General features: G+C 52.2%; 45 protein-coding genes, 4 tRNA genes and 2 pseudogenes (1 of these 51 cut by a window edge). 19 read left to right on the top strand and 32 right to left on the bottom strand.

Annotation, left to right across the window (positions count from 1 at the left end):
• The 26 genes and pseudogenes from IEX86_RS21625 to IEX86_RS21505 form a co-directional block, all read right to left on the bottom strand.
• On the bottom strand, window positions 1-242 hold a 242-nt coding region (locus IEX86_RS21625), incomplete at its 3' end, for a transposase (RefSeq protein WP_188868216.1).
• Window positions 243-314: 72 nt separating this feature from the next.
• Complete coding sequence (nuoN, locus tag IEX86_RS21620; protein ID WP_188868215.1) at window positions 315-1,766, bottom strand: NADH-quinone oxidoreductase subunit NuoN; 1,452 nt, start codon at window positions 1,764-1,766, stop codon at window positions 315-317.
• Window positions 1,767-1,773: 7 nt separating this feature from the next.
• Entirely contained in the window at window positions 1,774-3,306 is a 1,533-nt protein-coding gene (gene nuoM / locus IEX86_RS21615) for an NADH-quinone oxidoreductase subunit M (protein WP_188868214.1), read from the bottom strand.
• Between the two features lie 30 nt (window positions 3,307-3,336).
• Window positions 3,337-5,184 carry an NADH-quinone oxidoreductase subunit L gene (nuoL, locus tag IEX86_RS21610; RefSeq protein WP_188868213.1) on the bottom strand — a complete coding sequence of 616 codons (1,848 nt, stop codon included), beginning with the start codon at window positions 5,182-5,184 and terminating at the stop codon, window positions 3,337-3,339.
• A complete protein-coding gene (gene nuoK / locus IEX86_RS21605) occupies window positions 5,181-5,489 on the bottom strand; it encodes an NADH-quinone oxidoreductase subunit NuoK (RefSeq protein WP_188868212.1) in 309 nt (102 codons plus the stop codon). Before nuoK ends, nuoL begins: the two co-directional genes overlap by 4 nt.
• Before the next feature lie 19 nt (window positions 5,490-5,508).
• Window positions 5,509-6,021, bottom strand: a complete 513-nt coding sequence (gene nuoJ, locus IEX86_RS21600) for an NADH-quinone oxidoreductase subunit J (protein WP_188868211.1) — start codon at window positions 6,019-6,021, stop codon at window positions 5,509-5,511.
• 10 nt (window positions 6,022-6,031) lie between these two features.
• Window positions 6,032-6,580, bottom strand: coding sequence for an NADH-quinone oxidoreductase subunit NuoI (nuoI, locus tag IEX86_RS21595; protein ID WP_122042204.1), 549 nt, complete (start codon window positions 6,578-6,580; stop codon window positions 6,032-6,034).
• Window positions 6,581-6,594: 14 nt separating this feature from the next.
• Entirely contained in the window at window positions 6,595-7,587 is a 993-nt protein-coding gene (gene nuoH / locus IEX86_RS21590) for an NADH-quinone oxidoreductase subunit NuoH (RefSeq protein WP_188868210.1), read from the bottom strand.
• Window positions 7,584-10,301: an NADH-quinone oxidoreductase subunit NuoG gene (nuoG, locus tag IEX86_RS21585; protein WP_188868209.1), complete on the bottom strand. Its 2,718-nt coding sequence runs from the start codon at window positions 10,299-10,301 to the stop codon at window positions 7,584-7,586. The genes nuoH and nuoG overlap by 4 nt, the downstream gene beginning before the upstream one ends.
• Window positions 10,302-10,452: 151 nt before the next feature.
• The gene (gene nuoF, locus IEX86_RS21580; protein ID WP_188868208.1) at window positions 10,453-11,802 is read right to left on the bottom strand and encodes an NADH-quinone oxidoreductase subunit NuoF; all 1,350 of its coding nucleotides are present in this window, start codon (window positions 11,800-11,802) and stop codon (window positions 10,453-10,455) included.
• Entirely contained in the window at window positions 11,799-12,299 is a 501-nt protein-coding gene (nuoE, locus tag IEX86_RS21575; RefSeq protein ID WP_188868223.1) for an NADH-quinone oxidoreductase subunit NuoE, read from the bottom strand. The genes nuoF and nuoE overlap by 4 nt, the downstream gene beginning before the upstream one ends.
• The gene (nuoC, locus tag IEX86_RS21570) at window positions 12,296-14,077 is read right to left on the bottom strand and encodes an NADH-quinone oxidoreductase subunit C/D (protein ID WP_188868207.1); all 1,782 of its coding nucleotides are present in this window, start codon (window positions 14,075-14,077) and stop codon (window positions 12,296-12,298) included. The genes nuoE and nuoC overlap by 4 nt, the downstream gene beginning before the upstream one ends.
• 43 nt (window positions 14,078-14,120) lie before the next feature.
• Window positions 14,121-14,795 carry a NuoB/complex I 20 kDa subunit family protein gene (locus IEX86_RS21565; RefSeq protein WP_188868206.1) on the bottom strand — a complete coding sequence of 225 codons (675 nt, stop codon included), beginning with the start codon at window positions 14,793-14,795 and terminating at the stop codon, window positions 14,121-14,123.
• Between the two features lie 10 nt (window positions 14,796-14,805).
• Complete coding sequence (locus IEX86_RS21560; RefSeq protein ID WP_188868205.1) at window positions 14,806-15,219, bottom strand: NADH-quinone oxidoreductase subunit A; 414 nt, start codon at window positions 15,217-15,219, stop codon at window positions 14,806-14,808.
• 479 nt (window positions 15,220-15,698) lie between these two features.
• Window positions 15,699-16,490, bottom strand: a complete 792-nt coding sequence (locus IEX86_RS21555) for a secretin N-terminal domain-containing protein (protein ID WP_188868204.1) — start codon at window positions 16,488-16,490, stop codon at window positions 15,699-15,701.
• A pseudogene (locus IEX86_RS25940) lies at window positions 16,487-16,927 on the bottom strand (DUF7931 domain-containing protein); the annotation flags it as partial. The pseudogene IEX86_RS25940 and the gene IEX86_RS21555, both read right to left, overlap by 4 nt.
• Window positions 16,928-16,999: 72 nt before the next feature.
• Window positions 17,000-17,419: pseudogene (locus IEX86_RS25150) on the bottom strand (GNAT family N-acetyltransferase); the annotation flags it as partial.
• A complete protein-coding gene (locus IEX86_RS21545) occupies window positions 17,412-18,581 on the bottom strand; it encodes a ribosomal protein uL16 3-hydroxylase (RefSeq protein WP_188868202.1) in 1,170 nt (389 codons plus the stop codon). The pseudogene IEX86_RS25150 and the gene IEX86_RS21545, both read right to left, overlap by 8 nt.
• A 57-nt stretch (window positions 18,582-18,638) precedes the next feature.
• Window positions 18,639-20,009, bottom strand: a complete 1,371-nt coding sequence (gene purB / locus IEX86_RS21540; protein WP_188868201.1) for an adenylosuccinate lyase — start codon at window positions 20,007-20,009, stop codon at window positions 18,639-18,641.
• An 89-nt stretch (window positions 20,010-20,098) separates the two neighbouring features.
• Complete coding sequence (hflD, locus tag IEX86_RS21535) at window positions 20,099-20,719, bottom strand: high frequency lysogenization protein HflD (RefSeq protein WP_188868200.1); 621 nt, start codon at window positions 20,717-20,719, stop codon at window positions 20,099-20,101.
• Window positions 20,716-21,834: a tRNA 2-thiouridine(34) synthase MnmA gene (gene mnmA, locus IEX86_RS21530; protein WP_188868199.1), complete on the bottom strand. Its 1,119-nt coding sequence runs from the start codon at window positions 21,832-21,834 to the stop codon at window positions 20,716-20,718. The genes hflD and mnmA overlap by 4 nt, the downstream gene beginning before the upstream one ends.
• Before the next feature lie 57 nt (window positions 21,835-21,891).
• On the bottom strand, window positions 21,892-22,332 hold the full coding sequence (locus IEX86_RS21525) for an NUDIX hydrolase (protein WP_188868198.1): 441 nt from the start codon (window positions 22,330-22,332) through the stop codon (window positions 21,892-21,894).
• 106 nt (window positions 22,333-22,438) lie between these two features.
• Window positions 22,439-24,667 carry an NADP-dependent isocitrate dehydrogenase gene (locus tag IEX86_RS21520; protein ID WP_188868197.1) on the bottom strand — a complete coding sequence of 743 codons (2,229 nt, stop codon included), beginning with the start codon at window positions 24,665-24,667 and terminating at the stop codon, window positions 22,439-22,441.
• A gap of 498 nt (window positions 24,668-25,165) precedes the next feature.
• The gene (gene htpX / locus IEX86_RS21515) at window positions 25,166-26,041 is read right to left on the bottom strand and encodes a protease HtpX (protein WP_188868196.1); all 876 of its coding nucleotides are present in this window, start codon (window positions 26,039-26,041) and stop codon (window positions 25,166-25,168) included.
• Between the two features lie 93 nt (window positions 26,042-26,134).
• Window positions 26,135-26,575, bottom strand: coding sequence for a hypothetical protein (locus tag IEX86_RS21510; RefSeq protein ID WP_188868195.1), 441 nt, complete (start codon window positions 26,573-26,575; stop codon window positions 26,135-26,137).
• A 3-nt stretch (window positions 26,576-26,578) separates the two neighbouring features.
• Window positions 26,579-27,790 (bottom strand): pyridoxal phosphate-dependent aminotransferase, encoded by a 1,212-nt coding sequence (locus IEX86_RS21505; protein WP_188868194.1) that lies wholly within the window; start codon window positions 27,788-27,790, stop codon window positions 26,579-26,581.
• A gap of 199 nt (window positions 27,791-27,989) precedes the next feature.
• Here IEX86_RS21505 and msrB point away from each other — a divergent pair, with 199 nt between their 5' ends.
• The 4 genes from msrB (at window position 27,990) to msrC (ending at window position 30,338) form a co-directional block, all read left to right on the top strand.
• Window positions 27,990-28,388, top strand: a complete 399-nt coding sequence (gene msrB / locus IEX86_RS21500; RefSeq protein ID WP_188868193.1) for a peptide-methionine (R)-S-oxide reductase MsrB — start codon at window positions 27,990-27,992, stop codon at window positions 28,386-28,388.
• Window positions 28,381-28,893 (top strand): glutathione peroxidase, encoded by a 513-nt coding sequence (locus IEX86_RS21495; RefSeq protein WP_188868192.1) that lies wholly within the window; start codon window positions 28,381-28,383, stop codon window positions 28,891-28,893. Before msrB ends, IEX86_RS21495 begins: the two co-directional genes overlap by 8 nt.
• Window positions 28,894-28,966: 73 nt before the next feature.
• The gene (locus IEX86_RS21490; RefSeq protein WP_188868191.1) at window positions 28,967-29,863 is read left to right on the top strand and encodes an ATP-binding protein; all 897 of its coding nucleotides are present in this window, start codon (window positions 28,967-28,969) and stop codon (window positions 29,861-29,863) included.
• Window positions 29,856-30,338 carry a free L-methionine (R)-S-oxide reductase MsrC gene (msrC, locus tag IEX86_RS21485; protein WP_188868190.1) on the top strand — a complete coding sequence of 161 codons (483 nt, stop codon included), beginning with the start codon at window positions 29,856-29,858 and terminating at the stop codon, window positions 30,336-30,338. The genes IEX86_RS21490 and msrC overlap by 8 nt, the downstream gene beginning before the upstream one ends.
• A 39-nt stretch (window positions 30,339-30,377) precedes the next feature.
• On the opposite strand, the gene IEX86_RS21480 is transcribed toward msrC, so the two are convergent.
• Window positions 30,378-31,136 (bottom strand): hypothetical protein, encoded by a 759-nt coding sequence (locus tag IEX86_RS21480; protein WP_188868189.1) that lies wholly within the window; start codon window positions 31,134-31,136, stop codon window positions 30,378-30,380.
• A 208-nt stretch (window positions 31,137-31,344) separates the two neighbouring features.
• Between IEX86_RS21480 and IEX86_RS21475 the strand changes: the two genes are divergently transcribed.
• From IEX86_RS21475 to IEX86_RS21460, 4 genes are all read left to right on the top strand, one after another.
• Window positions 31,345-31,420: transfer RNA gene (locus IEX86_RS21475), tRNA-Glu, on the top strand.
• A 3-nt stretch (window positions 31,421-31,423) separates the two neighbouring features.
• Window positions 31,424-31,499: transfer RNA gene (locus IEX86_RS21470), tRNA-Gly, on the top strand.
• 68 nt (window positions 31,500-31,567) lie between these two features.
• Window positions 31,568-31,643, top strand: a tRNA-Glu gene (locus tag IEX86_RS21465).
• A gap of 3 nt (window positions 31,644-31,646) precedes the next feature.
• Window positions 31,647-31,722 (top strand) — tRNA-Gly (locus tag IEX86_RS21460).
• An 89-nt stretch (window positions 31,723-31,811) separates the two neighbouring features.
• Here the strand turns inward: IEX86_RS21460 and IEX86_RS21455 are convergent.
• Window positions 31,812-32,222, bottom strand: coding sequence for a PA2817 family protein (locus IEX86_RS21455; RefSeq protein ID WP_188868188.1), 411 nt, complete (start codon window positions 32,220-32,222; stop codon window positions 31,812-31,814).
• A gap of 164 nt (window positions 32,223-32,386) precedes the next feature.
• On the opposite strand from IEX86_RS21455, the gene IEX86_RS21450 reads away from it, so the two are divergent.
• The 3 genes from IEX86_RS21450 to queF are packed head-to-tail and all read left to right on the top strand — an operon-like array spanning window position 32,387 to window position 34,989.
• Complete coding sequence (locus IEX86_RS21450) at window positions 32,387-33,319, top strand: ABC transporter ATP-binding protein (protein WP_188868187.1); 933 nt, start codon at window positions 32,387-32,389, stop codon at window positions 33,317-33,319.
• Complete coding sequence (locus IEX86_RS21445; RefSeq protein ID WP_188868186.1) at window positions 33,316-34,095, top strand: ABC transporter permease; 780 nt, start codon at window positions 33,316-33,318, stop codon at window positions 34,093-34,095. The genes IEX86_RS21450 and IEX86_RS21445 overlap by 4 nt, the downstream gene beginning before the upstream one ends.
• Before the next feature lie 60 nt (window positions 34,096-34,155).
• Entirely contained in the window at window positions 34,156-34,989 is an 834-nt protein-coding gene (gene queF, locus IEX86_RS21440; protein ID WP_188868185.1) for an NADPH-dependent 7-cyano-7-deazaguanine reductase QueF, read from the top strand.
• Between the two features lie 2 nt (window positions 34,990-34,991).
• Here the strand turns inward: queF and IEX86_RS21435 are convergent, their stop codons facing one another.
• On the bottom strand, window positions 34,992-35,258 hold the full coding sequence (locus IEX86_RS21435; protein ID WP_188868184.1) for a DUF4404 family protein: 267 nt from the start codon (window positions 35,256-35,258) through the stop codon (window positions 34,992-34,994).
• Window positions 35,259-35,473: 215 nt separating this feature from the next.
• Here IEX86_RS21435 and IEX86_RS21430 point away from each other — a divergent pair, with 215 nt between their 5' ends.
• Window positions 35,474-36,121, top strand: a complete 648-nt coding sequence (locus IEX86_RS21430; protein WP_229685443.1) for an MlaA family lipoprotein — start codon at window positions 35,474-35,476, stop codon at window positions 36,119-36,121.
• Window positions 36,122-36,178: 57 nt separating this feature from the next.
• Here IEX86_RS21430 and IEX86_RS21425 read toward each other — a convergent pair whose 3' ends face one another.
• Window positions 36,179-36,478, bottom strand: a complete 300-nt coding sequence (locus IEX86_RS21425; protein ID WP_188868182.1) for a PilZ domain-containing protein — start codon at window positions 36,476-36,478, stop codon at window positions 36,179-36,181.
• A gap of 224 nt (window positions 36,479-36,702) precedes the next feature.
• Between IEX86_RS21425 and rssB the strand changes: the two genes are divergently transcribed.
• Together rssB and rssC are read left to right on the top strand one after the other, a co-directional pair.
• Entirely contained in the window at window positions 36,703-37,887 is a 1,185-nt protein-coding gene (gene rssB / locus IEX86_RS21420) for a two-component system response regulator RssB (protein WP_188868181.1), read from the top strand.
• Window positions 37,884-38,366: an anti-sigma factor antagonist RssC gene (rssC, locus tag IEX86_RS21415; protein ID WP_188868180.1), complete on the top strand. Its 483-nt coding sequence runs from the start codon at window positions 37,884-37,886 to the stop codon at window positions 38,364-38,366. Before rssB ends, rssC begins: the two co-directional genes overlap by 4 nt.
• A 12-nt stretch (window positions 38,367-38,378) precedes the next feature.
• Here rssC and tal read toward each other — a convergent pair whose 3' ends face one another.
• Window positions 38,379-39,302 (bottom strand): transaldolase, encoded by a 924-nt coding sequence (gene tal, locus IEX86_RS21410; RefSeq protein WP_188868179.1) that lies wholly within the window; start codon window positions 39,300-39,302, stop codon window positions 38,379-38,381.
• Between the two features lie 45 nt (window positions 39,303-39,347).
• Window positions 39,348-40,358 (bottom strand): tRNA dihydrouridine(20/20a) synthase DusA, encoded by a 1,011-nt coding sequence (dusA, locus tag IEX86_RS21405; RefSeq protein WP_188868178.1) that lies wholly within the window; start codon window positions 40,356-40,358, stop codon window positions 39,348-39,350.
• A 369-nt stretch (window positions 40,359-40,727) separates the two neighbouring features.
• Here dusA and pcsA point away from each other — a divergent pair, with 369 nt between their 5' ends.
• From pcsA to IEX86_RS21380, 5 genes are all read left to right on the top strand, one after another.
• A complete protein-coding gene (gene pcsA / locus IEX86_RS21400; protein WP_188868177.1) occupies window positions 40,728-41,435 on the top strand; it encodes a phosphatidylcholine synthase in 708 nt (235 codons plus the stop codon).
• A 191-nt stretch (window positions 41,436-41,626) separates the two neighbouring features.
• Window positions 41,627-41,833 (top strand): hypothetical protein, encoded by a 207-nt coding sequence (locus IEX86_RS21395; RefSeq protein WP_188868176.1) that lies wholly within the window; start codon window positions 41,627-41,629, stop codon window positions 41,831-41,833.
• Between the two features lie 92 nt (window positions 41,834-41,925).
• Entirely contained in the window at window positions 41,926-42,300 is a 375-nt protein-coding gene (locus IEX86_RS21390; RefSeq protein ID WP_188868175.1) for a response regulator, read from the top strand.
• A gap of 203 nt (window positions 42,301-42,503) precedes the next feature.
• Window positions 42,504-42,749 carry a hypothetical protein gene (locus IEX86_RS21385; RefSeq protein WP_188868174.1) on the top strand — a complete coding sequence of 82 codons (246 nt, stop codon included), beginning with the start codon at window positions 42,504-42,506 and terminating at the stop codon, window positions 42,747-42,749.
• Window positions 42,750-42,762: 13 nt separating this feature from the next.
• On the top strand, window positions 42,763-42,771 hold the beginning of the coding sequence (locus tag IEX86_RS21380) for a formate/nitrite transporter family protein (RefSeq protein ID WP_229685440.1). The gene runs 822 nt beyond the window's last position; 9 of the gene's 831 nt are visible here — the first part of the coding sequence; it begins with the start codon at window positions 42,763-42,765; its stop codon lies off the right edge, out of view.

The raw sequence follows: 42,771 nt of genomic DNA, 5'->3' as shown, positions 1-42,771 counted from the left end.
GCCTGACGGTAGGACAAGCTTTCTTCATATAGTCGCTTGAGAACAGTGAGCTTGAAAGCCGTAGTGTAATGAGATCGAGTGGGTATGAGGCCTGCTTCGCCATGCTGCTGAAAGGCCGCAACCCAGGTGCGGACTAGGCTTCTCTCCACCTGATGCCGATGCGAAACCCTGCTGAAGCCATCAGCGCTTTCCAGGTAATCCCGAACAACCATGAGTTTGAACTGAAGCGAGTATTTCGCCATAAAGAAACCCCCGAAGGTTGTGTCCAACTTTCGGGGGTCAGTTCACAAATGGGGCTTTTTTATGGACGGTCCTTACAGACCTGTATGTTGAAGCACTTGTAGCAACGGTTGAGGGTAAACACCCAGCAGTAGTGTCAGCGCTGCGATAGCAATCAACATGACGCCTCCCACACGCTCGCCCCAGTTCATGGGTGCGTCGTGACGACTCAGGCCCGGTTGAACCAGATACATGGTTACCATGACACGCAAGTAATAGAACAAGCTGATAGCACTACCTAACACCACAGCCGCTGTTTGCCACCACAGTTTGGATTCAACACCTACAGTAATAATGTAGAACTTACCGATAAAGCCCGCCGTGAGGGGAATACCGGCAAGGGACAACATCATCACTGTTAATACGGCGGTAAGATAAGGACGTCTCCAGAAAAGGCCGCGATACTCGAAAAGCGCATCGGCATCACGCTCGCCATTACTGGGGCTGGACATAAGCACCACAACACCAAAGGCACCCAGGCTGGTTACAACATAAGTAACCAGATACACACCAATTGCTTCGACAGCCAAACCTTTGCTGGCGGCCAATGCTACGAGCAGGTAACCGAAGTGCGCAATGGATGAGTAACCCAACAGGCGCTTGAGGTTGCTTTGCATCAGTGCCAGAAGGTTGCCCACCATAATGGAGATGATGGCGATAAAGCCAACCAGACTGTGCAACCAGGTATCGTTCAAGGCTGCCGGCATGGTCTGGAACATCCGTACCACAACTGCAAAGACAGCGACCTTGCTGGCAGTAGCCAGGAAGGCACCGACAGGAGCAGGTGCGCCTTCGTACACGTCGGGTGTCCACAGATGGAAGGGAACGAGTGAGAGTTTAAAGGCTAGGCCAACAAACATCATGCCTATACCTATTTCCAGCAACAGCCCCGCAGAGGCCTGCTGAGCCAGTTGTGCACCAATACCGCTAAAGCTCAACGTGCCTGATTGCGCGTACAACAGCGCCATACCGAACAGCAAAATGGCCGAACCAGCAGCGGACAGCACCAGGTACTTCATGCCGGCTTCGAGGGAGCGGCGATTGAAATACGAGTAGGCTACCAGGCCATAAACCGGTACGGACAAAAGCTCCAGCCCAATGAACAACGAGGCCAGATGCTGGGCGCTGACGAGCACGATACCACCGGTGCAGGAAAGAAGCAGCAGCAAATAAAGCTCTTCGCGGTTGCTTGAATATTTCTCCATATAGGCATGTGACAAGGTCATGCATGCCAGCGTAGCCACCAGGATAAGCGCTATATAAAAGTGCGTATAACCATCTATACGCATAAGGCTGGTGACATCAATGTCACCCACGCGCATCGAGTACACGATGGAAAGCAAGGCCAGGTTCAGGCCGATGACCGACAAGGTCGGAATTACGGTATGACTGCGCCGCCAGGCTATCGCCAACATCACTACGATGGCTGTAAGGCCAGTGATGAGGAGCGGCAGAAGTGCGATGAAATGTTCCGTTGTAAAAGTCATGGCGCGACTACCGGGCAGAAACGATGGAAGAGAAGGCCGTACCGAGCCACTGGTGCACACCGTTCATGCTGGCTGCAGACGTATCCAGTATGGGCTGCGGATAGACACCCAGAAGGATAAGCAGGCCTACCAGGAGTAACACCATAGACATCTCCCGTGCGTTAAGGCCTGGCAGTGGCGCGTCTGACTTGGCGGGACCGAAGTACGCACGGTGAATCATGATCAATGAATACACCGAGGCGGCTACCAGACCAAATGTAGCAATGACGACTGTCACTGGCACCATTGGGAATGCACCCATCAGAATCAGGAACTCGCCCACGAAGTTGCCGGTACCCGGCAGGCCCAGTGATGCCGACGCGAAGAACAGACTGAGGGCCGGTAGATAAGGGAGACGACCCCATAGCCCGCCCATCTCCCGCATGTCGCGGGTATGCAGACGCTCATAGAGCTGGCCGCACAAGATAAACAGGCCGGCAGCAGAAAGACCGTGGGCAATCATCTGAACGACCACACCCTGCAGAGCATGCAAGCTGCCGGAGTAGATGCCGATCAATACAAAGCCCATGTGCGAAACGCTGGAGTAAGCCACAAGGCGTTTGATGTCGGTTTGTGCAAAAGATAGGAACGCACCGTAGAAGATACCGATGATACCTAGCCACATTGCAATAGGTGCAAATTCGGCAGAAGCATTCGGGAACAGCGGAACGGCAAAGCGTAGGATACCGTAGGCTGCTGTCTTGAGCAGGATACCGGCAAGGTCGACGGAACCCGCAGTAGGCGCCTGGGCATGAGCATCAGGCAACCACGAGTGCACCGGCACGGCTGGCAGCTTCACGGCGAAAGCAATGAAGAAACCAAGCATGAGCAGGTACTCAGTGGCTGGATCCATCTGCGTTTTCAGCAGGTCCTCATATTCAAACGTCAGGATACCGGTTGAGCTGTAATTCACCAGTACCAATGCCACGATTGCTACCAGCATGATCAAGCCGCTGGCCTGGGTGAAGATGAAGAACTTGGTGGCTGCCGTAATCCGGCTCTTCTTGCCGTCGGCAGAGCTATGACCCCAGAGTGCGATGAGGAAATACATCGGCACCAGCATCACTTCCCAGAAGACGAAGAACAGGAACAGGTCCATGGCCAGGAACACGCCAACCACTCCACCCAGAATCCACAAGAGGTTCAGGTGAAAGAAGCCAACATGCTTTTGGATTTCGCGCCAGGAACAGACGACGGCCAAAAGACCCAGCAGACCTGTCAGCAGCACCATAAGCAGCGATAGGCCGTCCATGGCGAAGTGCAGGCTGATACCAAGGCGCTCGATCCAGGGATACTGGAACTCAACCGCCCAGGCCTGTTCGCCTCCCGGAGCAGGGGCTAGGTTGTAGTCGCCATGCCACCAGGCCCACAGGCCCAGGACTAGCTCAAGCAGCATGGTTAATAGAGCAATCCAGCGTGGCAGGAGATTGCCGGAGCGATCTCCCAGCCAGCACAGCAGACCGCCTATGAAGGGGATCAGGATTAGCCAAGGCAGAATCATGACGGGCTCAATTCCTTTCGTAGATTCAAGTCAGGCCAGAAGCAGTGCAGCAAGAAGCAGCACTGCACCACCCACGATGGAGGCGGCATACCAACGCAGGCGGCCATTCTCGGTAAGGCTCAGCGTGAGGTTACCGGCACGTGCCAGCAGCGGAACGATAACGAGTGCTTTATCAATCGGATCGCTGCGCAGCAAGTGGGTAATAGCCAGGTAAGGCTTCACGAAGATCCAGTTATAGAGCCAATCAAAGCCCCATGCGTGGTACCACCAAGTGCCGAAGAAGCGGCCTGGAGCACTTTTGGCAAGCGCATTGATAAAGCGACGCTTGCCCAAGAAAAGCAGCGCTGCCAACAGGATGCCAGCCAGCGCAATAGCGCCCGAAGCAATTTCCAGGCTGTGCTTGGCTTCGCCACCGGCATGACCCGCTGATTCAGGAAGCACACCTGCCAGCGGTGGTGTAATCCAGGCGCCGATAAAGGTGGATAGTATGATCAGCACGATCAGTGGCAAATGGTGAGCGATACCGTGGCCGCCATGAGCCTCCGTCTTGGCTTCACCGTGGAACACGATAAAGATGAGGCGGAAGGTATAGATCGACGTCAGGAAGGCACCAATCAAGCCTGCAATCAGCAGATTCTGATGACCGCTAGCAAAGGCTTCCCACAGGATCTCGTCCTTAGAGTAGAAACCAGCAGTCAGCAACGGTAGAGCTGCTAGCGCTGAACCACCCACCAGGAAGCTTGCATAAGCCAGCGGAATCTTTTTCCAGAGGCCGCCCATCTTGAAGATGTTTTGCTCGTGATGGCAGGCCAGGATGACCGAACCGGAAGCAAGGAACAGCAGTGCCTTGAAAAATGCATGGGTCATCAAGTGGAAGATTGCACCGCTCCAGGCACCTACACCCAAGGCCAGGAACATATAGCCAATCTGACTCATGGTGGAGTAGGCAAGGATACGCTTGATATCGGTTTGTACGAGTGCTGCAAAGCCTGCCAACACCAGCGTAACCGCGCCTACGATACCTACAAGATGCAGGATTGAAGGCGTCAGCTCAAACAGGCCATGACAGCGCGCGATCAGGTAGACGCCCGCGGTCACCATGGTAGCGGCGTGGATCAGCGCCGATACAGGTGTCGGACCCGCCATTGCATCGGCTAGCCAGGTCTGCAGGGGCAGCTGGGCAGACTTACCTACCGCGCCGCCTAGTAACATCAGCGTAGCCAACATGAGCAGCGGATCATTCATGGTGAATACATCTGGTGCCCGAGCTAACAGCTCCTGAATGTCCAGAGTGCCTAAGGTCATGAACAGGATAAACATGCCAAAGGCCATGAACACGTCACCCACGCGAGTCACGATAAAGGCCTTGAGTGCTGCGTTACCGTTGGCACGTTCGCTGTAGTAGAAGCCGATCAGCAGATAACTGCACAGGCCTACACCTTCCCAACCGAAGTAAAGAAAGAGCAGGTTATCGCCCAGTACCAGGAACAACATGCTCGCCACGAACAGGTTGGTATAGGCGAAAAAGCGCGCATAGCCTGCTTCGCCACGCATGTACCAGGAGGCGAATAAGTGGATCAGAAAGCCTACGCCGGTTACCACACAGAGCATGGTCACCGAGAGGCCATCCAGGTACAGAGCAATATTGGGCGCAAAGCCATCGACCGTCATCCAGTTCCATAGGACTTGGGTGACAGCCCCCTCAGGTGGAGGGCTGGAAAGAAACTGCCAGGTGACCCAGGCGGTCGTCAGAGCAGAAAGCCCTACGGAGCCTACGCCGATTAGTGCAGACAGGTTTTCCGACCAGCGACTGCGGGAAAACGCCAGCAGTACAAAGCCAATGAGAGGAAAAACGAAAGTAAGAGGTAGCAGGTTCATCCGCGCATCTCGCTGGCAGCATCGACATCGAGGGTATGGAAACGGCGATAGAGTTGCAGCAGGATCGCAAGGCCAATGCTGGCCTCAGCCGCCGCAAGGCTTAACACCAGAATGAACATCACCTGGCCGTCAGGTTGGCCCCAACGACTCCCGCCCACGACAAAAGCCAAGGCAGAGGCATTCATCATGATTTCCAAACTCATCAATATGAACAGGATATTGCGCCGTACCATCAGGCCAACCAGACCCAAGGCGAACAACGCGCCGGCAAGTGCCAAGCCATGTTCCAAAGGTATCGCATTCATAGGTCCATTCCTTAACGGGTTACTCGCCGACGCCTTTGACGTCTTGTTGCCGGCCCAGGTGGTAGGCCGCAACCAGGGCAGCCAGTAGCAGCATCGAAGCCAGTTCAACCGCCAGCAGATAAGGTCCAAACAAGCTGATACCTACCGCTTTTGCGTCAACCGTTGTGTGGCCGATGGTGTTGCCGCCAGGCATTCTGCCCAATACCAGCAACAGCTCGACCAGTAACGCAATGGCCAGAATCGACGGGCCAATCCATATATTAGGCGTCAGCCACTTGCGTTCCTGCTCGACAGCCGCAGGGCCAAGGTTGAGCATCATCACTACGAAGACAAACAGCACCATAATGGCACCTGCGTATACGATGACCTCTAGAGCACCTGCGAACGGAGCGCCCAAGCTGAAAAAGGTCATCGCTACAGCCAGTAGGGAGATGATGAGGTAGAGCAGGGCGTGCACCGGGTTATGATTGGTGATTACCCTGAACGTAGCCAGTACGGCGACACCAGCAGCGAAATAGAAAGCAAATTCCATCTTTCCGTCCTTAGGGCAGCAGGCTCTTGACGTTGATCGGCTCGGCCTCGTTCTTCGCAGCACCCTTTGGTTTGCCCGCAATGGACATACCGGCAACGCGATAGAAGTTGTAGTCCGGGTACTTACCAGGTCCGGAAATAAGAAGGTGTTCCTTCTCATACACCAGGTTCTGGCGATCGTACTCACACATTTCGAAGTCCGGTGTCAGCTGAATTGCAGTAGTAGGGCAAGCCTCTTCACACATGCCGCAGAAGATGCAGCGTGAGAAGTTGATCCGGAAAAACTCCGGATACCAGCGACCATCTTCTGCTTCGGTTTTCTGCAGAGAAATACAGCCTACCGGGCATGCTACTGCGCACAGGTTGCAGGCTACACATCGCTCCTCGCCGTCGGGGTCGCGCGTCAGTACGATTCGCCCGCGGTATCGGGGAGGCAGATAGACCTGCTCTTCCGGGTACTGCAGGGTGTCACGCTTTCTGAAGGCATGGGAAAAGACCATCAGCAGGCTGCGTAGCTGAGTCCCAGTACCATGTATGACGTTAATGATTTCTTTAAACATGGACGGTCTCCTCACTAAACCGCGACGGGCGTGGCGTTGTAAAGCACCACGGCTCCGGTGACGAGCAGATTGATCAGGGTCAACGGCAGGCATACCTTCCAGCTGAACGCCATTACCTGGTCATAGCGCGGACGTGGGATAGAGGCACGTAGCAGAATGAACAGCATGATGAAGAACGCAGTCTTCAAGGCGAACCAGATAAAGGGTGGTAACAGCGGACCATGCCAGCCACCAAAGAACAGCGTGACGAGCAGAGCAGACACCAGCACGATGCCAATGTATTCACCTACGAAGAACATGCCCCACTTCATGCCGGCATATTCCACGTGGTAACCATCTGCCAGTTCCTGTTCTGCTTCAGGCTGATCGAAGGGGTGGCGGTGAGTAACCGCTACACCTGCAATAAAAAATGTACAAAAGCCGAAGAATTGCGGAATGATGAACCACAAACCCTGATGCTGTGCTTCAACGATGTCACGCATGTTGAAGGAGCCGGTTACAGCTACGACGCCCATGAGCGAAAGGCCCATGAATACTTCGTAGGACACTGTTTGTGCCGAAGCGCGCATGCTGCCAAGCAGGGCAAACTTGTTATTGCTCGACCAGCCGGCGAACAGCACGGCATACACGGCAAGACCAGCCATCGCAAAGAAGAATAGAAGGCCGATATTCAGGTCTGCTACGCCCCAGGTTGGCGTGATCGGTACTACAGCAAAGGCGATCAAGAGGGCACTCATCGCAATGACGGGTGCCAGCATGAACGTCACCTTGTCCGCAAATGGTGGTGTCCAGTCCTCCTTGAAGAACATCTTGATCATATCGGCGCCCAACTGGAATGCACCGAAAGGACCTACACGGTTTGGGCCGTGACGGTCCTGCCAGAGGCCGAGCAGACGACGCTCGACCCAACTGAGCAGCGCGCCGCAAATCACTACGGCAAGCAGGATCACGATGGCCTTCACGACGGCCAGGATAATGGCGATGACGGAAGGGGTTAACCAACTCATTGCGCAGCCTCCTGAACGCGATCGATGGTAAGACCCGCCAGGCGGGTAGGGATGCCTTCAAACCCTACTGGCAAACCGATCAGGCCGGCAGCCAGGCCAGGCTTGACCACCAGCGGTAGACTCAGCGCCTGACCAGCAACCGTAACGCTGACCTTGGTGCCAGGATTAACGCCCAGACGGTCTGCATCCGCTTTTGCAAGCGCAACGTAAACCTCGGGGATACGCTCCTGGAAGGTCTCCGAGCGAGCCGAGGTCTCTTCGCTGCCGAACAAATGATGGATCGGTACGGCTTTCCATTGGTTCGTCTGAGCCGTGTAGGCTGCCGGAATGGTATTGAACCAGCTTAGGCGGTCGCCAGAAGACTCGATCAGACGAATACCAGGATCGCCCGCACGCAAATGACCGCCTACCTCGTCCTGGAACTTGTTCCAGGCTTGCGGTGAGTTCCAGCCCGGAGACCATGCAAACGCGATCTGCTGACGTGGCTCGGCGCTGCCGTAATAACCTTCCATGGAGAAGGCAAAGGCAGAGTCGATATCCTGAGGCGTACGGGGTTCATGCACGCTGATATTGGCGCGCATGGCGGTACGGCCACTATAGCGGTGTGGTTCACGGGAAAGCTTCTGTCCCTTGATTCGGAAGGACGCGCTGGGCGCCGCATCGCGAATGCCAGCCAGGCTTGGATGGCTTGCCGCACAGGCTTCGGTAACCTGATCCAGCTGTGTCCAGTCCACAGCCTTGCCCTGCAAGGTGCTGTGCAGCGCATGTAGCCAGCGCCAACCTTCACGAATCAAGCTGCTTGGATCGTAGTAAGTAGGCTCGTAAACCTGGAAGAAGCGCTGAGCGCGACCTTCTTGGCTAACCAGTGTGCCGTCGCCTTCAGCAAAGCTGGCTGCCGGTAAGATCAGGTCTGCACGTTCAGCCGTGGCGGTACGTTGATGATCCAGAACGATCAATGCCTTGACGGCCTTAAGTGCTTCCTCAACACGAGCAGCGTCGGTGCGGCGGAATAGATCGTTTTCCAGCACGACCAAAGCATCTGCCTTTCCAGAAGCAAGAGCATCAAAGGCATCGTCAACGGATTCACCGCCGAAGATAGCCAGTCCCATGCTGTTGGCTTCAGGAACGACAAGGCTCAAGGAGCCAGCCTTTTCCTTCAATGCCAAGGCTTTGGCGATGTTGGCTGCGGCCTCGATCAGCGCTCTCGAACCCAGCGACGTGCCGGAGATAATAAGTGGGCGCTTAGCATTAAGCAGCGTATCGGCTACCAATTTGACCTGCTGAGCTACTTCTTCGCTCAAGCCTTCTACGGCAGGGGCGGATGCATCAAGCGCGTTTGCTAGTGCAAAACCGAAGCGGGCCAGATCCTCTGGTGCGCCATGGATGGTTTGTGCAGCGATATCATCCAGACGTGTTTCAGCCAGGCTAGCCAGGAACACAGGGTTCTTGCTGGATTGACCAATGGTTTGAACAGCAGCCTTATGCCATTCAGGGATACGAGCTGCCGCTGCAATATCCGTTGCCTTGCCCTTGGCGGCCTGACGAACCGCTAGTGCAACACGTGCTGCTGTTTGGGTTAGGTCTTCACCTAGTACCAACACCGCATCATGGTTCTCGATATCGCGGATGGTCGGTACCGGAAGCGGGCTGTTACGTAGGGCATCTAGAACAAGGCGGACATTTTCCAGCTCATGCTTGGCCATGCCGCTGTAGTAGTTATCCGCGCCTACCAGTTCACGCAAGGCATAGTTGCTTTCCAGGCTAGCGCGAGGAGAGCCGATACCAATGACTTTACGTCCGCGCAGGAGCTCGGCGGCTTTATCCAGTGCAGCATCTACACCGGCGTTAAGCGAGCCATTTCGCAACAGGGCCTGACGTGGGCGGTCCTTACGGTTTACATAGCCGTAACCAAAACGGCCACGATCGCAGAGGAAGTAATGGTTAACTGACCCGTTATAGCGGTTCTCGATGCGGCGAAGCTCGCCATAGCGTTCGCCGGGGCTGATGTTACAGCCGGACGAGCAGCCATGGCAGATGCTCGGTGCAAATTGCATGTCCCACTTGCGGTTATAGCGCTCTGAGTGGGTCTTATCGGTGAAGACACCTGTCGGGCAGACTTCTGTCAGGTTTCCGGAAAACTCGCTTTCTAGCGTTCCTTCCTCGACACGGCCAAAGTACACGTTGTCGTGAGCGCCATAAACGCCCAGATCAGTACCGCCTGCATAATCCTTGTAATAGCGCACGCAACGGTAGCAGGCGATGCAACGGTTCATTTCATGAGAAATGAACGGGCCCAGGTCCTGATTCTGGTGGGTGCGCTTGGTGAAGCGATAACGGCGCTTGTTATGGCCTGTCATCACGGTCATGTCTTGCAAGTGGCAGTGACCGCCTTCCTCACAAACCGGGCAGTCGTGCGGATGGTTAGTCATTAGCCATTCAATGACACTACTGCGGAAGTCTTTGGCTTCCTGGTCATCGATGGAAATATAAGTTTTGTCCGTCGAAGGCGTCATGCAGGACATGACGAGACGACCACGGGTGTCGTTCTCATCAGCAAACTGCTTGACCGCACACTGTCGGCAGGCACCGACGCTACCGAGCGCCGGGTGCCAGCAGAAATAGGGAATATCGAGACCGAGGGACAGGCAAGCCTCCAGGAGGTTGTCCGCACCGTCGACTTCGTACTCTTTGCCGTCTACGTGGATAGTGGCCATGGTTCTTCAGTCTTCGTTTGCCGGGGGACCTGGACAGGCTTTAGCCTCTCCATAGCCTTACCGCGGCGTGGCTATTGGAATCACGGTGTCGCCGTCTTTACGCATGCGTTCAGGCGGCGACAGTGGCCAGCTCAGCGAGCCGGCACACAAATCAAATGACTGTTTCTACAACGGAAGGCTGGGGCTCGCTGGGAGCCTTCTTCACGCCCGCCTCAAATTCGCTGCGGAAATACTTGATTGCGCTGGCCAGTGGCTCGACCGCACCAGGGGCGTGGGCACAGAACGTCTTGCCCGGGCCAAGGAAGGTACACAGTTGCAGCAGCGTCTCGATATCGCCGCTCTGACCGTCGCCTTTTTCCAGTGCGCGCAGGAGCTTGACGCTCCATGGCAGACCGTCACGGCAGGGCGTACACCAGCCGCAGGACTCACGAGCAAAGAACTCTTCCAGGTTGCGCAGGAGCGAAACCATGTTGACGGTATTGTCCACTGCCATGGCAAGGCCTGTACCCATACGGGTACCGACTTTGGCGATGCCGCCTGCAAACATGGGGGCCGAAAGATGCTCTGGCAGCAAAAAGCCTGTGCCTGCGCCGCCTGGCTGCCAGGCCTTCAAGGTATAACCCTCACGCATACCGCCGGCGTAGTCTTCGAATAGTTCTTGAGCAGGTATGCCAAATGGCAATTCCCATACCCCAGGATTCTTAACCTTGCCTGAGAAGCCCATGAGCTTGGTGCCCATGTCTTCACTGCCTTCGCGCGCCAATGATTTGTACCAATCGACGCCATTGGCTACGATGGCTGGCACGTTGCACAAGGTTTCGACATTATTCACGCACGTCGGCTTACCCCAGACGCCAACGGCGGCAGGGAAAGGCGGCTTCGAGCGTGGATTGGCGCGGCGGCCTTCCAGTGAATTGATCAGTGCAGTTTCTTCACCGCAAATGTAGCGGCCCGCACCGGTATGCACGAACAGCTCAAAGTCAAAACCGCTACCAAATATATTTTTGCCAAGGTAGCCAGCGGCTTTGGCTTCATCGATTGCGCGATTCAGATTACGGGCGGCATCTACGTATTCGCCGCGAAGAAAGATATAGCCGCGATAGGCTTTCAGCGCACGGGCGCTGATGATCATGCCTTCTACCAGGAGGTGTGGCAGCTGCTCCATGAGCAGACGGTCCTTCCAGGTATTAGGCTCCATTTCGTCAGCATTGCAGAGCAGGTAACGAATGTTCAGGCTCTCATCGGCAGGCATCAGGCCCCATTTGACACCGGTAGGGAAGCCAGCGCCGCCACGACCTTTAAGGCCAGAATCCTTGACGGTTTGAACAATATCCGGTGCAGCCATTTCCGCCAGTGCCTTGCGTGCAGCGGCATAGCCATCCTTGGAGGTGTATTCCTCAAGCCAGACTGGGGCCGCATCATCACGCAACCGCCAGGTAAGAGGATGGGTTTCGGGTGTGCGAGCGATTTTATTCGCGGGACCCACGGAGGTAAGCGTCATACATAACCCTCCAGCAGTTTGGCGACACCAGACGGTTGGATATTGCCGTAAGTGTCTTCATCGATCATCAGGGCAGGAGCTTTATCACAGTTACCGAGGCAGCAGGTTGGTAACAGGGTGAAGCGACCATCAGCTGTCGTCTGACCCAGACCGATGCCGAGTTGCTCCTGGATCTGCCCCAATACCGATTCATGGCCGCCGATATAGCAGACCATGCTGTCGCAGACACGAATGATGTGGCGGCCAACGGGTTGACGGAAAATCTGACTATAGAAAGTAGCAACACCTTCCACGTCGCTTGCAGGAATCCCAAGAATTTCACCGATGGCATAAATGGCGCCATCCGGGACCCAGCCACGTTCTTTTTGAACGATCTTCAGTGCTTCGATAGAGGCCGCACGCGCGTCCTCGTAGTGATGTATTTCATGTTCGATGGCGGAGCGTTCGGTTTCACTCAGCTCGAAACGGTCGGTTTGAATTAGTGTACTCATGATCAGCGGTCCACATCGGCCATGACGAAATCGATACTGCCCAGGTAGGCGATCAGGTCCGCCACCATGCTGCCGCGAATCACCGAGGGGATCTGCTGCAAGTGCGGGAAGCTGGGCGTACGAATGCGAGTTCGGTAGCTCATCGTGCTGCCATCGCTCGTCAGGTAATAACTGTTCAACCCCTTGGTCGCCTCGATTATCTGCATGGACTCATTAGCCGGCATGACCGGACCCCAGGAAACCTGCAGGAAGTGAGTGATCAGGGTTTCGATGTGTTGCAACGTGCGCTCTTTTGGCGGAGGCGTCGTCAGCGGATGATCCGCCTTGAACGGGCCTTCAGGCATGTTCTTCAGGCACTGGTCGATGATGCGAAGGCTCTGACGCATTTCTTCGATACGGACCAGGCAGCGATCATACGCATCTCCGTTGTGAGCGATGGGCACTTCGAATTCGAAGTTCTGATAGCCAGAGTAAGGTCGCGCCTTGCGCATGTCGAAATCCAACCCAGTGGCTCGCAGGTTTGGACCGGTAACGCCCCAGCGCAATGCCTCTTCGGTATTGTAGTGGGCTACACCAATCGTACGGCCTTTCAGGATGCTGTTTCGAATCGCCGCCTTTTCATATTCATCAAGGCGCTTGGGCAGCCAATCAATAAACTCTTTGACCAGCTTGTCCCATCCACGAGGCAGATCATGGGCAACGCCACCAATACGGAACCACGCCGGGTGCATACGGAAGCCGGTAATCGCTTCTACTACCTTGTAAGCGCGCTGACGATCCGTAAAGGCGAAGAACACTGGCGTCATGGCACCTACGTCCTGGATATAGGTACCCAGGAACAGCAAATGGCTCATGATGCGGAAATATTCGCACATCATGATACGAATGACTTCAACCCGTGCAGGTACAGTAATTCCAGCAAGCTTCTCGACAGCCAGCACATACGGCAGGTTGTTCATGACACCGCCCAGGTAATCAACCCGGTCGGTATAAGGAATGTAGCTGTGCCAGGATTGACGTTCGCCAGTTTTCTCGGCTGCACGGTGGTGATAGCCGATCTCGGGTACGCAGTCGACGATTTCTTCACCATCGAGCTGGAGGATGATCCGGAAGGCACCGTGGGCAGAGGGGTGGTTCGGGCCCAGGTTCAGGAACATGAAGTCAGACGTCTCGTTCTGCTGCTTCATGCCCCATTCTTCAGGCTTGAATCGCAGGGTTTCCTGCTCTAGATCCTGCTTGGCCGCGTTCAGGGCATAGGGGTCAAATTCCGTTGCACGCGCAGGATAATCCTTGCGCAGCGGGTGACCTTGCCAGGTATCAGGCATCAGCATCCGCTTGAGAAGAGGATGGCCGTCAAACCGAATACCAAACATGTCCCAGACTTCACGCTCGTACCAGTTGGCATTGGGCCAGATGTCCGTCACGGTAGGTAATGTCAGGTCGTTCATCGACAGGGCGACCTTGATCATCACATCGCTATTACGCTCGATGGACATCAACTGATAGAACACAGTGAAGTCGGCAGGTGGCAGGCCGCGACGCTGAGTGCGCAGCCGCTCATCCATACCATGCAAGTCGTACAGCATCACGTAGGGACGCGGCAGATTGCGCAGGTAAGTTAGTACTTCTTTAAGCTTTTCACGGGGCACCCACACTACGGGCATGCCAGTACGAGTGGTTTGAACAGTCAACGCATCGGCGCTGAAACGTGCCTTGAGTTCACCCACCACGCCTTCATCTTGGGCAGCGTGCAGGGGTGCGGACAGAACAGTGTCTGCAGTCATGATTATCCGTCGCTATCGGTCAACGTCGCGTGTGAGCCGAGGCTCACACTTCGTCGGGGCTGCGCAGGTTGGTTACCTGAATACGCTGTTCGCGCCGCTGCTCTCTTTGGGCTGGCATCTCGGCACGATAAATGCCCTGCTCGCCGACTACCCATGAAAGCGGGCGACGCTCTTCAGCAATCGAGTCCTGCAAGAGCATCAAGCCCTGGAGGAAAGCCTCGGGACGAGGAGGGCAGCCCGGTATGTAAACGTCTACAGGCAAGAACTTGTCTACGCCCTGAACCACCGAATAAACGTCGTACATGCCACCGGAATTTGCACAGGCACCCATAGAGATGACCCACTTTGGCTCAAGCATCTGCTCATACAGACGTTGAATGACTGGGGCCATTTTGATGAAGCACGTACCTGCCACAACCATGAAGTCTGCTTGGCGCGGTGAGGCTCGAATAACTTCGGCACCAAAACGAGCAACATCGTGCGGTGCTGTAAAGGCTGTGGTCATTTCCACGTAGCAGCACGAAAGGCCGAAGTTGTAAGGCCAAAGGGAATTTTTGCGCCCCCAGTTGACGGTGTTATGCAGGACGTCATCGAGCTTGCCCATAAAAATATTTCTATGAACCTGCCCTTCGGTCGGATCGGACACAGTTTCCCGTGTTCCGGCCGGATAGCGTTCTACGACCGCATCGGGATCGATCCTGGTAAGTTTGTATTGCATCGCCAAAGCCTCATTGTTTTAGCTTCGCCTGTCGCTTACGACGACCTTCAGGAGCCCAATCGAGTGCCCCGATTCGCCATAGGTAAACAAGACCCGCCAACAGAATTGCTATGAAAACTGTAGCTTCGATGAATCCAGCCCATCCTGTTTCACGGACGGAGACGGACCATGCGAAGAGAAAGAGCGCTTCGACGTCAAAGATCACGAATAGCATCGCGACCAGATAGAATTTAGCGGAGAGGCGCAGCCGCGCTCCACCGGTAGGAACGATACCCGATTCAAAGGGATCGTTTTTACTACGGCCAACAGCACGGCTGCCTAGCAGGCTAGAAACGCCGAGCATGAATCCTATAAGACCGACTACACCCAAAAGGAAGATCGCAAAGCTCCAATTGTGAGCTAGAAGACCGGTCGTATCAGGCATGCTCATGGTCCTTATCGTTTTTGCTAGTGAAAATCCTGCCTCATCCTGCGACATGACGTCGCAAGCGGCGGTGGAATTCTATGCCTGAATAACGCGTGTGTAAAATTTTTGACGAAAAAAGATTTGTTTAAATGATTTCCGTCAATCATGTTCAAGAGAAGTTGAGTAAATCCTTGTTTATTAAGATTAATTCTCAACTAGAGGCTGTTATTCAGGTGCTTCAATAATTGACTAATTTGGTTGGTTTTATTGTTATAGATTAGTGCTGTTATTAGCGTAGCAGGCTCACACTCAATTGCTAGAAGTAGAGTGTTTTATAATTAACCAAATGCAGGTTAAATGTTTTATATAAGAAAAAGCCGGATGATGTCTTATTGATATCATCCGGCTTTAAAGAGCAATAACGATGACGTTATAAGACCAGGAGGCTAAATAAGCGCACCTCGATCATTGAGGTCTTATGTGAAGATAGTATTCAGTCAGTCGAGAAGATCTACCTTGACTCTCAGCTGGGTATCCTGGCTGCCTCTAGTCGAATATTCATAAAGTATTCCATCTTCGGATCTGGCGGCATTTTGTGAAAAGCCACTTAGCGTAATCCATTCACCCAGGCGACCACTAACGCGTGTGCTGGTAGATTGGGTATTGATGGTATTAGGCTGATTCCTGTCCAGGCTGTTATTGCCCCCATCTATCGTAAGATGGACAAGATTACCGGTAAGACTGGCTGTAACGTAAAAGCCCCGGTTGAGATCTCTGTATTCGGTGCGGGTATAAGGGCGGCCGTAGGGGTCGATTTCGGTTGTGGAAATCGGCACGCTTTGACCGATTTTAACCAGAGCCGGTGATCCCTCAGTAGCTTGTACCTGCTGTGTGCCGTCCTGCTGGGTCCCTGTGCTGTTGCTAATGATCCTGACCTGAGTGTCAGGGTGGCTGCCAAGTCTTCCGTTAACCGAATAACCTTGCTCGTCCCCTTCATCCGCATCGCGTGTATCGACCGTAATCAGGAGGCGGTGCGGCTGTGTATCCAGTTGAGAGAGTAGGCTCTTTATTTCAGTAATCTTGTTGGATTCGGCATTGACGATGAGTTGATTGCCATAGGCGCTTACCTTGCCCTCAGACCCGAGTGTGGACTGCACAACAGGCAAAAGCTCATCAGCAGTTCTGTAGCTGAGTGGAATCACTTCAGTACGAGGGGCTGCCTGTAACGCAGAAGCAAAGATCAAGGAAAGCAGTAACAATAAGGCCGGGTACGCGCGATAGAGCTTCATAACAGCATACTTCTCACGTTGGGGTCTGATTGGCTGGTTTGCCAGGTGCTATCGAATCTGTTTTGCTGCAGGCGAACGGTAGCCCTGGCGTTGTAATACGCTATGCCAGCGTATAGCTGTGGGTTGTTGCGAATAAGAAGGCCTTGATCATCTACCAGTACATAAGCCGTGTCGTCTGCCGGGTAGTCTGGAGAGCGCTTGCGGATTAAAAAATTGCTGGTTAGCCGCCGTGCCAGATTAATAAGCCGGTGACTTTGGCGTACGGCTTGGCCTGAATCCTTGATCAAAACACGTAACCGATTACGTGGATGTGCAAGCAAAAAGCGTGTAATGGCGTGCTCTACATCGGTGCGGTTGTAGAGAGGTGGCTCGAAATCTGGTGTGTAGATGCAGATGGTGCGCCGTGCCTGTGAAAGCAATTCGACAATGTGTTGAGCGGCAGCATCACTACTGTCGAAGCGCACTTCGTGCCTATTATTGGTTTGTACGGACTCGGTGAGGTCCAGCGTGGAGTGTCTTGTCATGTCAACATGGGCAATGCCGGCCTCCAGGTATTCATCACTGGCAACACTAAATCCCAAGCGCTCATAAAACGGAATCGCCTGAATTTGCGCGCTTAATACCTGGCTGTGTAACCCACGTCGCTCTGCCTCGTATATAACCGCTTGCATGATGGCCGAACCGACTTTGAGGCCACGCCAATCCCGCAAAACGGCAACGCGCCCTATACGGCCGTCGTCCAGTAGCCGAGCAGTGCCTACTGGATAAAGGCCTTCCATGGCCAGAAAGTGAATGGCATGCTCATCTTCCAAATCCCACTCCATCTCTGGCGGTACAGCTTGTTCCTGGACAAATACGGTTTCCCGTATCTGTCTCAAGGCCTTGTTATCATGCTTCCAGTCGGCCACGCGGATAGAGATATCACTCATCGGCAAATACCAGGCTGCCTTGTTCAATGAGTTCACGTACCAGTTCTTGACCGGCTTCGTCATCTAGCCATTTGCCCAGGTTCTCCTGGTGCAATGCATCGGCTGAGCATATCAGTGTAAGCAATGGCTGCAGGTAGCCGGGAAGTAGCCGGCTTTGACCGCTCGCGAAAATCATTACATCTTCACCCATCTTGGACCATGCCAATCGTGCGCTGGGGTTGCGTACAAGACATGCGCCATCGTCCAGCGCTTGTGCCAGGTCGCTCTCTTCAAGAGACTCACCCGTAACCAGCTCAGGATAACGAGGCTCGGTCATAAACTGGCCAAACCAAGCCATTAACATGCGGTCATCGTTGATATGCTCTTGTATAAGCAGCTTCAGGCGATCTACGGCGTCCTGCGTGATTTGACCAGGATCTGCCTGTACAGGCTCGCTGCCTGCGTCACTGTAGCGTTCTTCTTCTGGAATGAACTGAGTCAGGAAATCGGTGAAGTGGGTGAGTACTTCGGAGGTGCTGGGCGCGCGGAAGCCGATGGAGTAAGTCATGCACTCATCTTCGGCAATGCCATCATGTGCAAATTGCGGTGGCAAATAAAGCATATCGCCTGGCTCCAGTACCCATTCATCGGTCTGTTCAAACTCCGCCAGGATCTTGATATCGGGGTTGTTCTGCAGGGGGCTTTCACTGGTGCAGCGTTGACCCACCTTCCAACGGCGTCGGCCATGGCCCTGGAGAAGAAAAACGTCATAGTTGTCATAATGGGGACCTACGCCACCACCGGGTGTTGCGTAACTGATCATGACGTCATCAATACGCCAGCTCGGCAGAAACCTGAATGACTCCATCAACTCAGCTACTTCTGGTACGAACTGATCGACTGCTTGAACGAGTAGTGTCCACTCACGCTCGGGCAGCGTGGCAAAGTCTTCCTCCTTGAAAGGGCCTCTGCGCAACTGCCATGAGCCTTGCTCGTCAGATGCGATGATACGAGACTCAACTTCCTCTTCAAGAGCAAGCCCTGCCAACTCGTCGGGAGATAAGGGTGTCTCGAAATCCGGTATGGCTTGTCGGATCAGCAGCGGTTTTTGCTGCCAATAGTCGCGCAGGAATTCTCGAGCCGTCAGGCCGCCCAATAATTGTAAAGGAGTGTCTGCGTTCATATTTGTCTCTGAAATAAAAAAGCCCGGCGCAGCCGGGCATAAAAAATAGGCTCGGCTTTAAATGCGCTTGGCTTGTTCGATGGCATTGCCAATATAGTTGGCAGGTGTCAGCGCTTTGAGTTCTGTCTTGGCTTGTGCGGGAATATCCAGCCCTTCGATAAAAGTTTGCAGCGCTTCGGCGCTAATCCCTTTACCGCGGGTCAGTTCCTTGAGCTTTTCATACGGATTGGCTACTCCGTAACGACGCATAACGGTCTGCACCGGCTCGGCCAGGACTTCCCAGCAATTGTTCAAGTCTTCAGCAATACGCTGTGCATTCAGCTCCAGTTTGCTGATCCCCTTGAGTGTAGCTTCATAGGCAATAATGCTGTGGGCAAAGCCGACACCCAGGTTGCGAAGTACAGTCGAGTCGGTCAGGTCACGCTGCCAGCGAGAAATAGGTAGCTTGGTAGCAAGGTGCTGCAGAAGCGCATTGGCAATGCCCAGATTCCCTTCGGAGTTTTCGAAGTCGATCGGATTGACCTTGTGTGGCATGGTCGAGGAGCCAATTTCCCCTGCTACCGTTTTTTGCTTGAAGTAACCTAGCGAGATATAGCCCCAGATGTCTCGGTCGAAATCGATCAGAATGGTATTGAAGCGAGCGATGGCGTCGAATAGCTCTGCAATATAATCATGCGGTTCGATTTGCGTAGTGTAGGGATTCCAGGTCAGGCCCAGGTCCTCCTCAACGAACGCTTGAGCATTTGCTTCCCAATCGATTTGCGAGTAGGCAGACAGGTGGGCATTGTAGTTGCCCACTGCGCCGTTGATCTTGCCAAGCAACTCAATTGTAGAGACCTGCTTGATCTGGCGCTCCAAGCGGTAAACCACATTGGCCAGCTCTTTGCCCAACGTGGTAGGAGAGGCTGGCTGTCCGTGAGTCCGTGACAGCATGGGGACATCGGCAAAACGATGGGCTAGGTCTCGGATGGCACTTGAGATATTGCGCATCAAGGGCAGTAGAACGGTATCACGGCCTTCGCGCAGCATCAGGGCATGGGAAAGATTATTGATATCTTCCGATGTGCAGGCGAAGTGGATGAACTCGCTGACAGCCTCAAGCTCAGGCAGCGTAGCAGCCTGTTCTTTCAAGAGGTACTCAATGGCCTTGACGTCGTGATTGGTCGTACGCTCAATTTCCTTTACCCGCTCAGCCTGCTCCAGGTTAAAACTGGTCACCAGCTTTTCCAGAATCTCATTGGCTTCTTTGGAGAAGGGCGCTACTTCAGGGATGGCATCATGCGAGGCCAGGCGCTGGAGCCAGCGAACTTCAACCATCGCGCGGAAACGGATCAAACCGTATTCGCTGAAAATCGGGCGCAGGGCTTGGGTCTTGCTGGCATAGCGGCCGTCGATAGGCGAAACCGCGGTAAGCGAGGAAAGCTGCATGGGCATTCTCGACAGTCAATGAGAGGAAAAAGGCGCAATAGCATACACCAAAGCGCCATGGTTAGCTGATTGCCGGGCAGGAAGGTTAATCAGCTGTTTAATAGAGGATAAAGTTCATCAAGCATCTTGCGCCGGCTAAAGACCATCTGCCACCGGTGCCCGCCTAGTTGGCGCCAGAGGCGGGCAGAGCGAATTCCTGCCAGCAGGAGTGCCCTGACCTTGGCGGCATTGGCTGGTATCTGTAGGTAACGCAGCTCTCCATGTACCTGGATGCGTTGGCGAAACGTGCTTAGCGTGTCTTCGTAAATGCTGCCAAAGCTGGCAATTACATTCTCGTGCGTCAGACCAAAATGCTGAACCTGCTGCTGCGCCTGGTCAAGGCGCTTGCCTATCAGGCTCAACATGTCTTCGCGTCGGTCCAGGCGTCGCTCTAGGGCAATCATTGATAGTGCGTACTTGAGCGGTTCACGTTGCAGGCTTGAGGGATTGCGTTCCAGAGCACTGGACAGTGCCCTCATGCCATCACGTAAGTCGATGCTATCTCCACCATATACTTCGAGCGTGGTTTGCGGATTTGTAACCAGCAGGCTACCTAGCATGCAGGCAAGTGGCGCCTCGCTGACCTGTCCAGTCTTGGCCAGGCGGTCGACCAGGAAGGCTGCTTCGAAAACAGCGCCTAATGCTACCAGTTGCTCGTGTATCGACGTCATGCTGCCGGACTCTCCCTATATGCAGGCTCAGCGTCTTCGATGACGCCACCACCTAAACAAATCTCGCCATCATAGAAAACGACGGATTGGCCAGGCGTGACGGCGCGTTGTGGCACTTCAAACACGGCACGATAACCAGTGGCTGTTCTCTCGAGGCGGCAAGCCTGATCCTGTTGGCGATAACGCACCTTGGCCTTCAGATTAAGAGGGGCTGTCAAGTCGACCGGGTTGACCCAGTAAATCGTATTGACAGTCAATGCCTGTGCGTACAACCAAGGATGCTCATTGCCTTGGCCAACCACTAAAACGTTACGCTTCAGGTCTTTGGCCAAGACATACCATGGATCGTCCCCTGAGTCCTTCATGCCACCAATGCCCAGCCCTTGTCGCTGGCCGATGGTGTGATACATCAAGCCGTGATGCTTGCCGATTATCTTGCCTTCAGTGGTTTCGATATTGCCCGGCTGAGCAGGCAGGTATTGCTTGAGAAAATCAGCAAAACGACGCTCGCCGATAAAGCAAATGCCTGTCGAATCCTTTTTTCGCGCTGTAGCTAGGTCGTATTTTTCAGCGATTGCTCGAACTTCAGGCTTCTCCAGTTCCCCGACGGGGAAAAGTGTCCGCGCCAGTTGTTCGCCACCTACTGCGTGAAGGAAATAGCTCTGGTCCTTGTTGGGGTCCAGACCTTTGAGTAACTGGGTCTGATCATTTTCGTCTCGACGGCGAACATAATGACCTGTTGCGATAAGGTCGCCTCCCAGCATCAGGGCGTAATCAAGAAACGCCTTGAACTTGATCTCCCGGTTGCACAGGATATCCGGATTAGGTGTCCGTCCTGCCTTGTACTCCTCCAGGAAATGCTCGAAAACGTTATCCCAGTATTCGGCTGCGAAGTTGGCAGTGTGCAGCTTGATACCAATGCGGTCGCATACGGCTTGGGCATCCGCCAAATCCTCTTTGGCGGTGCAGTATTCCGTACCGTCATCCTCTTCCCAGTTTTTCATGAAGAGGCCTTCGACCTGGTATCCCTGCTCTTTCAGGAGCAGCGCTGAAACAGAGGAGTCCACTCCACCTGACATGCCGACGATGACGCGTGTTGAAGAGGGCGTATGCATATGCAGAAGTATTCAGGAAAAAGCACAGTTTAACAGGGTAGAGGAGGGCACGGCGACCTAGAGACGGATCACTTCCAGAGGGAAGCTGCCGGTGCTCAAGTAATCATCAATGCAACGCAGGACCAATTCACTGCGCCACTGGGCCTTGTTTGCGACAAGCTCCTCCCGAGTCATCCATTTTGGGCCAATGATACCCTCATCCAGCGGATGATCCGGCAAATGACGAAGCGGGCGTGCTGAAAAGCAGACGCGCTGATAGGTAACACCATTGCTGGGGGCGGTGTACAGATAAATGCCTGTAATGCCAGTGAGCTCAACTTCCCAACCGGTTTCTTCGAGCGTTTCTCTAAGTGCGGCATCTAGAAGGCTTTCCCTGGCCTCAAGGTGTCCAGCGGGCTGGTTAAAGCGTGGCTGTCCGTCGATCAGCTCCTCAGTAAAAAGAAAGCGTCCCTGATCTTCGATGACCGTTGCAACAGTGATGTGAGGTTCCCATTTCATAAGAAGGCCTATGCTCAATTGTACTGCAACGCGCAGCGTAAACGAAAAGTCTGAAAGCAAAACCCCGGCCTTGGGCCGGGGTTTTCTGAGGCGCTAACGTGTCATATCAGGACAAGGCGGCCAGCGTTTCGTTAAGCGTCGCGCTTGGACGCATTGCTTTGCTGGCAAGCTCTGCGTTTGGATGGTAGTAGCCACCGATATCTACAGGCTTGCCTTGTACTTCGTTCAACTCAGCCACAATTTTGGCTTCGTTATCACTCAGCTGCTTGGCCAGTTTAGAGAACTTTGCCTGAAGCTCGCTATCCTCGGTTTGCTCAGCCAGGGCCTGAGCCCAATAAAGAGCAAGATAGAAGTGGCTGCCGCGGTTATCTAGCTCACCTACTTTGCGCGAGGGCGACTTGTTGCTGTCAAGGAACTTGCCGTTTGCCTGATCCAGTGTTTTGGCGAACAAGCGGGCCTTAGCGTTATTGGTGACGTTGCCGAAGTGATCCAGCGATTCAGACAGAGCCAGGAACTCGCCTAACGAATCCCAACGCAGGTGGTTTTCCTGCACAAACTGCTGTACGTGCTTGGGTGCGGAGCCGCCAGCGCCTGTCTCGAATAAGCCACCGCCATTCATGAGCGGAACGATGGATAGCATCTTGGCGCTAGTGCCCAATTCCATGATCGGGAACAAGTCTGTCAGATAATCACGCAACACGTTACCCGTGACGGAGATTGTGTCCTTGCCTACGCGGATGCGTTCAAGGGACAGGCGAGTGGCTTCAACCGGGGACAGGATCTGAATATCCAGGCCGTCAGTGTCATGATCCTTCAGGTAGGTTTGTACCTTCTTGATCAGCTGGGCATCATGCGCACGAGCAGGATCCAGCCAGAAGACTGCTGGAGTATCGCTGGCACGGGCACGGTTCACGGCCAGTTTTACCCAGTCACGGATCGGTGCGTCTTTGGTCTGGCACATGCGCCAGATATCGCCAGCTTCAACGTAATGCTCAAGGAGAACTTTGCCGTCAGTGTCGGTGACGCGAACTACACCGTCAGCTGGAATCTTGAACGTCTTATCGTGAGAGCCGTATTCCTCAGCTTTCTGAGCCATGAGGCCTACGTTAGGTACGCTGCCCATGGTCGCTGGGTCGAAAGCACCGTTTTGCTTGCAGTCTTCGATAACGGCTTGATAAACACCCGCGTAGCAGCGGTCAGGAATCATGGCCAAGGTATCGTATAGCTTGCCGTCAGCGCCCCACATCTTACCCGACTCACGGATCATGGCTGGCATCGAGGCATCGACAATCACGTCACTCGGAACGTGCAGGTTGGTGATGCCCTTATCGGAGTTCACCATAGCTAACTGAGGACGCTGTTCGTAAACGGCTTTAATGTCCGCTTCGATTTCAGCCTGCTTGTCTTCAGGCAGCGTCTTAATCTTGGCGTACAGATCGCCAAGGCCGTTGTTCAGATCAACACCGAGCTGGTTCAGCGTATCGGCATGCTTATTGAGCGCATCGGCATAGAACACCGAAACCACGTGACCAAACATGATTGGGTCAGAGACCTTCATCATGGTTGCTTTGAGGTGCAGAGACAGGAGGACGTTACTGTTTTTTGCATCGGCAATAGCGGCTTCGATAAAGCTAGCCAGTGCCTTTTTGCTCATGACGGAGGCGTCGATCAGTTCGCCTGCTGTGACAGCTGTTTTTTCCTTAAGTACCTGGGTGCTGCCATCTTTGGTGGTCAGCTCGATCTTCACGGCACCGGATGCTTCGATCAGTGCGGATTTTTCGCTACCGTAGAAATCACCCTCACTCATGTGGGCGACTCTGGTCTTGGAGTCTGCACTCCAGGCACCCATTTTATGAGGGTGCTTTTTGGCGTAATTCTTGACAGAGAGTGGAGCGCGGCGGTCAGAGTTACCCTCACGCAGAACCGGGTTTACGGCGCTACCCTTGATCTTGTCGTAGCGGGATTTGACATCTTTTTCTGTGTCGTCCTTCGGCTCATCTGGATAATTCGGCAGCTTGTAGCCTTGCTCCTGAAGTTCCTTGATTGCTGCTTTTAGCTGAGGAACTGAGGCGCTGATGTTAGGCAGCTTGACGATATTGGCTTCGGGAGTAGTAGCCAGTTGGCCGAGCTCAGCCAAGTGGTCGGAAATCTTTTGGTCTTCGCTTAAATATTCAGGAAAAGTTGCGATGATGCGGCCGGCTAGAGAGATGTCGCGGGTTTCAACGGCAATGCCTGATGATTCGGTAAACGCTTTGACGATGGGAAGCAGGGAGTAGGTTGCAAGGGCAGGTGCTTCGTCTGTAAGCGTATAAATGATCTTCGACGTTGTAGACATTTGTTACGTTAACCTCTCTGTATCATAGCGATTGCGCCTATTTGGAAGGGCACCGAACCAGCTAGTTCACCGACAAGGCACCGGTAGACGCAGATGAAAACGCGAGATTTGAGAACAATTCCGGGCACTTGAGCAGGCCAGAAAGGTTTGCCGTTAACGACGCGCCGGGTTTCAAGCCTGCAGACACTGAGGCAGGTCCGACCGGACCCGTCCCGGATTGATCCCGGGCTTCTAAGGCCCAAAAATCGCCACGGAGTATACCAGCTAGACAGTCCTTTCGCATTGCCGGGTTTGTTTGAATAACAACACAGATCCTTGCGGCGAAAGTCATGCTGTTTATTGGTCTATCTTCTGAGCAATTGCCGTATCAAGTAGCGTAGTTCCTTCTTGAAACTAAGGCTAAATTCATTAGCTTTAATAAATTGGTTTTTAAACGAATAAAGTCTTTTAACTCCTGTGCAATAAAAAACCCCGACTAGTCGGGGCTTTTTATTTGATTTAGCGCTGTTGGCGCTGCAGTGCCTCTATGCGCTCCTCCAAGGGAGGGTGGCTCATGAAAAGGCCGGCAAAACCGTGGCTCTTACCGCTCTTAATCCCAAAGGCAGTCAGGGTGTCTGGCATCTGACCCTGGATGTTCTGCTCAGCACGCAAACGCTGTAACGCAGAGATCATCGCATTTGTACCCGCCAGGCGTGCACCTGCTTCGTCAGCACGGAACTCACGGAACCGTGAGAACCACATAACAATGATGGTTGCCAAAATACCCAACACGAGCTCAGCCACGATGCTGGTGATGTAGTAAGCAGGTCCGTGTCCTTCTTCAGTCTTGAATACGGCCTTGTCAATGAAGTTGCCAAATATGCGGGCAAAGAACATGACAAAGGTATTCACGACGCCTTGAATCAGACTTAGCGTCACCATGTCACCGTTGGCTACGTGACCAATCTCATGTGCCAGAACAGCGCGCACCTCTTCAGGTGAGAATCGCTCTAACAAGCCTTGGCTAACCGCAACCAGCGCATCATTCTTGTTCCAGCCGGTTGCAAAGGCATTCGCCTCATAGGCAGGAAAGATACCAACCTCAGGCATCCGAATACCTGCCTCGCGGGATAGATCTTCAACCGTTTGCAGTAGCCATTGCTCATGACGGGTCCGGGGTTGACTGATGATCTCGGTCCCGGTGCTCATTTTGGCCATCCACTTGGATATGAATAGCGAAAATAGCGAGCCGGCAAAACCAAAGACGGCACAGAAAACCAGAAGACTTCCATAGTTCTGGCCTGTAAAACGATCTACTCCCAGCACTTTAAGCGTAATGCTGGCGATCAGCAGTACGGCCAAGTTGGTGCCAAGGAACAGCAGAATTCGCATCATGGTGTAAAGCTTCTCCTAACAACCGGAAGACTATTTCCTAGCGGCGTATATAAGGTTCGGTTGTTAGGGTTTCAATCAAGCGACTATTTCAAACTATGTCGTTTTGTTGGCAGTCCTAAGTAAAAGCCGGGTCAATAGCACTACGCGTTCGCTGTCGCTTTCTGCCAGAGCGTCCCGTAAATGCTGGGCTAGGGTAGAGCGTTGACGCCTTACACTAGGCGGCAGGGCTTCCGCCTCCTTCAGTAAATGGGCATGACTGGCTGAAAGACGTAGAAACGCTTTTTCGGTCAGTATGGCTTGGTCAAGCGCGTCATAACCCAGGTTGGTGGTGTAGCGCAGATAGTCTTCCTCTGCGAGCCAAAGCAGTGCACTGAAGCAGCTTTGATGTCTAACGCTGGGCAGCCCGAACTGGTCAGGCTCTTCGCGTCCAATCAGATCTTCAACATACAGCGTGGCCTTGCGTGGAAAGCTTTGATAAAGCGCTAGCAGGCCTTTCGCGGCATCCTTGTAGAAGTCTTCAATATGGAGGTCCATGCGTTACTGCCGATAGTGTTTGAGGAAGTTGCCAATCCGACCAATAGCTTGCTCAAGATCATCCACGCGAGGCAAGGTAACGACTCGGAAATGGTCAGGCCAGGGCCAGTTGAAGGCAGTGCCTTGAACGATGAGCAGCTTCTCCGAAAGCAGGAGATCCAGGACGAACTTTTCGTCGTTATGGATCGGGCACACCTTTGGATCAATTTTGGGGAAGGCATACAGCGCGCCCATTGGCTTCACGCAGCTCACGCCCGGAATGTTGTTCAGGAGCTCCCATGCACGGTTACGCTGTTCCAATAGGCGACCGTTTGGCAATACGAGGTCATTGATGCTCTGGTAACCACCTAGTGCCGTCTGGATAGCGTGCTGGCTGGGCACGTTTGCGCACAGGCGCATATTGGCAAGAATATCCAATCCCTCGATATAACTCTGAGCTTTATGCTTGGGACCGGAGATGGCAACCCAGCCCGAGCGAAAGCCCGCCACACGGTAGGATTTCGATAGGCCATTGAATGTCAGGCACAGCACATCAGGTGCGAGCGAAGCTGTCGAAATATGTACCGCTTCGTCGTACAGGATCTTGTCGTAGATTTCGTCTGAAAAGATGACAAGATTGTTCTTGCGAGCCAGTTCTACGATGTCCTCCAGAACCTCCTTGGAGTACACAGCGCCTGTAGGGTTGTTCGGATTGATCAGTACCAAGGCCTTGGTGTTAGAGGTGATTTTGCTGGCCATGTCTGATAGGTCTGGGAACCAGTCTGACTGCTCATCGCACAGATAGTGGACAGGTTTGCCACCCGCCAGGCTGACGGCGGCAGTCCAGAGGGGATAGTCCGGGGCTGGAATCAGCACCTCGTCACCATTGTTAAGCAAAGCCTGCATGGCCATGACAATCAGTTCGGATACACCGTTACCTAGGTAGATGTCTTCAATTCCGACACCCTCTACCTGTTTTTGCTGGTAATACTGCATAACCGCCTTGCGTGCGCTGAACAGACCCTTGGAGTCGCTATAGCCCTGGGCGGTAGGCAGGTTGCGGATCACATCCTGCAAAATCTCTTCAGGTGCTTCGAAACCGAACGGTGCGGGGTTGCCAATATTGAGCTTGAGGATGCGGTGGCCTTCCTCCTCCAGACGCTTGGCATGCTTTAACACTGGCCCACGAATGTCATAGCAGACGTTGGCTAGCTTGTTCGATTTGCTGACCTGCATGTGTAACGGATCCTGGTTGGTAGTAGCGAAGAGCGACCCGCATATAAGTGCAGGGTCGATGTCTGGTAGCGATGACAGGCGTGCCCATCGGCTTGGCAGCGCCCTCAACGAGTGACAGACTGAAGGCAAATCATACGACTGCCCCTGAGTTTTCAAAAGAGACAGATGGGGCCTTTTCCGTGGCGGAGGTGTTCATCCTATGGATAAAGTCATCAAATCCGAAGATGTTTGGCGTGACCAGCTGGATAATGACCAGTTTCGGGTGTGCAGGCTAAAGGCGACGGAAGCGCCGTATACAGGTAAGTACTGTGATACCAAGACGCCTGGGGTATACCAGTGTATCTGTTGTGGGCAAGCGCTTTTCGATTCGGAGACCAAATACAGCTCAGGCTGCGGCTGGCCGAGTTTTTACCAGCCGATCTCGAATGATGCCTTGCGAGAAGAGGAGGATTTCACTCACGGCATGCATCGCATAGAGGTGCTTTGCTCGTGTTGTGATGCGCATCTTGGCCATGTTTTCCCAGATGGTCCACAACCCACTGGGTTGCGCTACTGCATAAACTCCGTTGCGCTAGACCTTGTACCACGTGATGAGTAAGGCAGACGTCCAGTCAGGAAGCGAAAGCCTTCTTCAGGTTCCGTTTACGCTAATGGGTGGGAAAACATGCCGTCTGGCTGATTTTCCTGCTCAGGCGTATCTATTGGTGAATACGGCCAGTCGCTGCGGCTTTACGCCTCAATATGAAGGTCTTGAGACGCTATGGCAGAGGTACAAGGCTAAAGGGCTGGTGGTTTTGGCTTTTCCATGTGATCAGTTTGGTCATCAGGAGCCGGCAGGCAACGATGAAATCGAGCAGTTTTGTAAGGCTCGATTTAGCGTTTCCTTTAGCGTCTCTCAAAAAATTGAGGTGAATGGCGTTAATGCGCATCCTTTATTCGATGCATTAAAGCGAAGCGCACCGGGGGTGCTGGGTACTCGGCGTATAAAATGGAATTTCACAAAATTTCTGGTTAGTGGTGATGGCGCACAAGTCAAACGCTTCGCTCCGCTGGAAAAGCCTGCTTCGTTGCATGGGCAAATAGAGCAATTTCTTTCGCTCTGACCCATGTGCCAGATTGAATCTTGCGGTTTCTCCTTCACAAGGTAGTCCGCTGTTTTCTCGTAAGGATTGGTCCGTGGAATCTAGACTTGATACATTCTTGGCTCGTGCAGAGCTTGTGCTGGCTCGTTTAGAGCCTTTGTTGCCGGCAGTGCGTGAGCCCATTGATTGGTCTAGGACAGTTGCAGCACGCTGGCGTCGAGAGGGGCAGGGAGGGTACCTGCAACCTATCGAAGTCAACCTGGATCTGAGGTTGTCTGATTTACAGGGCGTGGACAGACAACAAGCCCTGCTTGGACAGAACACGCAACAGTTTGTAGACGGTATGCCTGCCAACCATGCTTTGCTATGGGGCGCTCGTGGCACAGGAAAGTCATCTTTGGTTAGGGCGTTGCTGGCTGAGCACGCACAGCGTGGGTTGCGACTGATTGAGATCGAGCGTGATCACCTAACGGATCTGCCTAGGGTGGTCGCACAAATCAGTAAGCAGCCACAGCGGTTTGTGTTGTTTTGCGATGATCTGTCATTCGATGCCAGCAATGATGACTATCGAGTATTAAAAAGTGTCCTGGACGGCTCTCTCGAGCAGGCGCCTGATAATGTTCTTCTTTATGCGACCTCGAATCGTCGCCATCTGGTATCCGAACGGCAAAGCGATAATGCCGACTGGGAGCGAAGTGCTGATGGTGAGCTTCATCCTAGCGAGGCGGTAGAGGATAAAATCGCGCTTTCAGATCGATTTGGATTATGGCTTTCTTTCTATCCTTTTACTCAGGATCAATTCCTCCAGGTAACCAGACACTGGGTATCGGTCCTTGCTGAGCGAGCGCAGCTTGTCTGGCAGTGGAATGAAGAGACTGAAAAGGAAGCTATTCGCTGGGCGCTTGGCCGAGGTAATCGGAACGGTCGTTGCGCCTATCAATTCGCCCGTCATTGGGTTGGCAAACAGCTTTTGGATGTAGCAAATGCGTGATTTAAGCGATGTAGGAAAGGACTTGGGTGGTTATGAGTTGCTTGCGGCTCAGTTGGAGGCACTTCTCTCTGGAGAAAGAGATTTCATTGCCAATGCCTCACAGTTTTCTGCCTTCATTTTTCATGAGTTGCCTGACCTGAACTGGGCTGGCTTCTATCTGTGCAAAGACGAAGAGCTTGTACTTGGCCCGTTTCAGGGGAAGGTCGCCTGCGTCCGTATTCCTTTTGGTCGTGGCGTATGCGGTGCGGCAGCACAAACACGTGAGACGCAGCGGGTTGAGGATGTACATGCCTTTGCTGGGCATATCGCATGTGACAGCGCGTCCAACAGCGAGCTGGTTATTCCGCTGGTAAAAAATGATCAGTTGATTGGGGTGCTTGACCTGGATAGCCCCAGTCTGGGCAGATTCAGCCCTGATGATCAGAGAGGTATAGAGCGATTGGCTGAGATATTCCTGGCCGCAAGTGATTGTTGATAACAAAGCGCAGCCTCAGAGGCTGCGCTTTTTTGGTTATCAGTCGTAGAGTGACTTCATAGGAGCGTCTTCCTTTTCCATCTCCTCTAGCCCCTGGAGTAGCTGTGTAGGTTCACGAACCGGCTGTCCTGCGCCAATCTCTCCCTTGATGATGCTGACCTGCTCATCAAGATACTGAAGGTGTTCATTGAACTTGTCCGAGTGAGGCTGCTTGCGGATATATTGAGCGGCTTTCTCGAATGCCTGCCTGGCAGGAGCCAATTGTCCTTGCTCAACAAACTGGCGCCCCAGGTGATCAAAGAACTCAAAGTGAAGCAGTGTCATTAGGGCTCTTATTTCTTCATCCCAATAACCGGCCTCTTTAGCTTCGATCAGTCCATTCTGGATGGCATAGGTAATTTGCGCATGCAAATTCTCTAGCTGAGCGCGCACCTGCTTTGCCTTGGCTTCATTCGCAATAACTTGAGCGCCGTTTGTGATCTCTATCTGATCACCCTTGGCCAGCTCAGCTTCTAAATGGTTCATGCGGGCAGCCAATGCAGGGTTTTTTTCCCTGGTAGGCATGCGCTGAAGAAGCGTCAGCTCAAGCTTTGAAAGCAAAAGCTTAAGGGCGGGGGTCATCCATTGCCCTGGTAACGTGTCAGATAACTGTTCGTAACGTCGGATACGGTTGACCAGCTCCGCCTTCAAACGTGTCTTCTCGAGCTGGTGCGCCTCAAGCTTCTGGTTGAGAAAGCTGATGAAAATCAACAGCACAGCTCCCACTACAACCAAAATGGCAATTATAGATACAGACATCAAGGCCTCCTGCTGGCCTGCGAGTCAATAAAACAAGTACTACTATATTGGCAGCGTCGCCATCTTCTTTAGCTGCAAAGTCATTGATTTAAAAAAATTTTAAATAGGTGTTGACGGTTTTCGAATGTCTCCCTAGAATGCGCGCCACTTCAGACGCAAAGCTAAACGCGAAGCGAAAGAGGTAGGAACTGTAAAGCTCCAAGGCTGCGTCCCCTTCGTCTAGTGGCCTAGGACACCGCCCTTTCACGGCGGTAACAGGGGTTCGAGTCCCCTAGGGGACGCCATATGCGGGAATAGCTCAGTTGGTAGAGCACGACCTTGCCAAGGTCGGGGTCGCGAGTTCGAGTCTCGTTTCCCGCTCCAAGTTTTAAGGCACGGCTAAAGCGGTGCTTGTGTTGATAGAAATGTGCTTTTGCATGTTTCAAGGGTTTGTCCCCTTCGTCTAGTGGCCTAGGACACCGCCCTTTCACGGCGGTAACAGGGGTTCGAGTCCCCTAGGGGACGCCATATGCGGGAATAGCTCAGTTGGTAGAGCACGACCTTGCCAAGGTCGGGGTCGCGAGTTCGAGTCTCGTTTCCCGCTCCAAATTAAAAAACACCGCCTTTTGGCGGTGTTTTTGTTTGTGCTTTTTGTTTTGCTTTCAGTGAAGGCCTGTACGGCCCTCACTCTCAGCGTTAGTGAGTCTGTCCGTTTTCCGGTAGAAACATTAATTGCTTCTCTTGATTCCAGTCAAAAGGCTTTCCAGCAGCCTCTGCCTCAAAGCGACGCTCATCCAGTGCCTGATAGCGAGCAATTTCTTCGTCAGGCATGAAGTGCAGACAGTCGCCACCGAAAAACCATAGCAAGTCTCTAGGTACTAAATGAGCAACTTGAGGGTAGCGGTGGAAAACCTGACTGATCAGGTCTTGTCCCAGGTAATGATTCTCTTCGGGGTGCTTAGGCAGTTCGGCTAAAAGCTCATCAAAGCGGTCAAGGAACAGCCCGTGGTTGTCCTCGGGGATCTGCTCTGACTCGCCCAAGGCACCCAATATGGTCCTTAGATGCGCCAAAAGCGCTAAGTTGTGTTCTAAATAGTCGGTGGCCATGTGTATGTCCCAGTCGTATACAGCGGGGCAGTATAAAGGGGGATGGCAGCACTGTCTTTTCTTGCTCTGGTTGGAATGATGCGAGCTTACATTCGTCAAAGGTTGTAAATGGGGTGTTGAACCCTCATTTAGCCCCTCTAATTTTCTGACAATTTGTGAGCGAGATGAACACAGCTCTGTCCATACGGCAACTCACTAAAACTTACGGGAATGGCTTTCAGGCACTCAAAGGGCTGGACCTTGATGTCAATGAAGGCGATTTCTTTGCGCTTCTCGGGCCTAACGGCGCAGGAAAGTCTACAACGATAGGAATCCTGTCCACGCTGGTAAATAAAAGCAGTGGTCAGGTTTCGGTGTTTGGAAATGACTTGGATCGTGATCCGGCAGGGCTGAAGCGTTGCCTTGGTGTTGTTCCGCAAGAATTCAATTTCAATCAGTTTGAGAAAGCGTTCGATATTCTAGTTACGCAAGCCGGTTATTACGGCATACCGGCCAGGTTAGCCAAGGAGCGTGCCGAGGAGTATCTGACGCAACTAGGGCTCTGGGATAAGCGAGATACGCCTTCTCGTATGCTCTCTGGAGGTATGAAGCGGCGTTTGATGATTGCCAGAGCGCTTATTCATAAGCCGCGATTACTCATACTTGATGAGCCTACTGCGGGTGTTGATATTGAGTTGCGACGTTCGATGTGGAGCTTTTTGACTGGCCTTAATCAGCAGGGCGTCAGCATCATTCTAACAACGCACTATTTGGAGGAGGCAGAACAGCTGTGTCGGAATATTGCCATTATTGATCATGGCACTATCGTAGAAAACACCAGTATGCGTGAACTCCTTCAGAAGCTACACGTTGAGACGTTTGTTCTTGATGTAAAGCAGTCACTTTCGGTTGCGCCTGCTCTTCAGGGCTACCCGGTCAAGCTTATGGGTAGTCATGCGCTTGAGGTGCAAGTCGATAAGAGCGTTGGCATTAACGGCCTGTTTGTTCAATTGAATGCTCAGGGCATTGAAGTCGTTAGTATGCGAAACAAGGCTAACAGGCTTGAGGAGTTATTCGTGTCATTGGTAGAAAAGAACTTGGCAAAGGTGGCCAAATGAAGACTGAAGTGAAGGCCAACCTTATTGCATTACAAACCATTGTCTATCGGGAGGTGCGGCGCTTTACACGTATCTGGCCGCAAACATTGTTACCTCCTGCCATAACCATGGCGCTGTACTTTGTCATTTTTGGCAACCTGATCGGCAGCCGCATTGGAGGGATGGGCGGGTTTAGCTATATGGAATATATTGTGCCGGGCTTAATCATGATGTCCGTCATTACCAACTCCTATAGCAATGTCGTTTCTAGTTTTTTCAGTAGCAAGTTTCAGCGCTCTGTAGAGGAGCTGCTCGTATCTCCTGTTTCGCCCCATGTGATTCTTATTGGCTATGCGTGTGGCGGTATTCTACGAGGATTGGCAGTTGCGGCTATCGTTACAGTTCTTTCTTTGTTCTTTACACATGTGCAGGTGCATCACTTAGGCATCACACTGCTAGTGATCATTCTGACTGCTGCTATTTTTTCTCTCGGCGGTTTTATAAACGCTGTCTATGCACGTAATTTTGATGATATTTCCATAGTTCCTACGTTTATCCTGACGCCGTTAACCTATTTGGGAGGAGTGTTTTATTCGATCGACTTGCTGCCACCATTCTGGCAGGGCATGTCAATGGCCAATCCCATCCTGCATATGGTCAATGCGTTTCGCTATGGAATATTAGGTGTTTCGGATATTCGAATTGGTGTTGCAATTAGTCTTATGCTGATTGCTGCCGTTGTTCTCTATACCTGCTGCATTCGTCTGTTGACGACTGGCCGTGGTATGCGCCACTGATATATTGAAGCGTTATGCAGGCTATATACAGCACAACGCTTCAGCTCCTTGAGAAATTCTATGCAAACTGTCGAACATTCTCCGCTGGGTAAAACTAGCGAATACGTAGATACCTATACGCCATCGTTGTTATATCCCATTTCACGTAGCCCTAAATGGGCTGAACTGGGACTTACACGAGAAACGTTACCGTACCGCGGTATAGATATCTGGACCTGTTATGAGCTCTCTTGGCTGAACCCCAAGGGCAAACCTGTAGTAGCCATTGCTGAATTCTCCATACCTGCCGATTCGCCTAATATTATTGAGTCCAAGTCGTTCAAGCTCTATTTGAATTCACTCAATCAGACGACTTTTGAAAGCGCTGAGGCCCTTGCTGAGGTGCTCACAAAAGATCTCTCTCGGGTAGCAGGAGATAAGGTTGAGGTTTTGGTTAAGCCGGTCGATGCGATTACCGAAGAGGGGCTTGTTACTCCGCCAGGTACCTGTATCGATGATCTGGATGTCGACGTGCAACACTACGATGTACCAAGGCCGGATTTGTTGAAGGCTCTGCCTGGTGAGTATGTGAAGGAATCACTATATAGTCATCTGCTGCGCTCCAATTGCCCGGTTACAGGACAGCCAGACTGGGGAAGCGTTGTAGTGGACTATGAAGGAACATCAACGATTGATAGGGCGTCCTTATTGGCTTATATCGTCTCGTTCAGACGTCATGCTGATTTTCATGAGCAATGTGTTGAGCGTATCTTTCTCGATCTTCAAAACGTTTTGGAGTCCCGCTCGTTGACCGTTTATGCTCGTTATGTGCGGCGTGGAGGGCTTGATATCAATCCTTACCGAAGCACTCACGCCGCCTATCTACCAGCAGTAGCGCGTCTGGCTCGTCAATAACGCTAGATACCCATGCTTGCAAGGCTGTGCATGATCGAGCGGAGCGTGTTAGCTACCCTTGGATGGCTGACTTCGAACCGCTCAACTGCGAGGTTAACACCATCCACAAGGTTGGAGTCAGGTTTGGTTGAGCCCTCGTGGGCAAGCTGTAGCTCAATGTCTCTGATCAACAGCTCAAGCGAGGCGCGATCCTCCTCGCTTTCAGGAGGGCTTGTCTTGAGCTGGTGTTGTAACTCGATCAGCTCCTGTTGCAGGCGAGAGGCAGGCATACGTTTTCTCCTTTTGAAGCGTACTTCCCTGTAGACCTAATTGAATGATTAAAGGTCAATAAAGCAAGTTGCTTCATTCGTAACCACTTGCAAAGACATCACAGTTATAATTTCGCCACTCTGCCAGTACGACTGGATAAAAACATTAGGAGAATATGATGCCGTTTAGCAAAGGAGCATGGAGTACCCGTATTGCCGGCATTGCCTTTGGTGCAATGCTGACTGTTGCGAGTACTGCTGTGTTGGCCGCCTCTGAAGATGACCCATGGGAAGGAGTCAACCGAGGTATTTTCCGTTTCAATGACACACTCGATACCTATGCGCTGAAGCCCATCGCGCAAGGCTATGACAAGATTACTCCTGACTTTTTGCAAACAGGCGTCAGCAACGTTTTTCGTAATATTGGTGATGTCGGCAATCTAGCGAATGATGTTTTGCAAGCAAAGCCGTATGCGGCTGGTGTAGATACAGCTCGCCTGCTCATGAATACCACGTTGGGCGTATTGGGTATATTTGACGTTGCCACCCATGCGGGCCTGACAAGGAATGATGAGGATTTTGGTCAGACGCTGGGCTATTGGGGCATTGGAAGCGGCCCTTACGTTGTATTGCCTTTCCTTGGCCCTAGCACGGTCCGTGATGGATTTGGCCGTATCCCTGATTCCTATACGTCGCCATACCCCTATATGGGGGATGTAGCAGCGCGAAATTCAGCGTTCGCGCTTAGTACTGTAGATACACGAGCCAATCTTCTCGATGCTGAGAAGATGATTACGGGCGATAAATATATCTTCATCCGTAATGCCTACCTGCAAAGTCGCGAATATAAGATCAAAGACGGTCAGGTCGTCGACGACTTCTAAAGGCGTCCATCACGTCAGGCGGTAGGTTGTCCGCTTGACGTGATGCAGATTTGTGATCTAATTCATAGAAAGGATGCTGAGTCCTAGCAATTGAGTTCCTTGTTCCAAAGATGTGACACGAATCACTTCGGCCTCGGCTTCGAGCCCCTGTAATTCTGGATGCTCAGAAGGGATTACTACAATTACTTTGTCTCCTTCCTTGGCGTGACTATTAGCTTCGATCTGAAGCCCTGTGCTCGACAAATCTCGACAAATTGCATCAATTTCCTCGCCATTTGTACGAAGAATGGCCTTAGAATCAATTTGCATTCTAATAAAGTCGCGCTTTTCGCTGTACGAACGATCGCTTAAGCTCATTGGAACAAGTCTCTCAATAAAGGTACTTCGCAAGTAAACGAAACCATATAGCCTCAGCCTCAAGACCTTGTAAAGCCGACCTCAGCCGTTTGGATGGAAGGGGTGCTTGAACGGCTCGGCTGATGGGAGTAGTGTCTGCGCCGTATTAAAAATAGTACCTATTGCGTGCGCCCTGGCCTGATTCAAAAGACCATCTCATAGGGATACGCATGCCTGGATAGTTTATGCCTAATCCCAGCGCCACACTTTTGATTATCGATGATGATGAGGTTGTACGCCTGAGCTTGGCGGACTATCTCGAAGATAGCGGCTTTAGGGTGTTACAGGCCCCGAATGGCATGCAAGGTTTGCAAGTGTTCGAGCGTGAGCAGCCTGATCTCATCATTTGCGACCTTAGGATGCCTCAGCTAGACGGGCTTTCCTTGTTACGGCGTATTTCTGAAATGTCGCTTGATACGCCTGTGATTGTTCTTTCGGGCGCAGGGGTGATGAGTGATGTAGTCGAAGCGCTGAGGTTAGGCGCAGCCGATTACCTTATCAAGCCTCTTGAAGATTTGGCTATTCTGGAACATTCGGTTATGCGGGCACTCGACCGTGCAAGGCTTCGCCTTGAAAACGATCGGTACCGTATTAAGCTGGAAAACGCTAATCGAGAGCTCCAGGCAAGCTTAAGCCTTCTCCAGGAAGACCAAAATGCTGGCCGGCAAGTCCAGATGAATATGTTGCCGGTGACGCCTTGGGAGACCAGTGGGCTCAACTTTGCTCACCAGATTATTCCTTCTTTGTATCTCTCTGGTGACTTTGTTGATTACTTTCGAGTCGATGAACACCGCATTGCCTTCTATCTGGCCGATGTGTCTGGGCATGGTGCATCTTCAGCGTTTGTAACGGTCCTGCTGAAGTTTATGACGACGCGACTGTTGTACGAATCGCGTCGTAATGGCACTCTGCCTGAGTTCAAACCTTCAGATGTGCTAGGGCATATCAATCGTGGTTTGCTGAATTGTAAACTGGGTAAGCACGTTACCATGTTGGGTGGCGTAATCGATGAGGACAGCGACGTGCTTACTTACAGCATTGGTGGGCACCTGCCGCTTCCGGTATTGCATACTTCGGAAGAGACGCGCTTTTTGCAGGGAAAGGGGTTTCCGGTTGGTCTTTTTGAGGAGGCCAATTATTCAGACCATACTTTGGAGCTACCCGCCAGTTTCAGCCTTGCGCTGTTTTCCGATGGGATTTTTGATTTATTACCTGGAGAGAACTTGAAAGCGAAAGAGGCTTCTTTACCTGAACAGGTTCGCCTGGCCAATGGAACGTTAGGTGGAATTTCAAAACAGCTTGGACTGGCCAACTTGGGCGAGATGCCGGATGATATCGCCATGCTGGTGTTAAGCAGGAACCTTGCATGAGTACCGGTAAAATCCAGTTCGCTGAAATGAATGGCACCTTTGTGCTCAAGTTCATCGGCGAAGTGCGCCTGACGCTGTGCTCGGCGCTGGATGCCACTATCGAGCAGATCTTTTCTGCGTTGAATTTCTCATCGATCGTCATTGATCTGATCGACACCAAAAGTATCGATAGCACGACGTTGGGTTTATTGGCAAAGCTTTCTATTCTCTCGCGCCAAAAGATAGGCTTGTTGCCCGCGCTGGTTACCACCAATCCAGATATCACTCGGTTATTGGATTCGATGGGGTTTGATCAAGTCTTTAATATTGTCAATCAGCCTTTGCCGTGTTCAGACTGTTTGCATGACCTTCCGCCACAGGATGAGTCGGAGGAGGTTGTCAGAGACAAGGTTCTGGAAGCTCATCGGATATTGATGAGCCTCAATGAGTCTAATCGTGAGGCCTTTAAGGATCTGGTCAATGCTTTAGAAAAGCATTGACCAGAAGAGCTATCACTTTTTGGCGCTAATCAGACCTTCCAGTTTTTCTTGATCGCGCGCGAATTGGCGGATGCCTTCTGCCAATTTCTCAGTGGCCATCGCATCTTCGTTCATCGACCAGCGGAAGGCGCTTTCATTAAGTGAGTGCAGCGTTTCGGCTGCGCCACCCGCTACTAGATTGCGCTCAAGAGTGCCTTCATCTTCAGCTAGGTTTTGTAGCAGCTCAGGGCTGATAGTGAGGCGATCACAGCCTGCCAGCTGTTCGATCTGGTTAAGGTTGCGGAAGCTTGCGCCCATAACCACGGTTTCAAACTTGTTAGCCTTGTAGTACTGATAAATGCGAGAAACCGACTGGACGCCTGGATCTTCCTTGCCTGTAAAGTCGCGGCCTTCAGCTTTCTTATACCAGTCGTATATACGGCCGACGAATGGGGAAATAAGGAACACACCAGCGTCAGCACAAGCTGCTGCTTGGGCAAAAGAGAAAAGCAAAGTCAGATTGGTCTGAATACCATCTTTTTCGAGCTTTTCAGCGGCGCGAATGCCTTCCCATGTAGAGGCAATCTTGATCAGCACGCGGTCTTTACTGATCCCGGCTTTCTCATACAGATCGATCAGGCGCTCCGCGCGATTAAGGGTCGCATCTGTATCGAAAGAAAGTCTTGCATCGACTTCAGTTGAAATACGGCCAGGAATTACATTCAGGATTTCCTTGCCGACCGCCACTGCAAACTTATCGCAGGCAAGACCGATATCGTCGCCCGTATCGTTCAAGGCATCGCCTAGCAGTTGAGCGTAGCCGGGTAGGGCTGCTGCTTTCAGCAAGAGGGAAGGGTTGGTTGTAGCATCAACAGGTTTGAGACGCGTAATGGCGTCCAGGTCACCTGTATCGGCTACTACTGTAGTGTATTGCTTGAGTTGCTCTAGCTTGTTCATGCTTGCTATCGATCCTCACGTAGTGATTAGAGTGTCTGACCAGATTCAATGACCTACCAAGAGTTCAGTGGCCTGATCAAATATACGTAGTGGTTCTGAGCTTTTATGTACATCTACTGAGAGTAGCTGCCTGAAGCGGCGTCCTCCCTTAATGCCTTGGGAAAGGCCTAGAATGTGCCGGGTTATATGATGCATGGCACCGCCTGTTGCCAGATGATTCTCTATATACGGACGAAGCAACTGTAGAGTTTGATGGCGAGTCATGACAGGGCTGCTATCCCCAAAAATCGACTGGTCAACAGAAGCTAGAAGATAAGGGTTATGGTAAGCCTCCCGGCCAAGCATGACGCCATCGAAAGTCTTCAGGTGCATCTGTGCATCTTCCAGGGTCTTGATTCCACCGTTCAAGATGACTTCTAGGTCAGGGAAATCATTGACTAGCTGTGCGGCTACGTCATAACGCAATGGCGGGACTTCGCGGTTCTGCTTGGGAGATAATCCTTCAAGAATGGCAATGCGCGCATGTACGGTAAAGCTGTTGCAGCCTACCTCTTTGACAGTAGTGACGAATTCCTGCAAATGTGCGTAGCTGTCTCGACCGTTGATCCCAATGCGGTGTTTTACCGTAACAGGAATGCTCACAGTGTCACGCATTGCCTTAATACAATCAGCTACCAGTTGAGGATGAGCCATCAGACAGGCACCGATCATGTTGTTTTGCACCCGATCACTTGGACAACCAACATTCAGGTTAACTTCATCGTAACCGGCTTCCTCGGCAAGGCGGGCGCAAGCAGCTAGCTCATGGGGAGTGCTGCCACCTAGCTGCAATGCAATAGGGTGCTCACTTTGGTCATAAGCCAAAAAGCGTGACGAGTCGCCACGAAGTAAAGCACCTGTCGTTACCATCTCGGTATAAAGTAGAGTTCGCTTCGAAAGCAAGCGCATGAAGAACCGACAATGCCTGTCCGTCCAGTCCATCATTGGTGCGACGGAAAAGCGGCGGGATACTACAGGTGGCTTGTTTAGGACAGTATGAGTGTTCGAAGCGGTCATTAGGTGTTCCAGTTACTACGTTACAGCCTGTTCTGATTCACCGTCGGAAATTTGGGTCAGTAACTTCGGCAGACTAGGCTTCTAGCTTATCAGGAAAGCCTGCGTTTGATCGAAGGTGAAGGTCGTCTCCCTGGCTATGGGCAGCGTTCAGTTCAAAAGTCTTAAAAGACGAAATACCTCATATTTCAGCGAACTCTATAGGGATACGCTTTGTCTTGTCGGTAACATCATGAATGTTCGTATCGGTATCCTTTCCAAACTGCTGTATTCTAGATCTGATTTATTAACCATATGGTCGGCTTGTTATTCGTTCCGCCCACTGTATAAGACTTATTTCATGCCACGAAGAGATTCGCTGTGATACTGACCATGCCCTCAGACAAGCTCAAAGCCTGGGGCGCCCATGGCGTCACCGCCACGGGTGTTGTCCTGGCGTTGCTTGCAACACTTGCCCTGTTTGATAATCAGCCTAAAGAATGCCTGCTGTGGCTCGGTGCTGCCCTGATTGTAGATGGTCTGGACGGAACCCTGGCACGTAAGCTTAATACCAAGTCTGTATTGCCTCATTTCGACGGTTCTGTCTTAGACCTGGCGATTGACTATCTTACGTATGTCTTTATTCCTGCTCTATTCATCTACAAGTACATACCTCTCCCAAGCTACACCGCGCTCTTTACCGTTTCGGTGATTCTGGTTTCGTCCCTGTTCTGTTTTTGTAATGTGAACATGAAGAGCAGTGATAATTATTTCGTAGGCTTTCCAGCAGCCTGGAATGTGGTTGCGCTTTACTTGTATATATTGTCACCCGCGCCTTGGCTTACTCTGTTAGGCGTTATCGGCCTGGCAGTGCTGACGCTGACGCGCATGAAGTTTCTGCATCCGTTTCGGGTGCGCAAGTTCATGCCCATCAATATTGCAGTGACGTTCGTCTGGTTGCTATCCAGCATGTTATTGATTCTGAACCATCCAGAGCACAGCCCGACCTTGTTAACTGTCTGGTTTGCAATGTCTGCCTATTTCATCGGAATTTGCATCTGGCGCTCTGCACTCGAATGGTTTGATCATTTGCGAGCCTAAATAACTGGTCTTAAGCTGTTTAAAAGCCTCGCTGACCCGAGGCTTTTTATTGGTTGCTGCGTTTAATACGGCCCGACTTGCTCACATAGTGATGACTGACTTGTGAACAGATGCTTAGCAATCGGGTCTATTCTTAACGAAGCAGTGTTTCAAAACGAAAGCAGACCAATAACTTAAAAATGAGGGCAGCTATGAAAACCAGAGCACTAGCCGTATTAGCATTGACAGGATTGATGTCTGTGACCGGTATGGCCTTGGCTGACGATAAGACGAGCCCTAATTCTGCCGGCATGGGAACCCCTGATGGATCATCCACAGGTAAGGGTGCCGGGGCTGATGTAGGGGGGGATGTCACGTCTTCGCCCAAAGAAGAACAGGGCGACAAGAGCGACAAATAATCAGATAGGCTTATAGAGCTCAAGTTTCCAGTCGAGGGAACTTGAGCTTGTTTTATGGTCAAAGCAGCGTGTTTAATCGAGTGAGACGGTTCATGAGTTCTACAGATAAAGTAGTATTGATTGTAGAGGATGAACCTCAAGTCTTATTGATACTCGTTGATTATCTTACTGAGCTTGGCTACAAGGTGCTGCAGGCGCCTTCATCGACCGAAGCTTTTCTTATTCTGGCTACAAAGCCAGAGCTTGATCTTTTGATTACCGATTACAGGCTGCCTGATGGCGTATCAGGCGTGATGATTGCCGAGCCGGCTCTCAAATTACGCCCTGACCTCAAGGTGATGTTTATCAGCGGTTATCCGGCTGAAATTATGGATACCGGGAGCCCCTTGATCGGAACAGCCCCTGTATTGGCGAAGCCGTTCTCGCTGGATAAGCTGCAGGATTGCATACAGCGACTTTTGGCTTAGTGCGGTATCGGCACAACACTTTCTTCCACTGCGTATCTGAATATTGAGCACCTTGATCTAGCAGGGCGCCAAGTCATATCAATCAGTATCAGCAGATATTGATTCTTTTGTATCTTCAGGCAGATCGTTTTATTGCCGTATCAGTCTATTAAGTATCCGGTTGGTCAATATGTACCAACGATAACTTGAAGAGGACTGTATCTATGGCAATTAAGCACTTTGAGCATTTCGAAGCAATTTCCTCTGCCGTACCCGCTTCTGACGGCTTCGACGCCGTGATTGGGGTTAAGGCCCGCGAAGAGGGCAGTCAGCCACGTTTTCACCGTGTAGCGACGGAGCGGCATTTCGATTTGGCCTCTGAGGCCGAAGAAGCTGCCGATGCGGCGCTTAGTCGAGTAGTTGAAGTTGCTGAAGATGGCGGTCTTATTTGGGAAGAAAGTGCCCGTTAAGCGAGGAAGCTCCGTGGATCCG

Source organism: Pseudomonas asuensis, from assembly GCF_014646755.1.
In the GTDB taxonomy this organism is placed as follows: domain Bacteria; phylum Pseudomonadota; class Gammaproteobacteria; order Pseudomonadales; family Pseudomonadaceae; genus Chryseomonas; species Chryseomonas asuensis.
This window is presented reverse-complemented; position numbering and strand designations above follow the sequence as displayed.

What these genes read in the sequence shown, in the direction of transcription:
- purB (WP_188868201.1), bottom strand. Translation starts at nt 20,009, where the DNA reads ATGCAGCTTTCCTCGCTTACCGCGGTTTCGCCTATCGACGGCCGCTAT.
- IEX86_RS21480 (WP_188868189.1), bottom strand. Translation starts at nt 31,136, where the DNA reads ATGTCTGTATCTATAATTGCCATTTTGGTTGTAGTGGGAGCTGTGCTG.
- rssC (WP_188868180.1), top strand. Translation starts at nt 37,884, where the DNA reads ATGAGTACCGGTAAAATCCAGTTCGCTGAAATGAATGGCACCTTTGTG.
- IEX86_RS21425 (WP_188868182.1), bottom strand. Translation starts at nt 36,478, where the DNA reads ATGAGCTTAAGCGATCGTTCGTACAGCGAAAAGCGCGACTTTATTAGA.
- nuoN (WP_188868215.1), bottom strand. Translation starts at nt 1,766, where the DNA reads ATGACTTTTACAACGGAACATTTCATCGCACTTCTGCCGCTCCTCATC.
- msrC (WP_188868190.1), top strand. Translation starts at nt 29,856, where the DNA reads ATGCGTGATTTAAGCGATGTAGGAAAGGACTTGGGTGGTTATGAGTTG.
- IEX86_RS21495 (WP_188868192.1), top strand. Translation starts at nt 28,381, where the DNA reads ATGAGTAAGGCAGACGTCCAGTCAGGAAGCGAAAGCCTTCTTCAGGTT.
- IEX86_RS21525 (WP_188868198.1), bottom strand. Translation starts at nt 22,332, where the DNA reads ATGAAATGGGAACCTCACATCACTGTTGCAACGGTCATCGAAGATCAG.
- nuoC (WP_188868207.1), bottom strand. Translation starts at nt 14,077, where the DNA reads ATGACTGCAGACACTGTTCTGTCCGCACCCCTGCACGCTGCCCAAGAT.
- rssB (WP_188868181.1), top strand. Translation starts at nt 36,703, where the DNA reads ATGCCTAATCCCAGCGCCACACTTTTGATTATCGATGATGATGAGGTT.
- nuoF (WP_188868208.1), bottom strand. Translation starts at nt 11,802, where the DNA reads ATGACGCTTACCTCCGTGGGTCCCGCGAATAAAATCGCTCGCACACCC.
- IEX86_RS21445 (WP_188868186.1), top strand. Translation starts at nt 33,316, where the DNA reads ATGAAGACTGAAGTGAAGGCCAACCTTATTGCATTACAAACCATTGTC.
- IEX86_RS21555 (WP_188868204.1), bottom strand. Translation starts at nt 16,490, where the DNA reads ATGAAGCTCTATCGCGCGTACCCGGCCTTATTGTTACTGCTTTCCTTG.
- IEX86_RS21450 (WP_188868187.1), top strand. Translation starts at nt 32,387, where the DNA reads ATGAACACAGCTCTGTCCATACGGCAACTCACTAAAACTTACGGGAAT.
- IEX86_RS21520 (WP_188868197.1), bottom strand. Translation starts at nt 24,667, where the DNA reads ATGTCTACAACGTCGAAGATCATTTATACGCTTACAGACGAAGCACCT.
- nuoK (WP_188868212.1), bottom strand. Translation starts at nt 5,489, where the DNA reads ATGAATGCGATACCTTTGGAACATGGCTTGGCACTTGCCGGCGCGTTG.
- IEX86_RS21505 (WP_188868194.1), bottom strand. Translation starts at nt 27,790, where the DNA reads ATGCAGGTCAGCAAATCGAACAAGCTAGCCAACGTCTGCTATGACATT.
- nuoG (WP_188868209.1), bottom strand. Translation starts at nt 10,301, where the DNA reads ATGGCCACTATCCACGTAGACGGCAAAGAGTACGAAGTCGACGGTGCG.
- IEX86_RS21395 (WP_188868176.1), top strand. Translation starts at nt 41,627, where the DNA reads ATGAAAACCAGAGCACTAGCCGTATTAGCATTGACAGGATTGATGTCT.
- IEX86_RS21510 (WP_188868195.1), bottom strand. Translation starts at nt 26,575, where the DNA reads ATGGACCTCCATATTGAAGACTTCTACAAGGATGCCGCGAAAGGCCTG.
- pcsA (WP_188868177.1), top strand. Translation starts at nt 40,728, where the DNA reads ATGCCCTCAGACAAGCTCAAAGCCTGGGGCGCCCATGGCGTCACCGCC.
- IEX86_RS21430 (WP_229685443.1), top strand. Translation starts at nt 35,474, where the DNA reads ATGCTGACTGTTGCGAGTACTGCTGTGTTGGCCGCCTCTGAAGATGAC.
- mnmA (WP_188868199.1), bottom strand. Translation starts at nt 21,834, where the DNA reads ATGCATACGCCCTCTTCAACACGCGTCATCGTCGGCATGTCAGGTGGA.
- nuoJ (WP_188868211.1), bottom strand. Translation starts at nt 6,021, where the DNA reads ATGGAATTTGCTTTCTATTTCGCTGCTGGTGTCGCCGTACTGGCTACG.
- IEX86_RS21565 (WP_188868206.1), bottom strand. Translation starts at nt 14,795, where the DNA reads ATGCAATACAAACTTACCAGGATCGATCCCGATGCGGTCGTAGAACGC.
- IEX86_RS21385 (WP_188868174.1), top strand. Translation starts at nt 42,504, where the DNA reads ATGGCAATTAAGCACTTTGAGCATTTCGAAGCAATTTCCTCTGCCGTA.
- IEX86_RS21435 (WP_188868184.1), bottom strand. Translation starts at nt 35,258, where the DNA reads ATGCCTGCCTCTCGCCTGCAACAGGAGCTGATCGAGTTACAACACCAG.
- htpX (WP_188868196.1), bottom strand. Translation starts at nt 26,041, where the DNA reads ATGATGCGAATTCTGCTGTTCCTTGGCACCAACTTGGCCGTACTGCTG.
- msrB (WP_188868193.1), top strand. Translation starts at nt 27,990, where the DNA reads ATGGATAAAGTCATCAAATCCGAAGATGTTTGGCGTGACCAGCTGGAT.
- IEX86_RS21545 (WP_188868202.1), bottom strand. Translation starts at nt 18,581, where the DNA reads ATGAACGCAGACACTCCTTTACAATTATTGGGCGGCCTGACGGCTCGA.
- hflD (WP_188868200.1), bottom strand. Translation starts at nt 20,719, where the DNA reads ATGACGTCGATACACGAGCAACTGGTAGCATTAGGCGCTGTTTTCGAA.
- IEX86_RS21560 (WP_188868205.1), bottom strand. Translation starts at nt 15,219, where the DNA reads ATGCCTGATACGACCGGTCTTCTAGCTCACAATTGGAGCTTTGCGATC.
- dusA (WP_188868178.1), bottom strand. Translation starts at nt 40,358, where the DNA reads ATGACCGCTTCGAACACTCATACTGTCCTAAACAAGCCACCTGTAGTA.
- queF (WP_188868185.1), top strand. Translation starts at nt 34,156, where the DNA reads ATGCAAACTGTCGAACATTCTCCGCTGGGTAAAACTAGCGAATACGTA.
- nuoH (WP_188868210.1), bottom strand. Translation starts at nt 7,587, where the DNA reads ATGAGTTGGTTAACCCCTTCCGTCATCGCCATTATCCTGGCCGTCGTG.
- IEX86_RS21390 (WP_188868175.1), top strand. Translation starts at nt 41,926, where the DNA reads ATGAGTTCTACAGATAAAGTAGTATTGATTGTAGAGGATGAACCTCAA.
- nuoM (WP_188868214.1), bottom strand. Translation starts at nt 3,306, where the DNA reads ATGATTCTGCCTTGGCTAATCCTGATCCCCTTCATAGGCGGTCTGCTG.
- tal (WP_188868179.1), bottom strand. Translation starts at nt 39,302, where the DNA reads ATGAACAAGCTAGAGCAACTCAAGCAATACACTACAGTAGTAGCCGAT.
- nuoL (WP_188868213.1), bottom strand. Translation starts at nt 5,184, where the DNA reads ATGAACCTGCTACCTCTTACTTTCGTTTTTCCTCTCATTGGCTTTGTA.
- nuoI (WP_122042204.1), bottom strand. Translation starts at nt 6,580, where the DNA reads ATGTTTAAAGAAATCATTAACGTCATACATGGTACTGGGACTCAGCTA.
- IEX86_RS21455 (WP_188868188.1), bottom strand. Translation starts at nt 32,222, where the DNA reads ATGGCCACCGACTATTTAGAACACAACTTAGCGCTTTTGGCGCATCTA.